Genomic DNA, 44,619 nt, shown 5'->3' on the forward strand with positions numbered 1-44,619 from the left:
GGTGCGCATTCCCAAAAGCCCGTTCAGCCTGAGCGCAGTCGAAGGCCACGCCCACCCCATCCCCTCACAGGACGGCACCGAACCCATGGTCTTGGTGTTGTCGCAACGCCGCTCTATGAAGCAGGCCAGAAAGGGAAACGCATTTGATCCTCTCCATGCTTGCCGCCGCCGGGGGCCATATCCGGTTCGAGGATCTGGGGTTGCACCCGGATGTGTTCTCGATCGGCTTCTTCACGCTGCGCTGGTACAGCCTGGCCTATATCACGGGCATCCTGTTCGGCTGGTGGTATCTGGGCAAGATGCTCGACCGGCCCGGCGCGCCGATGTCGCGGGCGCATGCCGACGATCTGGTCTTCTACGCCACGCTGGGCATCATCCTGGGCGGGCGGATCGGCTATGTGATCTTCTACGCGCCCGAGATGTTCCTGCACCCGCTTCGCATCCTGCGGCTGTGGGACGGCGGCATGAGCTTTCACGGCGGCGCGATCGGCGTCGGCATCGGTGTCATCCTGTTCGCGCGCAAGCACAAGCTCAGCTGGCTGCGGATCCTCGACTATCTGGTCTGCACCGCGCCGGTCGGGCTGTTCCTGGGCCGCCTCGCCAATTTCGTGAACGGCGAGCTGTGGGGCAAGCCGAGCGACGTGCCCTGGGCGATCATCTTCCCGCGCACCGTGCCCTTCGGCCTGCCCGATCCGGCGCGCCATCCCAGCCAGCTTTACGAGGCGGGCCTCGAAGGGCTGGTCCTGTTCGCGGTCATGAGCTTCGCCTTCTGGCGGACCAAGGCGCGTTACGATCCGGGCAAGCTGTCGGGCCTGTTCCTGCTCGGCTATGGCATTGCGCGCTTCATCGTCGAGTTCTTCCGCGAGCCGGACCAGCAACTGCGCGCCTTTGCGGAGATGACCGGGCTGCACATGGGCCAGTGGCTGTGCGTGCCGATGATCCTGGGCGGGCTGTACCTGATGAACTCGGCCAAGACGCGCCGCGTCCGGGTCGAGCCGATCGCAGGCCCCGACAGCATTTCCTGACGGACTTGCAGCGGCGGGGTTGGGGCGGCAGAGCGGGGGCATGACCAACCCGCTGATCCCCCCCGCCGATCACAGGCCCGAACCTGAGGATGCGCTGCCCGAACGGCTCGCCCGCGCCATCGCGCTGGCTGGGCCGATCCCGGTGGCGCAGTTCATGGCCGCCGCCAATGCGCACTATTACGGCACGCGCGATCCGCTGGGCGCGGGCGGCGACTTCACCACCAGCCCCGAGATCAGCCAGATGTTCGGCGAGTTGGTCGGCCTGTGGTGCGCCGACCTGTGGGACCGGGCGGGACGGCCCGAGGTCCACTGGGTGGAGCTGGGGCCGGGGCGCGGGACCTTGGCGGCGGATGCCCGGCGCGCGATGGCCAAGGCGGGCTTCACGCCCAGCATCCATTTCGTCGAGACCAGCGCCACGCTGCGCACCGCACAAGGCCAGCGGGTCGCCGACGCCACCTGGCACGACACGGTCGAGACGCTCCCCACCGACCGCCCGCTGGTCGTCGTCGCCAACGAATTCTTCGACGCCCTTCCTATCCGCCAGCTCGTCCGTCGCGGCGATGGCTGGCACGAGCGGCTGGTCGCGGCGCAGGACCTGCTCTTCCTGCCGATCGCGGGGCCGCCGGTGCCGGGCGAGATCATCCCCGAATCCTTGCGCGACGCCGAAGCCGGGTCGGTGATCGAGGTCTCCCCGGCCAGCGTCGCGGTGATGCGCAGCCTGTCCGCACGGATCGCCGCGCAGGGCGGGGCCGCGCTGATCGTCGATTATGGCTATGAAGGCCCCGCCATCGCCGACACGCTGCAAGCGGTACGCGGCCATGCCTATGCCAATCCGTTCGACCGGCCGGGCGAGCAGGATTTGAGCGCGCATGTCGACTTCACGACGCTGGCCGCCGCCGCGCAAGGCAGCGGCCTCGCCGCCTTTGGTCCGGTGACGCAGCGCGACCTGCTCGGCGCGCTGGGCATCGACCAGCGCACCGCCAGCCTCGCCCGCGCGCATCCCGACCGCGCCGAGGCGCTGCTTGCCGATCGCAACCGGCTGATGCAGGACATGGGCACGCTGTTCCGCGCATTGGCGGTCGCCCGGCCCGACTGGCCGGTCCCTGCGGGCTATGGCGAATGATCGTCTATCGTGACGCCATGCCCGGCGATGGCGAGGCGCTGGCCGCGATGGCGCGCGCCGCCTTCACCGACACGTTCGGCCATCTCTATCCGGCGGCCGACCTGAACGGCTTTCTGGACGAAGCCTTTGGCCCCGAAGGGCTGCCTGCCCAGATCGGCGATCCCGACTTCACCATCCGGCTGGCGGTCGAGGAGGATGCGATCATCGGTTTCGCCAAGATCGGCCCGGTCGGCTTTCCCGGCGAGTGGCCCGAGGATGCGGTCGAGCTTTACCAGCTTTATGTCGCCTCCAGCCATCTGGGCGCGGGCGTCGGCCCCGTCCTGATGGACTGGACGATCGCCACCGCCCGGGCACGGGGCGCGAGCCAGCTGATCCTGTCGGTCTATGTCGACAATCACCGGGCCAAGGCCTTTTACGCGCGCTACGGCTTTGTCGATATCGGCCGCTACGACTTCCCCGTGGGCGAGACGATCGACGAGGACCGGATCATGAGGCTGTCGCTATGACCATCGAAGCACTTCGGACACCCTTGCTGGCGTCCATCGCCCACGGTTTCCTCGGGCGACGCGGCGGGGTGTCGGCGGGCATTCATGGCGGGCTGAATGTCGGACTGGGCTCGCAGGACGACGCCGATTCGGTTGCCGAGAATCGCCGCCGCGCGCGCGACGCGGTGCTGCCCGGTTCGCGCCTCATCACCTGCTACCAGATCCATTCGGCCGAGGCGGTCACGGTGCTGACCCCGCCCGAGGACGATGTCCGCCCGCACGGCGACGCGCTGGTGACGGACCGGCCGGGGCTGCTGCTCGGCATCCTCACCGCCGACTGCGCGCCCGTGCTGTTCGCCGATGCGGAGGCAGGCGTCGTCGGCGCGGCCCATGCCGGGTGGAAGGGCGCGCTGGGCGGAATCACCGATGCGACCCTGCTCGCCATGGAAGCGCTGGGTGCCCGGCGCGAGCGGATCGCCGCCGCCATCGGCCCGTGCATCGCCCGCGCCAGCTATGAGGTCGACGCCGCCTTCTTCCGCCGATTCGCGCAAGCCGCCCCGGAGAATGAACGCTTCTTCGCCGACGGCACCCGCGCCGATCATTACCAGTTCGACCTGGAAGCCTATGTCGCCCATCGCCTGGCCACCGCAGGCGTCGCGCGCGTCGCGGCGCTGGGCGAGGACACCTATGCGCAAGAGGACCGCTTCTTCAGCTTCCGCCGCGCCACCCATCGCGGCGAACCCTCTTATGGTCGCCAGATCTCGTTGATCGGCATCGGCTGAGCCTCGCCAAAGCCATTCGCCGCGTTATCCTGGCGGCATGGCCGCCGACAGGGCGGCACCTGTTCCCGAGGAGACCCACATGCCGACCGAATCCGATCTGACCGGCGTCCCGCCGCAAGACCCGGCCGCAACCGAGCGCAAGAGCGATGTGACCAGCATCGGCGACCGCAAGCTGAAGCCGTCCACGCTGATGATGGGCCACGGCTTCGACCCCGTGCTGTCGGAGGGTTCGCTGAAGCCGCCGATCTTCCTGACCTCGACCTTCGTCTTCCCCAATGCGGCGGCGGGCAAGCGGCATTTCGAGGGGGTGACCGGCAAGCGCCCCGGCGGCGCGGACGGGCTGGTCTATTCACGCTTCAACGGGCCGAACCAGGAAATCCTGGAGGATCGCCTGGCCATCTGGGACGAGGCGGAGGACGCGCTGACCTTCTCCAGCGGCATGGCGGCGATCGCCACGCTGTTCCTGTCGATGGTCCAGCCGGGTGACGTCATCGTCCATTCCGGCCCGCTCTATGCCGCGACCGAGACGCTGATCGGGCGTATCCTGGGCCGGTTCGGCGTGCAGTGGCTCGACTTCCCCGCCGGTGCCACACGTGAGGAGATCGACGCGGTGCTGACCCAGGCGGCGGCCATGGGCCGCGTGCCGCTGATCTATCTGGAAAGCCCCGCCAACCCGACCAATGCGCTGGTCGATATCGAGGCGGTGGCGGCCGCGCGCGATGCGGTCTTTGCCGATCACGCCGAGAAGCCGCCGATCGCGATCGACAACACCTTTCTGGGGCCGCTCTGGCAACGGCCGCTGAAGCATGGCGCCGATCTGGTCGTCTATTCGCTGACCAAATATGCGGGCGGCCATTCGGATCTGGTCGCGGGCGGCGTGCTGGGGTCGAAGGCGCACATCGCGACCATCCGGTCGATGCGCAACACCATCGGCACGATCTGCGACCCCAATACCGCCTGGATGCTGCTCCGCTCGCTGGAGACGCTGGAACTGCGGATGAGCCGCGCCGGCGAAAACGCCGCCAAGGTCTGCGCCTTCCTGCGCGACCACCCGAAGGTCGAGCGGGTCGGGTATCTCGGCTTTCTGGAGGGCACGCTGGGCCTGGAGCGTCAGGCCGACATCTATCGCCGCCACTGCACCGGCGGTGGATCGACTTTCTCGCTTTACCTGAAGGGCGGCGAGGCGGAATCCTTCCGCTTCCTAGACGCCTTGCGCATCGCCAAGCTGGCCGTCAGCCTCGGCGGCACCGAGACGCTGGCCAGCCATCCCGCTGCGATGACGCACCTCTCGGTCCCCGACGAACGCAAGGCGGCCTTGGGCATCACCGACAATCTGGTCCGCATCTCGATCGGCGTCGAGGATGCCGACGACCTGATCGCCGATTGCGAACAGGCGCTGGCGGCGATCTGATCGTTCAGGCGGCGGCGAGCGCGGTGTAGAGCCGCGCCGTCAGCCGCCCCAGCGTCGCGCGAAACAATGAGGGATCGTTCAGGGCGCGGGACAGCACCACCGCGCCCTGGATACCGCTGACCACATCCTGCGCCAGCGTGGCGGCATGATCCTCCGCCACGCCGCCGCGCACCAGCAGCGTCTGGAGCGCGGCGATCCAGCGCCGGAAATAGCCCGCGATCGGCTCCGCAAAGGGGTCGCGCGTCGCGCCCAGCCCCCATGCCCCGATCAGGCAGGCGCGCTGGCCGGAGCGGAAATAGCGATCGACCTCGACCATCATCGCATCGATTCCGGCGCGCGGATCGTCGGCCTGCTCCAGCGGGGTGAAGATCGCCGCGTCGAACCATCCCGCGACATCGGCCAGCACGGCGGCGGCCATCTCCTGTTTTCCGCCCGGAAAGAAGTGATACAGGCTGCCCCGCCCCAGCCCCGTCGCGGTGCCGATCAGCGACAGGCTTGCCCCCGCATAGCCATATTCGCGAAACACCTCGGCCAGCCCCGGCAGCGCGTCGGCGCGCTCGGCGATCATCCGCGCCATGGTCAGAGGCCCAGTTCGCTCAAGCCCGGATGATCCGCCGGACGCACGCCCAGCGGCCAGTGGAACAGCCGGTCGTCTTCGCGGATCGCCAGATCGTTGATCGACGCGATCCGCCGCCGCATCCGGCCATCCTCGGCAAAGTCCCAATTCTCATTGCCATAGGATCGGAACCACCGGCCCTGCGCGTCATGCCACTCATAGGCGAAGCGCACCGCGATCCGGCTGTCCTGATGCGCCCAAAGCTCCTTGATGAGTCGATACTCCAACTCGCGATCCCATTTGCCGCGAAGAAAGGCGACGATCGCAACATGCCCCGTCAGGAACCGGTCCCGATTCCGCCAGGGACAATCGGGCGTATAGGCCAGCGCCACGCGCTCGGGATCGCGGCTGTTCCAGGCATCTTCGGCCGCGCGCACCTTCTGCACGGCGGTTTCGGTGGTGAACGGTGGCAGGGGCGGGCGCATATTCACTTCCCTTTTCGACCAGAAGGACGAGCCTTTACCGATTGGTACAAGCCGAAAACAGCCAAGGCAAGCGGCATAACGCCGGGGGACGCGGACAAATAATGGAACCGGCGGGTGGCGGGGTCCATCGCCCGTCGGCGCTTCATGGCCCTGATATCGCGATGGAAAAGCCGCCAGCACCTGGGTCTCGCACCGTGGCCGTTACACAGGGGCCTTAAGGGTTCGTTTCCACTCCCGCGCATAGCGCGAACCAATGCTCACGGCCCATCAGATCGACCTTGTTCAGCACAGCTTCGCTATGATCCTTCCTCTCACGGACCAGGCCGCCGCCGAATTCTATCGCCGTCTTTTCGCGCTTGCCCCCGACACCCGCCCCCTGTTCGGCAACGATATGGAGGCACAGGGGCGCAAGCTGTTCCTGACATTGGCAACGGTGGTGGATGCGCTGGACCGACTCGACGCGGTCGTTCCGGTGGCGCGCGAACTGGCGATTCGGCATATCGGCTATGGCGCGAAGCCCCATCATTACGAGGCCGTCGGATCGGCGCTGATCGAAACGCTGCGGGGCGGACTGGGCAGCGGTTTCGACCGCGATACCGAAGCCGCCTGGGGCGCGGCCTATGCCATTCTGTCCGGCACCATGCTGGCGGCTGCACGCCAGACATCGCACTAATGGCGCAACAGGCGTCGCCCGTCGCGCCAAGCCTGGATGCGCATCTGGGCAATATCGCGGACCGCCTGATCGACATTGCGGGCTGTGTCGCATCGGAAGCGGAAGCCGCAACCGCCAGCGTCCGGGGCATGAGCGATCAGGCCGAGCGTGTGGCGTCACTGGCGGCAAGCCTGGAGGCAGCAGCAGGCATCATGGCCGGAGCCGTCAGGCAGCAGGCCGAAGCCCTGGCGATGGCCCGCGAATCGCTCACGGCCAACAAGCTGGTCGTGGATACGCTGGACCAGTCTATCGGCCGCGTCGCCTCGATCAGTGCCACGATCGCCACCATCGCGCAGGAAAGCCGGATCCTGAGCCTGAATGCCCGAATCGAAGCCGCGCGTGCGGAATCGGGGGCCAGCGCCTTTGCCGTCGTCGCGACGGAGATGGCGGTGCTTGCTACCCGCACCAAGACGGCAACCGACGATATCGGGGCCAACGCGCTGGCCATCGCGCATGATATCGGCGCGGCCGGAGACATGGTGGCAGCCTATGAGATGCTGGTCAGCGAGCAGGACGAGCTGCTCACCCGTTCGCTCGACCACGCCGCCAGTCAAAGCGATGCCGCACGGGAACTGGCGACGATCACGGCCGAGGCGGTCGGCGCCATCGACCAGGCCGCCTCGGCCATCGGACGGGTCGGTGCCCATGCCGTGGCGGTCAAGGTTCTGGCCCGCCAGCTTTCGCGCTTGAGCCGTCGCGACGATCGCGAAACCGGCGGATAACCCCTCGCCCCCGTGAGCGGCGAGAAGCCGCCACCCATTTCGATGCAGTTCTTCCTTGTGCCCGGACAAACGAAAAGGCCCGGCGTCGCATCGCTGCAACGCCGGGCCTCGACGCCCGAAAAGGGAGGCTTATTCAGCCGAGGAGGATCAGCCCTCGTTCTGCAGGTTGACCGCTGCGTACTTGCCGCGACGATCGACCTCGATCTCGAACTGCAGGCGATCGCCTTCGTTCAGCGAGCCCATGCCGGCGCGCTCGACGGCCGAGATGTGGACGAACGCGTCGGGCTGTCCGTCGTCGCGCTGAATGAAGCCGAAGCCCTTCATCGCATTGAAGAACTTGACCGTGCCGGTCGCCTTCTCGCCGGTCAGCTGACGCTGGGGAGCGCCGCCGAAACCACCGGCCGCACCGCCGCGGGGGCCGCGGTCACGGTCGCCGCCGAAGCCGCCTTCGCGCGGCTCGCGGGGAGGCGCACGATCGGTGACGGGAAGCGGCTCGCCTTCGATCTTCAGCTCGGTGGCCGAGATACGGCCGCCGCGATCGACGAGGGTGAAGCCGAGCGGCTGGCCTTCGGCCAGGCCGGTCAGGCCCGCCTGCTCGACGGCCGAGATGTGAACGAACACGTCTTCGCCGCCGTCATCGCGCACGACGAAGCCGAAGCCCTTCTGCGCGTTGAAGAATTTGACGACGCCCGTGCCTTCGCCAACGACCTGGGGGGGCATGCCGCCGCCGCCACGACCGCCGCCGAAGCCGCCACCGCCGCCGCCACGGAAACCACCGCCGCCGCCGCCGCCGAAGCGATCACCGCCGCCGAAGCCGCCACGATCGCCACCACCGCCGAAGCGGTCGCCGCCACCGAAACCGCCGCCGAAGCCGCCGCCGCCGAAGCGATCACCGCCGCCGAAGCCGCCGCCGAAGCCGCCTTCATCGCCGCCGCCGAAATTTTCCCGCTTGTCGCGGCCACGCGAGCCGCGATTGCCCCGGCTACCTCTATCGAAACTCATAAGCCCTGTTCGTCTTCCCGGTTCGCCCGCAAATCCTGTCCTCAAGAACCGTGCGCCGGACGAAGAGCGCGGATCTTTTGGCGCCAAACCTTTTGCGCCTAGTGGGGATGCATAACGCAGAAGGACAGCCATCGCGAACGAAATCGTGCGAACCCGTCTCGCTTTGGCGCGAACGAGGCAGATTACGTCGGAATTGTGGCCGAAACTCCACAACATCTTTGGCCGAATCGGCGAATCACCCGTCCGCCCCTGCGGGTCGTCAGGCGCGACCGCCTTTTCTCCGTCGCCCCGCCCGATCGCGGTTGAGGCTTGGCCCCGCCCCCGCTAGGGCAGGCAGCATGACCGTTCACCTGCACGAAGAAGACATTCCCGCCGATCTGTTCGCCCCCGGCGCGTCGATCGCCGTCGATACCGAGACGATGGGCCTCATCACCCCGCGCGACCGGCTGTGCGTCGTCCAGCTGTCGGACGGCGGCCCCGACGAGCATCTGGTCCGCTTCGCGCCCGACAGCGACTATGCCGCGCCGAACCTTCGCGCGCTGCTCGCCGATCCGGCCCGGCTGAAGCTCTATCATTTCGGGCGGTTCGATATCGCCGCGATCCGCCATTATCTGGGTGTCGTCGCCGCCCCGGTCTATTGCACCAAGATCGCCTCGCGGCTGATCCGCACCTATACCGACCGCCACGGCCTGAAGGAGCTGGTCCGCGAGCTGCTCGGCGTCGAGCTGTCCAAGGCGCAGCAGTCGTCGGACTGGGGCGCGCCCGAGCTGTCCGATGCGCAGCGCGAATATGCCGCGTCGGACGTGCGCTATCTGCACCGCATGAAGGTCGAACTCGACAAAAGGCTGGAGCGGGAAGGCCGGATGGAACTGGCGCAGGCCTGTTTCGATTTCCTGCCTGCGCGTGCCGAGCTGGATCTGGCGGGCTGGCCCGAGGTCGATATCTTCGCCCACGCCTGAACCATTGACGCCTGATCCGGGCACGATAGGGAGCCATCATGTCCGAGATCGCCGACCGCGTCCGTACCCAGCGCCAGCACTGGGCCGCGCCGGGCAGCCGTCACGACCGTTTCGTGACGCTCGCACGCTGGCTGCTGCCCAGCGCGATCGGCGTGCTGACGGCGTTCCTGGTGATGGCGCCGATCTATTCGTCCAGCGAAGTGTCCTTCGTGCTCGACAAGAAGAAGGTCGAGGTCGCCAGGGAACGGATGAAGATCCAGGCGGCGCAGTATCGCGGCGTCGACGACAAGGGACAGCCCTTCTCGCTGGATGCAGGCTCCGCGATCCAGCGCAGCTCGGCCGAGCCGGTGGTGCAGCTCAACAAGCTGTCCGCCGCCATCCGCCTGTCGGACGGCCCCGCCACGGTCAGCGCCAATTCGGGCCGCTATGACATGAGCACCGAGCAGGTGCAGCTGGACGGGCCGCTCGATTTCCGGTCGGCGGGCGGATACGACTTGCGCACGCATGACGCGACCATCGACCTGCAGCAGCGGACGCTGGTTTCGGGCGGCGCGGTGACCGGCCAGGTGCCGCAGGGCCATTTCAGCGCGAACAAGATGCGGGCGGACCTGGAAAATCGCACCGTCCGGCTGGAAGGCAACGCCCGCTTGCGCATCGTCCCGTAAAGCCCGAAATAGCCGTCCATGCACAAGCTCTTCGCCGCCGCGGCTCCGGCCCTTCTCGTCCTGGCAGTGTCCGCGGCCGCGCAGGTCAAGCACAACAGCCGCGCGCCCGTCGATTTCGGTGCCGACGTCATCGAATTGCAGGACAAGCAGAACCGCGCCGTCCTGTCGGGCAACGTCTCGCTGCGCCAGGCGGAGATGACGCTGACGGCGGCGCGGATGACGGTATTCTATACGGGGCAGGTGCTGGGCGGAAAGCCGCAGGTGTCGCGCTTCGACGCCTCGGGCGGCGTCGTCGTCAAGCGCCCGGACCAGACCGCGCGCAGCAATTATGCGATCTACGACCTCAACCGCCGGGTCATCACCATGCTGGGCAACGTCACGCTGACCCAGGGCGGCAATACGGTGAATGGCGGGCGGCTGACGCTGAACCTCGATACCGGCCGCGCGGTCATCGACGGCTCGTCGGTGGCGGGCGGCGCGTCCTCGGGCACGGGCGGCGCGGTCACGCGTGCGCCGTCGGGCCGGGTCACGGGCACCTTCTCGGTCCCCGATCGCAACTGAGGCGTGACGCGGGGGCGTGCCCCGCGCTAACGTGCCGCCAGCTAAGGAAAGAACGGGCCGATGGACATGGAAACCCCGATTCGCGAGGCAAGTCATCGCAACGCGCCCGTCTCGGAGCCGCCGGTCGCCCATGGCCTTCAGGTCGTGTCGATCGCCAAGAGCTATGACAAGCGCGTCGTCCTGACCGACGTGTCGGTGTCGGTCGGGCGCGGCGAGGTGATCGGGCTGCTCGGCCCCAACGGCGCGGGCAAGACGACCTGCTTCTACTCGGTCATGGGGCTGGTGAAGCCCGATTCGGGCCGGATCATGCTGGACGGCGAGGATATTACCGGCCTGCCCATGTATCGCCGCGCGATCCTGGGCCTGGGCTATCTGCCGCAGGAAACCTCGATCTTTCGCGGGCTGTCGATCGAGAAGAATATCCTGACCGTGCTCGAACTGGCCGAGCCGGACCCGGCCGAGCGCGCACGCAAGCTCGACAAGCTGCTGGAGGAATTCGGCCTGACCCGCCTGCGCGCCGCGCCCGCCATGGCGCTGTCGGGCGGTGAGCGCCGCCGGGCCGAGATCGCCCGCGCGCTGGCCGCCGACCCGTCGATCATGCTGCTCGACGAGCCGTTCGCGGGCATCGACCCGATCTCGATCGCCGATATCCGCGATCTGGTGAAGGACCTGAAGCGGCGCGATATCGGCGTGCTGATCACCGACCATAATGTCCGCGAGACGCTGGACATCGTCGACCGCGCCTACATCATCTATGACGGGCGCGTGCTGTTCAGCGGTTCGCCGGAGGAACTGGTCGCCGACGCCAATGTCCGCCGCCTGTATCTGGGCGAGGGCTTTTCGCTCTGACCGCATGAGGACACCGCGTCGATCCGCTCCTGATGGCATGACCGGCGCGGACAGGGTGCCGTGAGCCTCGCGCCGCGCCTCGACATCCGCCAGTCGCAATCGCTGGTGATGACGCCGCAGCTTCAGCAGGCGATCAAGCTGCTGACGCTGTCGAATCTGGAGGTCGAGGCGTTCATCGCCGAGGAGGTGGAGAAGAACCCCCTGCTCGACGCCAGCGCCGTGCGGGAAGTGGCGACACCCGAACGCCCCGAGCGCGAGGCACCCGCCGGGGCCGACGAACTGGTCGCCGGGACGGCACCCTCAGAGGACCGGGGGCTCGACCTGGATTACGCGACCGAGAGCCATCAGCAGGACAGTGTCGCCGATGGCGGCACGGGGCCGGATGGCGGCCTGTCGCTGAACGGGACGAATGGCAGCGGCGGGCTGGGCGGCGAGGACGGGCCGGACTGGGATTCGCTGGCCAATGACGCGCCCAGCCTGGCCGAGCATCTGGAGGCTCAGGTCGCGCTGATCCTGTCGGGCACCGAGCTGACCATCGCCGCGCATATCATCGACCAGCTGGACGAGGCGGGCTATCTGACCGTGCCGCTGGACGAGATCGCCGGGCGGCTGGGCGTACCCCTCGCCATGGTCGAGGCAGCGCTGAAGGTGGTGCAGGGGCTGGACCCGACAGGCGTCGGCGCGCGCGATCTGGCCGAATGCCTGGCGCTGCAAGCCAAGGAGGTCGACCGCTACGACCCGTGTATGGCCAAGCTGATCGCCCATCTCGACCTGCTGGCGCGCGGGGAACTGGTGCGGTTGAAACGCATCTGCGGCGTCGATGACGAGGACATGGCGGACATGATCCGCGAGCTGCGCGGCTATGATCCCAAGCCCGGCTGCCGTTATGGCGGCGAGCCGTCCCAGGCGGTGGTGCCCGACCTGTTCGTCACCCGGACCAAGGCCGGTTGGGGCATCGAGCTGAACACCGCCACCCTGCCCCGCGTGCTGGTCAATCGCCGCTATTACCAGGAACTGCGCCACAGCCCGCAGGACAAGGGGTCCAAGGCCTGGCTCGCCGACTGCCTCGCCAGCGCCAACTGGCTGATGAAGGCGCTCGACCAGCGACAGCGGACGATCATCCGTGTCGCCACCGAGATCGTGAAGCAGCAGGAGGCATTCTTCCTGCACGGCGTCGCGCATCTAAAGCCGCTGACGCTCGCCCGAGTCGCCGAGGCGATCGGGATGCATGAATCGACCGTCAGCCGCGTGACGAGCAACAAATATCTCAGCTGCGCGCGCGGCCTGTTCGAACTGAAATTCTTCTTCACCAGCGGCATCGCGGCGGCGGACGGTGGCGACGCCGTTTCGGCGGAGGCGGTGAAGAGTGCGATCAAGGCGCTGATCGCGAACGAGGGCGCCAAGATCCTGTCGGACGACACGCTGGTCGAGCTGCTCCAGGCCAAGGGCTTCGACATCGCCCGGCGAACGGTCGCCAAATATCGCGAGTCGCTGGGGATTGGCAGCTCGGTCCAGCGTCGCCGCGCCCGTGCCCTGGCGGGGTGACGTCGCGCATGGCTTGAACGTCCATCGACGTGTATTACATCAAGCATACACAAGATTGCGAGGCCAGGCCGATGGGCAAGAAGAAGCACAAGAAGAAGCAGAAAAAGGCCAGGCTGGACGAGCAGCCCGGCACGTCCTTCGGATCCTCGTCCCTGCACCGGATCGGTCAGGCACTGCTCGACCAGGCACGCAGCCCGGCCGGGCGGCAACTGCTCGCCACGGGGCTGATCGTCGCGGCCTCGGCGCTGGCGCGAGGAACCACGCGGCGGCCCAGCGACGGCGCGGCCCCGTCCCCAGAGCCGGCCAGTCCCGAAACGCCCCCACCGCAACAGCAAGGCGGAACTGCGAAGTCGCAACAGGAAGGCGGAACCACCAAGTCGGGCATATCCGAGGTCGTCACCTTTGCTGGCATGGCGCTATCGGCGCTGGATCAATTCATCCATCGCCCGCCATCCGACAACAAAGGCTGAAACCGCTTTTCGGGGCGGGACGGGTCCGTGGGGCCTCTCCCGTCTTCTCCCTGATACCATGGTCATCGGGTTCAGCCCCTCGCCTTCGACTTCGCCCAGGCGGCACGGAGCGGGCAAGGGGTCTGGATATCCTAACCCGTTTCGCCTGGGCAAAGTCGAAGGCCGCAATATTGCCCATCCCCGGACGATGATCGAAAATGCCGCTCGACATGAGAGGCAAAACGGGGGGAGCGAAGCGATCGCTCAACCCCCGGCACCGACGCGCGATGCCGGTTTTCCCGGCGGCTTCCACTCCTGCTTATAACTATCGTTGAAGCGCGGCGATGGTACAGCCTAGGCCGATGCACGGCGGAAGCAAGACAAAAAAAGGGCCGGTCTTGCGACCAGCCCATGAAAGTTTTTAGGAGAGGATGCCTGAAAGGCCCGCTCTCTATGCCGAGGCCGTACGATTTACACAAATGCAACCTAATTAATTTTGGTTGCATATTTTGCATCTGCCTATCGGTGTGCCTGGCAGCGTGCCTGCCAGGGCGATTTGCGGGTCCCGTTCTGCAATATGGGTGGACCACAATCCGTATGTTCCCCCTGTTTATATTCTGCCGCCCAGGTTTATCCCGTTCGATCTCCGGACGATTTTAGGCCGCTGATCGATGCCGGGCATCAACATCACTTAAATATAAAATCGGTCATAAACCATCTAAATTCGGTCCGATGCTGCACAGAAAGGTTGACCTCCCGTGATTGACGGCTAGGTCACGGGGAAACAACAGGAGCGTATCATGGCCGACGACCCTATCGATGTGAATGCCGTAGAACTGGCAACTGAGCTGACCATTGCGTGGTTGGGCAATCCCAATACCCGCACCTCGTCGGAAGAGGTTCCGGCGTTCCTCCACAAGATGCACGAGACCGTGTCTTCGCTTCTGGGCAGCACGCCACAGGCGAGCGACGTCGAAGCGCCGACCGAATATGTTCCGGCCGTCTCGGTTCGCAAGTCGCTGGCGTCGAAGGATCACATCGTTTCGATGATTGACGGCAAGCCCTACAAGACGCTGCGCCGTCACCTGGCCACCCATGGCCTGACGCCGGAGGAATATCGTGAGCGTTACGGCCTGAAGCCCGACTATCCGATGGTCGCCGAGAGCTATTCGGAAAGCCGCCGTGCGATGGCCAAGAAGATCGGCCTGGGCCGCAAGCCCGGCCCGCGCAACGCCACGGCTACCCCCGCCCCGCGCAAGACGCGCAAGGGCGAGGCCACCGACGGCGAGTAATCGCGTCGCGATCGACCGATCGCAAGACCCGTCCGACGTCCTCGCTCTTCTCCCGGAGCAAGGCCATCGGACGGGTTTTGTTTTGTACGAAGCTAGGGTTTGCGGCCAATCCGTTCGAAGCGGTAAGGAGCTTGGCAAGCGCGGCAAAGCCGGCTCCCAAAAGGCGGATGGCCCCAATGAGGACAACGAGCGATATTTTTCAACGCTGGGTTGAATTTCGCCCCTCATGCGTCTATATCGCTAAGCAACATGGCCGCCCCCTCTGTTGCCTCTGGCATCAAGGGACGGCCTTCTTCATATAAGGGGCTGATGCTTGCCCCCTATACCAAACCTCATCTCAGTTTTGGCGATCAGCTTACGCTTCTCCGCGAGCGAGGTTTGGACGTTACCGATGCCGCCAAGGCCGAGCATCATCTTCAGCGAATAGGCTATGGGCGTCTTGCCCCCTATTGGGAACCGTTCCAGCAGCGCATCCCCAACCCGGCCGACGCTACCAAAACGATACGGCTTGATGCTTTCCAGACTGGTTCCGAGTTTCGCCACGCGGTCGATCTGTACCTATTCGACAAGCGGCTTCGCCTGCTTTTCCTCGACGTCATCGAGCGGATCGAAGTCGCCTTGCGTGTGGACCTTGCCCATGCCCTGGGGCGGCGCGATCCATGGGCGCATCGCTCCCCCGTCCATCTGGACACCCATCGGGCGAACGAGGTCATGCCAACCGGCCAGCCCGGGACGCGTCATCAAAGCTGGTTGACCAAGGTCGATCAGGCCGCCACCCGGTCGCGCGAAGCCTGGGTCGTGGAGTTCCGCGCAACCTATAGTTCGCCGCTACCGATCTGGATGGCGGTCGAAACCTGGGATTTCGGCACCTTGTCCTGGCTTCTCGAAATGGCCCATCCGCAAGATCGCGCCACCATTGCCCGGCGCTACGCATTGCTGCCTAACGTCTTGGTCAGCTGGATCAAGACGTTGGCGCTGATCCGTAATATTTCGGCCCACCACGCCCGGTTATGGAATGCCGGCATCGTCCACCAGCCCAAGGTGCCTCAGGGTCCGGAAACCGCTGCCGTGCACCATATCGGCGGGGATATTGCACGGCGAAACCGGGTCTATGGCGCGACGGTCATAGCCCATTATCTCGCCCGGCGAATCGCGGCCGGGACATCCTGGGGTTCGCGCATGAAGGAGCATTGGCTGGACTTTCCCGTCATGCCTCATGCCAACCCCGCTCAGGCGGGCTTTTTGCCGGGATGGGACCGGGAAGCGATCTGGGACTGAAGAACCCTAGGTCGAAATGCTCGCCCCCTCCATTACTGCCCGAACACACCCTTGCGATAGAGCAGCGTAATCGCCACGCGGCGGTTGCGCGGGTCGGCTGGATTGCCCGCGATCATCGGTTCGCGGTCGGCCACGCCCTCGATCCGCTCGAACCGTGATTCGGGCAGGCCACCGGCGGCCAGGCGACGGCGGGTCGCCTCGGCGCGGCTGGACGACAGCAGCCAGTTGTTCATCGCGCGCGGATCGCCGTAAGGCACGCTGTCGGTGTGGCCGCGGATCATGATCGTGTTGGGCACATCGGCGACCGTCTTGGCGATGGTGCCGATCAGGTCGGACGCCGCCGGGGTCAGGTTCGTGGTGCCGGTCGCGAACATCGAATAATCGGCATTGTCGACCAGGTCGATGCGCAGGCCGTCATCGGTCGGGATGAATCGCACCTGCTGCGCCAGCTTGCGGAGCTGGGGCGTGACCTGCATCTTCTTCAACAGTTCGCGCTTAATCGCGTCGAAGGTCTTCTTGTCCTGCACGACGGCATTGGGATTGCGCAGCGAGCCCTTGTCGCCGGTCCCAGCCTTTTCGCCGCCGCCCTCCATCACCTTGGGAATGATGACCTGAAGGCGGCCGCTGGCGGCCGTCTGCTGCTGGCGGCCTGCGCCGGGTCCACCGTTCAGCACGCCGCCGCCGATGCCCGTCGACTTGGTGTCGATCAGCGTCGGCGCGAAATAGTCGGCGATGCCCTTGCGCTGCTTCTCGGTGGTCGCGCCCAGCAGCCAGAGCAGCAGGAAGAACGCCATCATCGCCGTCACGAAGTCGGCATAGGCCACTTTCCACGCACCGCCATGATGCCCGCCATGGCCATCGGCGATGATCTTCTTGACGATGACGATCTTGGGCGGCTCGTTCTTGCCATGCGGTGCGCGGGCCATGGCTTACTTGCCCCGCAGGCCGTCGAACACCTCGGCGAAGCCGGGCTGGTCCTTGTGCTTGATACCCGAGCGGGCCGCCTCGATGACCAAAGGCTGGGGATGGCCGTGGAGCGAGGCGATGATGATCTGCTTGACCACGTGATAGATGGCGGCGTCGGCATCGATCACCTGCTTCAGGCGCCCCGCGAACGGGTTGACGATGCCATAGGCCAAGAGCACGCCCATGAAGGTGCCGACCAGCGCCGAGCCGATCATGCCGCCCAGCACGCTCGGCGGCTTGTCGATCGAGCCCATGGTCTTCACGATGCCGAGCACGGCCGCGACGATGCCGAGCGCGGGCAGCGAGTCGGCCAGGCTCTGAAGCGTGCCCTGCGGCCCCTCGACCTCGTGGTGATGGGTCTTGATCGCATTGTCCATGACCTCCTCGACCGCATGGACGTCGAGCGTACCCGACGACACGACGACCAAGCGCAACGTGTCGGCGATCAGGTTGACGAGCGTATGGTCGGCGACCAGGCGGGGATATTCGGCGAAGACCGAGGAGGACTTGGGGTCCTCGACATGCGGCTCCAGCGCGATCGGGCCTTCGGTGCGCAGCATCTTCATCAGCTTGGACACGAGGAAGATGACGTCGAGATAGTCCTGCTTCTTGTATTTCGGACCCTTGAAGATCTTGCCCATCGCGCCGCCCAGCGCCTTCAGCTCGGCGCCGCTATTGCCGATGACCAGCGCACCGACGGCCGCGCCGCCGATTATGAGCATTTCGTGGGGGATCGCCTCGAACACGGGGCCGAGCTTGCCGCCGGTGATGGCGAACCCGCCGAACACCATGCCGAGCAGGATGACTAGGCCGATGGCAGGAAACATGGTGAACCGATTCTCCCGAAGACCGGCCGCAGTGCCCGTCAGATCACCGGCCTAGCCTGGTAAGGTCAAAATACAGTTACCGGGCCGATGCCCGGCCGCGATCATTTCAGATAATCGAACAGCGACAGGCTGGTCAGCTTGGTAAAGCTGGCCTGGGTCGCCTGAAGCACGGTCATCGTCTGTTGCAACTGCGTGATGGTCGTGACCGGATCGGCATCCTCGATGCTGGAGCGCAACTGCGCCCGGTCGGTGCTGGCGGCCCGTTGCAGCCCCTGCTGCAACTCGACCCGCGCCTCGCGCGCGCCGACCGAGGCCTGCACGGTCGCGACATTGTCGTTGGCCGCCTTCAGCTTGTCCATCGCGTCCTTGATCGTCGCGCTGGCATCGCCACCCGACTTCAGCGCGGTGACGAGCGTGTTGAGGACGTTCAGCGTGTCGTCGTTCGCGCCCGCCTTGAACACGCGGTCGGCGCCGACCGAGACGTCGACGCTCTGGCCATCGGCGATCGGGATGTCGGACACATTGGCCTGCGAATAGGCGTAGCGGCCATTGACCATCGTCACCGCATCGGTGCCCGCCGCCGCACCGAACAGGGGCAGGCCGCGCGAGTCCTTGGAATTGGCAAGGCCGAGCAGCGCGTCGCGGATCGAGGCGATCTGGTCGCCCACGCTCGACCGATTGGCGGCGTTGAGGGTGCCGTTCGCCGCCTGGGTGGTCAGCTCCAACGCCTTCTGCACCTGGTTGCCGATCTGGCCCAGCGTCGTATCGGCCTGTTGCAGCAACGAGCCCGCCAGCGTCAGATTGGTCTTGTACACCGCATCGTCGGCGTCGCGGCGATCGAACTCGGCAACCTGGGCGGCGGCGGCGGCGTCGTCCGACGGGTTGATCAGCTTCTTGCCGGTCGAGATCTGGACCTGCAACGCATTCGCCTTGCCGGTAAGCTCGGTCATCCGCCGCGAGGCGGTGTCATAGAAGACGCTGGTGGAAATCTGCATGACCGTTACCGCAGCTCGAGAATGGATTGGAAGGTTTCGCGTGCCGCCTGGATCACCCGGCTGGTCGCCGAATAGGCCTGCTGGAAACGCATCAACGTCACCGCTTCCGAATCGAGCGTGACACCCGAGGCCGCCGACAGGGTGGCCTTGGCCCCGTCGCTGATCGCGGACTGCGCATCGGCGACGGTCTGGCGCTGTTTCAGCGTGGTCGCGTTGTCGGTGATGATCTGGGTCAGCTTGCCTTCGAATCCGACCGACCCGCGCGCGGTTTCCAGCGCAGCCAGATTGTCGGCGTTGCGCGAGCCCTGATTGCCCTTCGCCGCCGCGATCTTCGATCCGTCGGTCAGCAACAGGCTCATCTGCGCGGTGCCCGCCGTCAGGCCGAACATCGCCGTGCCGGTCGCGCCGGTCAGGTCCTGGCCGCCGGCCTGGAGGCCGTTCACCGTCTCGACGAAATTCTTGGCCACCTGGTTGAAGGCGCCGCGTGTCGCGTTGATCCGTTCGGCCCCGTCCAGCATCCCCGCCATCGCGCCGCCGCTGGGCACGAAGTCGCTGATCTGCCCCTGCAAGGCGACATGGAAGGACACGCCGCCATCGGCGCCGCGCTGATAGGTGACGGACCCGGTGGAGTCGGTCGCCGCCAGGATCGGACCCGCCCGGTCGCCGAGCCGCACCGTCGCGCGGCCCAGTTCGTCGGTCGTACTGGTGATGTCGGACAGCGCGCTCATCTTGGTCAGGATCTGGTCGCGCTGGTCGGTCAGCTGCGCCGCGGCCGCCGTGCCCGGCTGGGTCCGGCCAAGCCCTTCGTTGACGCGGACCAGCGAGGTGGCCAGCGAGGACAGATCGTGTGCCGCCTGCCGCGCCTGACCGTCGAAATCGGCGTTGATCTGGTCGAAGGCCGAGTCGGTCGCGCTGAACGCCGTCGCGGTCGAACGCGCGGTCTCCAGCATGGTGGCGCGCAGCGCGGTCGAGGTCGGCTCGGCCGACAGGGTGCGCGCGGCGGTGAAAAAGGCGGTGAGGCGCGTCTGGACCTGATCGCCGGTCATCGTGCCTTCGATCCGGTTCAGCCAGGTCACGCCCGTCGTGGTGCGCGACAGGTCGGCGGTGGCCGAGCGAACCGCGGCGCTGGCATAGACGTCGGTGGCGCGCGCAATGCCCAGCACCATGACGCCCGAGCCCGCCGAGACCTTGTTCGCCGCAAGGCCCGCGGCGGGCGAGATCTCCTGCATCGTGACCGACCGGCGCGAATAGCCGTCCGTTCCGACATTGGCGATATTCTCACCAACGGCGGTCAGCGCGGTCTGATATGCGCGGACGCCCGAAGCGCCGATAGAGAGCAGGTCGCTCATGGTTACTGCGGTACGTTATGTCTGGTTAACGACAGGTTGAGATTTCGCGAGGAATGCGGTCACGGCCTTGCCTATGCCCAGCGGGGCCTGGGTGGCCATCGTCTGGGCGATCTGCTGGTCCTGCATGTCCCGGAACGTGTCCAGCGCCTTGGAGTCGAACATGGTTTCGCTCAGCTTGGTCTGGCGCATCGCCTTCAGCATCATGCCGGTGAAGATCGCCTCGAACTGGGTGCCCGCCTTGTCCAGATTGGCGCCGGTCGACAGGCGGCGGGTGTCGGTGGATACCGTGCCCGCGATCGCGGAGGCCGCCGTCGCGGGCGAAGTGGGTGCGATGCTCTGGGTCACAGGACGATCAACTCCGCCTTGAGCGCGCCGGCTTCCTTCAGCGCTTCGAGAATGGCGACCAGGTCGGACGGGGCCGCGCCGATCGCGTTCACCGCCTTCACGATATCGGCCAGCTTGGGACCGGGGGCCAGGACGAACATCGGGCGACGCTCCTCCTCGACCGAGACACCGGACTTCTGCGTCACCGCCGTCTGGCCGCCGCTCAAGGGGCCGGGCTGGCTGACGCGCTGCTGCTCGTCGATCTTCACGGTCAGCTTGCCGTGCGTCACCGCCGCCGGGCCGACCCGGACCGCCGAATTGATGACGACGGTGCCGGTGCGGGCGTTGACGATGACCTTGGCGGGCGGCTCGGCCGAGGTGACGTTCAGATTCTCGATCTCGGACATCAGCGTGGCGCGGACATCGGCCCCCATCGGCGCGCGGACCGCGACCGAGACGGCGTCCATCGCCTGCGCGGTGCCCATGCCCAGGCGCGCATTGATCGCCTGCGCGACATTCTGCGCGGTGGTGAAGTCGGCACGGGCCAGGTTGAAGGTCAGGCCGGGCGCGGTGTCGAAGCCGGTGGCGACCGCGCGCTCGACCGTCGCCCCTTCGGGAATGCGACCGACCGAGGGGATGTTGACCACGATCTTCGATCCGTCCGCACCTTCCGCGCCCAGACCGCCGACCGCCAGATTCCCTTGCGCCATCGCATAGATCTGGCCGTCCGCGCCCTGGAGCGGGGTCATGATCAGGCTGCCGCCGCGAAGCGACTTGGCCTTGCCCATCGAGGCGACGGTGATGTCCAGCTTCTGCCCCGGCTTGGCGAAGGGCGGCAGTTCGGCCGTGACCATCACCACCGCGGCATTCTTCATGCCCGGATTGGCATTGGGCGGCAGTTGCAGCCCGAAGCGCGAGACCACGGCCTTCAGCGACTGGACGGTATATTCCAGATTGTCGTCGCCGGTGCCCGGCAGACCGACGACGACGCCGTATCCGGTGAGCTGGTTGGTGCGGATGCCCTGGAACCCGCCCAGGTCCTTGATCCGGTCGGCCGAGGCCGGCCCTGCGATCGCGAAGGTGGCGAGGAGCGCGAGGAGGAAGCGGAGGATCATGTGCTGGTGCCTCAGAACGGGCTGACGGCCTGGAAGAAGCGGCTCAGCCAGCCCTGGCGGCTGGCGCGGGCGACGTCGCCCTTGCCGGTATAGGCGATCTGCGCATCGGCGACGCGGGTCGACTCGACACGATTGTCGATGCCGACATCGGCCATGCGGACCAGCCCCTTGATCTGGATGAACTCGTCGCCGCGGTTCAGCGTCACGCGCTTCTGCCCCTGGACCAGCATCGTGCCGTTCGGGAACACCTGGGCGACGGTCACGCTGATCTCGCCGGACAGCGAGTTGGACTGGTCGGCCGCCCCCGATCCGTTGAAGTTGCGGCTGCCGCTCATGCCGATATCGGTCGACTTAAGCAGCCGCCCCAGCGGCCCGGTGGTCGGCGGGGCCAGGCCCAGATCGCCCTTCGAGCCGAGCTTGGAATTGGCCGACTTGGACGCCGCCGTCCGCTCGACGAGGATGATGGTCAGCGGATCGCCGACCTTGCGCGCGCGCCACCCTTCGTAGAGCGCGGCATAGCCGTCCGACACCTGGAAGATGCCGCCATTGGGCTGGGCGGGCTGCGCCACCGGCTGCATCGGCATCGGCGCGGGACGCACGGTCGTGAAGTCCTCGACGGGCTTCTTGCGGCCGAACAGGCTGGCATGGGCGGGCGCGGGGATCAGCGCGACGACGACCATGGTGCCCGCCGCCGCCGACAGCGCCAGCTCGGTCCAATAGTCGAAACGCAGGGTGGGAAAGCGGATGGTCATCATCACAGATTCTGGTTCGCGTACTGGAGCATCTCGTCGGTCGACTTGATCATCTTCGAGTTGACCTCATAGGCGCGCTGGGTCTCGATCATGTCGACCAGTTCCTCGACGACGTTGACGTTCGAGCCTTCGAGCATGCCCTGACGGATCTGGCCGCGCCCTTCGAGGCCCGCGACACCCATGTTCGCGACGCCCGAGGCGGCGGTCTCGGTCAGGTAATTGTCGCCCTTGGACTGGAGCCCGGCCGAATTGGGGAAGCTGGCGATCTGGATCTGGCCGATCTGGGCCGGTGCGGTCTGGCCCGGCAGGGTCGCCGAGACGGTGCCGTCGGTGCCGATCGTGATCTGGGTCGTGCCTTCGGGGATCGTGATGCCCGGCATCACCTGATACCCCTCGGCAGTCACCAGCAGCCCTTCGGCCGAGCGCGAGAAATTGCCCGCGCGGGTATAGCCGAGCGTGCCGCCAGGCATCTGCACCTGGAAGAAGCCGTCACCGTCCAGCGCCAGGTCGAGGCTGTTGTTGGTGGTCTGCATCGACCCTTGCGTGTTGATGCGCGCGGTGCCCTGGATGCGCACGCCGGTGCCCAGGTTCAGGCCGGTCGCATATTTGCTCTCGGTCGAGCTGGCGGCGCCGGGCGCGGTGATGGTCTGATAGGCCAGCGTCTCGAACGCGGCGCGATCGCGCTTGAACCCGGTCGTGTTGACGTTGGCCAGGTTGTTCGAGATGACCCGCATGCGCATATCCTGGGCATCGAGCCCGGTGCGTGCGACGTGCAAAGCGGCGGAAGACATGTCTCTTTAATCCTCAGCTCGGCAGACGCATCAGCGATGCGCTGTTCTCATCCAACGACTTGGCCTCTTTCATGAGGTTGGCCTGCACCTCGTAGCTGCGCTGGTTCTCGATCATGTCGACCAGCGTCTGGGTCATGTTGACGTTCGACCCTTCCAGCGCGCCCGACTGGACGGTGGCGTCCATGTCCTGCGGCATCGCCCCGCCGCCCTTGACGCGCAGCAGATTGTCCAGACCCTTCACGGTCTGCGTGCCGCGCGTATCGGCCAGCTTGATGCGGTCGATCACCTGGGGCTGGGTATCCGGCCCGGCACCCAGCGGCACGATCGACAGCGTGCCGTCGGGGGCGACGGTCATCGCATTGTACGGCGGCACCGTGATCGGGCCGTTCTGGCCGATCACCGGATAGCCGTCGCCGGTCTGCAGCACGCCCGAAGCCGTGACCTCCAGGTCGCCGCGACGGGTATAGGCTTCCGAACCGTCGGGGGCCTGCACCGCCAGCCACGCGCTCGACGTCGCGATCGCGATGTCCAGTGCGTTGCCGGTGTGCTGGATCGTGCCCGGCGCGCGGTCAGCGTCGGTCACTTCCTCGGCGGTGGGCATCCGCGCCTCGAACGCCGCGCCGCCGCCCTTCAGGTCGATGCGGTCGAACACGACGCGGTCGGCGCGGAACCCGATCGTCGAGGCATTGGCCATGTTGTTGGCGATCGCGGTCTGCGCCGCCATATGCGCCCGCATGCCCGTCGATGCCGTATAGACCAGCTTGTCCATCGCGGTTCCCCGTTAGCCCCCGGCGTTCGCTTAGCTGCGGATGTTGAAGATGGTCTGCGAGATCTGGCTCGACGTATCGAGCGCCTTCGCATTCGCCTGGAAATTGCGCTGTGCGGCGATCAGCTGGACCAGTTCCTCGGTGATGTCGACGTTCGACCCCTCGATGGTGCTCGACCGGATCGCGCCGAAAGCCCCTTCATTGGCGGTGCCGAACTTGGCCTCGCCCGACTTGCCGGTCGCTTCCCAATAGCTGTTCCCCTCCTGGCGCAGGCCCGGCATGTTGACGAAGGTCGCCACCGCCACCTTGCCCAGATTGGCGGTCTCGCCGTTCGTGAAGGACGCCGTGACCAGACCGTTCTCGCTGACCGACACGCCCGACAACAGGCCGACCGCCTTGCCGTCCTGGGTGCGCGAGGCGACCGAGAAGATCGAACCCGACTGCGACGAACCGGTATAGTCGATCGTCAGCGGCTGTGCGTTGATCGAGGTGCGCGGGGTGTAGTTGTCGAACTTGGTCGGCCCCAGGGGCGACTTCAGGTTGCCGCCCGAGTCGAAGGTCATCTCGACCGGATCGGTCGAGCCACTGCGCGTCATCTGCTGGTCGTTGACATAGCTGTAGACCAGCCACGTGCTGCTGCCGTCGGCGGGCTGGATCGGCTTGTTGTTGGCATCCAGCGGCAACGGCTTGCGGACATAATAGTTGGTCAGCGTCATGGCGTTGCCCGACGTGTCGTAAATCTTGGTCTGGGTCGTGTTGTTGTACGTGCCCATGTTGGTCCGGTCGAACGCCGCCGTCGGCGCGACCGCGGTGCTCGACAGGTTGATGTCCAGCGTGACGTTCTTGGTCGACACCGGCGTGCCGCTGGTCGGCGGCAGCTGCAGGCTGGTCAGGCCGTCATTGCCGAACGAGGTGACGTTGCCGTCCTTGTCGACCGGGAACACCTGCATCCGGTTGCCCTGGGTGTCGGTGACATAGTTGTTGGTGTCGACCTGGAACGAGCCGTTGCGGGTATATTGCAGCGTGCCGGTCGTGCCGCCCGACTGCACCGTGAAGAAGCCGTCGCCCGAGATGGCGAGGTCCAGCGCGTTCGACGTGCTGGTGTAGTTGCCTTCCTTGAACTCCTGCCGGTTGGCCTTGACCACCGTGCCGGAGCCGACCTGCTTGAACGGGTCGGTCGAGAAATTGGCCGCCATCACGTCGGCGAATTCGGCACGGCTCTTCTTGAAGCCGTTGGTGCCGACGTTCGCGAGATTGTGCGAGATGACCGACATGTCGGTCTGCGAAGCCTGAAGGCCGCTGAGCGAGGTGTAGAAGGACATGGGCTATCTTCCTGGTGCGTAAAGGGGGATCAGCCGACCGAGCGGACGGCGGAAAGCTGGACCTGGCCGAGACCGGCGACGGTCAGGACGGGGGCGCCGGTACTGGGCATCGAGACCGACTGGACCGGCGCCCAGACGAGCGAGCGGCTGCCGACGGTGGTGTTGCCGTTCGACGCCGAGACCGAGATGGTGAAGGGACCCGAACCGGCTTCCTTGCCGTCCGGGGTCTTGCCGTCCCAGTCATAGCCGACGGTGCCGCCCTTCTGGGTGCCGAGCGACATCTGCTTGACGACCGCGCCCTGCGCGTCCGAAATCGTGACCGACACGTCCGACGCCGCGCCGTCCAGCTCGACCTGGCCCGCCAGCCCGCCGCTGGCGCGGCCATAGGCGGTGGTGCCCTGGGTCAGCACGGTCTTGCCGACATAGTTCATCGCGTCCGACGGGGTCGTCGCGTTCAGCTTGGTCGCGATCGAGGCCAGGGTGGTGTTCATCTCGGAGATGCCCGCCACGCTGGAGAATTGCGCCATCTGGGCGACCATCTGGGTGTTGTCCATCGGCGCGAACGGGTCCTGGTTCTTCAGCTGCGCGGTCAGCAGCTGCAGGAAATCGCCCTGGCCCAGCGTCGTGGCCGATTTCTTGGCCGGGGTCGTGGTCGTCGTGGTGGTGGTTGCCCCGGCACGCTTGATGCCCAGGCTGTCCAGCGTCGACGTCATCGCGGTGGAGGTCATGATCAGCGGCCCAGCTTGAGGGTGTCGAGGATCAGCGACTTGGCGGTCTGCATCACTTCGACATTGTTCTGATAGGTGCGCGAGGTCTCCATCATGTCGACCAGCTCGCGGGTTTCGTCGACCGCCGCCTCGAAGACGTTGCCGTCCTTGTCGGCCAGCGGGTTGTTGGGATCGTGGCGCTTGGCGGGGTCTTCGCCCGCCTTCACGATCTTTTCGACATCGACGGTGGACAGGCCGGTCGCGGCGTCGAAGCTGGTGCGGAACACCGGCTTCAGCGTCTTGTACGCGGTGTCGGCCGACCCGGCGATACCGCCGGCATTGGCCAGGTTCGACGCGGTGGTGTTCATCCGCACCAGCTGCGCCGACATGGCGCGACCGGCGACCTGGAAGATGGAAAGCGGTCCGTTCGGCATCGCTTATTCGCCCTTCAGCGCACGGGTGATGGTGGAGATGCGACCGTTCAGGAACGACAGCGTCGTCTGATACTGGACGGCGTTCTCGGCGAAGGCGGTCTGTTCCTGGTTGAGTTCGACGGTGTTGCCGTCGAGCGAGGTCTGGATCGGCACGCGGTACTTCATCGCATCCGCGATGCCCCGATCCTGCCCGCCCTCGACCGAGGCGAGCGCCGCCTTGAAATCGATGTCGCGTGCCTTGAAACCCGGGGTCGAGGCGTTGGCGATGTTCGACGCCAGCACACCCATGCGCTGCGCCCGCACTTCCAGTGCGGCACCATGTACTCCGAAAAGCGTTTCTGCGGCCATCGTTCAACCTCCTTTCCCACGCGGGACTTCGCGATGGCCGGACCCTTGCAATGACCGTGCCAAGTGCCTGACCAGAGGGGTATCGGGCGGGGCGGCAGGGCGGCGGCAGGCCCGGACGGCAAGCGGTTGCCGGTTTTTGCCGGTCGGCGGCAACCCGGCGGCAGCGCACCTCGCCCCCGCTTTCCGCCCCCTTGCCTTGGGGGCAGTTGGCCCGGTCTTTGCGTGGGTGCGCGCATGACTGCATTTCCTCCGCTTCATCAGTTCTTCGACGCCGCGGCGCTCGCCATCGTGCTGGGCGGAACGCTGATCGCGACGCTGCTGCGCACGCCCTGGCGCGATGCCGGGCGGGCGATGCGCGCGCTGGCGGTGCTGCCGCGGCGCCCCTTTTCCGCCGATCCGCTGGTCGAGCAGATCGACCACCTGTCGCGCATGGCGAAGCGCCAGGGTGTCCTGGCGCTCGACCGCTCGGTCATCACCGATCCCGACATGGCCGAGGCGGTCGCCGCGATCGTCGATGGCGAAGGGGGCGAAGCCGTGGCCGCCCGCCTGAACCTCGCGCGCGCCGCGCGGGTCGAGCGGCATGTCGCCACCGCCGATGTCTGGACGGGCGCCGCCGAGATCGCGCCCGCCATGGGCATGGTCGGAACGCTGATCGGCCTGGCGGCCATGTTCGCGACGATGAACGATCCGCAGCGTATCGGTGGCGCCATGGCGATCGCCCTGCTCGCCACGCTCTATGGCGCGCTGTTCGCCAATCTGGTCGCGCAGCCGATCGCGACGCGCCTGCGTCGCGCGGCGCGGATCGAGGCGTTCGAGCGGACCCGCATCGTCACGCCGCTGGCCGCCCTGGCCACGCGCGAGGCCCCGCGCCCGTCGCGCGGGTCGACCTCAGCCCCCAAGTCCGGCCCCAATCTGGTCAGCGTCGCATGACCGAGCCCTTTTTTCCCGAGACGCCGCCCGCGCGGCCGATCTGGCTGATCACGCTGGCCGACCTGGCGCTGTTGCTGGTCGGCTTCCTCGTCCTGGTCCAGGCGACCGGGGCGGAGCGCCGCCCCGCCCTGCTCAACGGCCTGCGCGCGCAATTCGGCAGCAGCGACCATGTCGATCAGGCTTTGCGCCTGCCCCCTCCCCCGCCGCCCGCCATGCCGGTGGCGACAGCCGCGCTGAACTTCGCCGCCGGATCGGCCGAGCCGGTCGAGCCCGATGCGCTGTTCGCCCCCTGGGCGCGCGAGGCGCTGGCCGATCCGCGCGTCCGCCTGTCCATCGTCGGTTCGACCGATGGCAGCGCCGCCGATGTCGATCCCGTCACCCATAGTTCGGTCGTGCTGGCCGCCGATCGCGCCCGCACTGCGGCCGCGTTGATCGGTCCGGCCGCCGCCGACCGTCTGATCCTGTCCACCGCCGGAAAGCCAGGCCCACGCGTCGCGTTGGTCACCCTGGTCTTTGCCGGTGAGCCTTCACGGAGACCCTCACGATGATCCTGTCCCTGCTTCTGGCCGGCGCCGCCGGTTTCCAGGATGTCGCCGCGCTCGACGCCGCCGTCACCGCCTTTACCGGCCGTCCGGTCGGGGTGGAGGGTGGCCCCCGTTCACCGATCGACAACCGGCTGAAGCTGGCCCAGTGCCCGACGGTCGCGCTGTCCTGGCGCACGGAGGCGCATGACGCGGTGGTCGTCACCTGCTCCAGCCCGCAATGGCGCATCTTCGTGCCGGTCCTCTCGGCCCCCAAAGCCGCCCCGGAGCCGCGCATGATGGCCGCCGTGGCGGTGAAGGCCGAACCCGTCATCAAGCGCGGCGACCCGGTCGTGATCGAAGCGGGATCGGAGGGCTTTTCCATCACGAGGGAAGGGATCGCCATGGCCGACGCGGCGCCGGGCGGGCATTTCCCGGTGCGTATCGAATCCGCCCGCCAGCCGATCCAGGCCGTGGCGCTGGCCAGCGGTCGCGCCACCCTGCCCGGCTGGTCCGAATGAGGGGCGCGGGCGCGGCGGAAAACGGGGAAAAAGCGTAAATTCGCGCTAAAGAATCTCCGGCCCCGGCCGTTATACCCCATGTCAGCGGAACCAGAGGGTGCGGGCATGGTGGAAGTAACAAGGCTGAGTGCCGGGGAAGCGAGGGTCGGGCGGGTCGCCGCCGTGACGCGTCCCAACGCGCTCGCTGGAGCCGCCAGCCCCGCACAGCCCCCGGTAAAGGCGAACGACATGAGCGGCGTCAGCAACATGGCCCGCACCCTGGCTGCGCAGCCGCCGGTCGACATGGACCGGGTCGCCCAGATCAAGAAGGCCATCGCCAATGGCGATTTTCCGATCCTGCCGGCGACCATCGCCGACCAGATAATCGCGCTGAAGCTGGACTGGAATGGTAAATGACACGCCGTGACGCCCTGATCCGGGTCATCGAGGCCCTCCACCGCGAAATCGCGGCGCTGAAGGTCAACGACGTGGTCGCGCTGGAACGCGCGACGACCGAGAAGCTGGCCGCGATCGAGGAGGTCGCCGCCCTCGGCACCGGTCCCGCAGGCCCCGAACTGCGCGAGCTGGCCGACGAGGCCAACCGACTGAACGAGACCTGCCGCATCTACGTCAACCTGATGGCGGCCAATGTCCGCCGCCGGTTGCAGACGCTGACCGGCGACTCCGGCATGGGCTATCGTCCCGCCATGCGCGCCTATGCCTGATTGCCGCTTGCCGGGCGGCAACGGCTTGCCGCTTTGCCGGACACGCGGCGGCGGCATCGGCGAAGCGAGGGGCATCCCCCGAACCATCGATTAGACAAAGCCCGGTTTTCCGGGCTTTTTTATTGCCCTCCGGTCATTCCTGTCGCCTCCCTGACGGCACCGTCAGGAATTGGCACGCCCCTTGCTGAGTATGGCCCGAACAAGGGCTTTTTACCGCAGCATGACCGTCCAACCCGTCTCCCACGCCAGAATCCAATCGGCCATCGCGCTGGCATCCAGCCGCACGGGCGTCGATTTCGGCTATCTGCTCGGCCAGGCGAAGCTGGAGTCCGGCCTGAACGCCAATGCCCGCGCGGGCACCTCCTCCGCCTCGGGACTCTATCAGTTCGTCGAGCAGAGCTGGCTGGCGGTCGTGAAGAAGCATGGCGCGGAGCACGGCCTGGGCTGGGCCGCCGATGCGATCGGCCAGTCGGGCGGACGCTATTATGTCTCGGGCGGCGCGCGCTCGGCGGTGATGGGCCTGCGCAACGATCCGACCGCCGCCTCGCTGATGGCCGCCGAACACGCTTCGGACAACAAGTCCGCGCTGGAATCGACGCTGGGCCGCGAGGCGGGCGGCACCGACCTGTACATGGCCCATTTCCTGGGGCTGGGCGGCGCGACCAAGTTCCTGAGCACGATGGCCAGCAACCCGCAGGCCAGCGGCGCCGCACTGTTCCCCGCCGCCGCCCGCGCCAACCGTTCGGTCTTCTACGCCTCGAACGGCCAGCCGCGCTCGCTTGCGGACATTTACGACCGTTTCTCGGCCAAGCTGGCCGGCACCAAGGCCGACAGCGACGAGACGCGCGCCGCCAACCTGCAATTCGCGGCCCAGGCGCTCGCGCTCCAGGGCATGAACGGCGACGCGACCGTCGTCACCGGCAACAACGAAAGCGCCGCCGATGCGATCGCCTGGGCCAACAGCACCATGAACCAGCTGGGGATGCGCGGCGCCACCGCGACTGGCGACAGCGTGCTGCGGCCCAAGCCCGATCATGCGCGGCTGGCTTACATGATGCTCGCACGGATGGGTGGCTAAGCGATGGGCAAGCTCTTCTCCAGCGGCCGTACCATGGCCCTGCCCGCCGCGATCCTGCTGCTGGTGCTGGTCATGGTCGTGCCGATCCCGCCCGCGCTGCTCGACATCTTCTTCGTCGCCAATATCGCGATCAGCCTGGCCGTCCTGATGGTCGCGCTGAACGCCGAGAAGCCGCTCGACTTCTCGGCCTTCCCGACCGTCCTGCTGTTCGCGACCCTGTTCCGCCTGGGCCTCAACGTCGCCTCGACCCGCATCGTGCTGGTCCACGGCCATGAGGGCGAGAGCGCGGCGGGTCATGTCATCGAGGCGTTCGGCACCTTCCTGATCGGCGGCGACTATGTCGTGGGTCTCTTCGTCTTCGCGATCCTGATGATCATCAACCTGATCGTCGTGACCAAGGGCGCGGGCCGCGTGTCGGAAGTGTCCGCGCGCTTTACCCTGGACGCGTTGCCCGGCAAGCAGATGGCGATCGACGCCGACCTGAACGCCGGGCTCATCACGCCGGACCAGGCCAAGGCGCGCCGCGTCGAGGTGTCGACCGAGGCCGATTTCTACGGCTCGATGGACGGTTCGTCCAAGTTCGTGAAGGGCGACGCGGTCGCCGCCATGCTGATCCTGGCGGCCAATGTCATCGGCGGCCTGATCCTGGGTCCGGTCAGCCATGGCATGGGGATCGCCGACGCGGCCAAGACCTATATCCTGCTCGCCATCGGCGACGCGCTGGTCGCGCAGCTCCCCTCGCTGATGCTGTCGATCGCCGCCGCCGCCATCGTGACGCGCGTGTCGTCGGACAAGGATCTGGCGGGCCAGATCGGGTCGCAGTTCGGCGCGTCCAAGACCTGGATCCCGGTCGCCGCGATCCTGGGCCTGCTGGGCGTGCTGCCCGGCATGCCGCATCTGGTGCTGCTGCCCGCCGCCGCGATCGCCGGTTTCACCGCCTGGAAGCTGCGCCAGATCGAGAAGCGTCCGGTCATCGCCCCCGCTGCCCCCGCGCCCGAGCCGGTCGACCCCTCGCGTATCGGCTGGGACGAGGTCATCGACGGGATGCAGGTGCATATCGACATCGGCTACGGCCTGGTGCCGCTGGTCGACGAGCGTCGCGGTGCGCCGCTGATGGCCCGCATCACCGGCGTCCGCCGCCAGCTGTCCAAGGATCTGGGCTTCGTCGTGCCGCAGGCCCGCGTCCGCGACGACATCAACCTGGCCCCCTATAGCTATCGCATCATCATCAACGGCGTCGTCGCCGCCGAGGATCAGGTCTCGCCCGACGAGATGCTGGCGCTCGACACCGGCCAGGCGTTCGGCGCGCTGAACGGCAAGCCGGTCAAGGACCCGACCTTCGGCCTGCCCGCGACCTGGATCCTGAAGGGCGACGCCGATGCCGCCACCGGCATGGGCTACCTCGTGGTCGATCCGGGCACCGTCATGGCGACGCACCTGAACCACATCCTGTCCTCGAACGCCGCCGAGCTGCTCGGCCCCGACGAGGTCCAGTCGCTGCTCGACGGGCTGAAGGAGCGCGCCGCGCAACTCGCCGCCTCGCTCAGCCCGAACCCGCTGCCGCTCACCACCCTGACCCAGGTTCTCAAGGGCCTTCTTTCGGAGAACATCACCTTGAAGGAGTTCCGCCGCATCGCCAGCGCGATCGCCGTGGCGGCCCAGAAGACGCTCGACGCCGAAGACATTGTCGAGCTGATCCGGCCGCAGCTGGGCGCGCTGATCATCCAGAAGCTGTGCGGGATGCGCGAACCGCTGCGCGTCATGACGCTGGACGGCCAGCTCGAAGGGCTGCTGGGCCAGGCCATGCGCGCCGACACCGCGCGCCGCCATGTGATCGAACCCGATCTGGGCCGCCGCATCACCGAGGCGCTGACCCAGGCCGCCCAGCCGCTGATCGCCGAGGCCAAGCCCTTCGCGCTGGTCGTGCAGCCGGGCGTACGCATCGCGATGCGCAAGCTGGTCCGCACCTGCCTGCCCGACACGCCCGTCCTCTCCTTCTTCGAAGTGCCCGAGGACAAGGCGGTCGAAGTCGTCGCCGTCATCGGCTCTCCCCATCATCCCCAGCAACAGGCGTTGGCCGCATGAGCGCACATCCCCTGAGCGGCGCGTTCATGGACGCGCAGACCTTCAACCCGGCGAATTTCGATCCCGCGCTGGCCAATCCCACGGTCACCGACCAGCCGCTGACCTATCGCCCCGCGCCGCGGCGCGCCGGAATGCCGGGCGGCGATGCGAATACGGTGATCCGCCAGCACCTGCCGCTGGTCCGGCGCATCGCGTGGCATGTGCACGGGTCCATGTCGAGCATGATCGAGGTCGAGGATCTGGTGCAGGTCGGCCTGGTCGCGCTGGTCGAGGCCGCCGCCTCGTTCGAGGAACGCGGCGTCGAGTTCGGCCATTATCTGAAGTCGCGACTGCGCGGCGCGATGATCGACGAGCTTCGCCGTCAGGCGACGACGACGCGCGGCGCGATGCGTCGCCGCCGCCAGTATCACGAGGCGGTCAACACCCTGTCGCAGACCGAGGGCCAGGCCCCGGCCGACGAGGCGGTCGCCGAAAAGCTGGGCATCACGGTCGAGCGGCTGCGCGCCGACTACAAGACCGCCGAGGCCGTGCGCATGGAGGCGATCGACGATGTCTATGCCGACGACCTGCCCTGGTTCGCCGACGACACGCCCGACGCCTTCGAGCAGCTGGCCGAAAGCGACCTGCGCGACGCGCTGATCGCCGCCATCTCCGCGCTCCCCGAGCGCGAGGCGATGGTGATCCAGCTTTATTATGTCGAGGAACTCAACCTGGAGGAAATCGGCCAGGTGCTCGGCGTCGGCGCGGCGCGCGTCTGCCAGATCAAGAGCGCCGCCCATGCCCGCCTGAAAAAGGCCCTCGCCAGCCAGCGTTGATATCATCCTCCCCGGCACGGGGAGGTGGCAGGGCGCAAGCCCTGACGGAGGGGGATTTCCTCATAGGACGTCCCCAGCGGCACGCCCCCCTCCACCAGCTTCGCTGGTCCCCCTCCCCGTGCCGGGGAGGATTGCAATGTCGATTCCCGATCGCCCCAACTTGCTTTAAGCGCATCCCCGATGACCGGGGACGCCGATGCTCGCACGCCATGAACGCCATCTGATCGGCCGCTATCTGTGGCCGGGTGCGGGTGGGCGGCTGGTCCTGCTGGTCGCGGGCATCGGCTGCACCGGCGTCATGATCGGTGTCGCGGCGCTGGTGCTGGTCATCGCGGTGATGAACGGCGCGCAGACCAAATTGGCCGAGAGCGTCGCGCCGGTCAACGGACATCTCAGCGTTACCGTGCCTGCCGGTGCGGCACTGACCGAGGCGCAGGTCGCCGCCACCATCGCCCGCATCCCCGGCGTCGTCCGCACCGAGCCGATCCGCGAGATCACCGCCGGTCTGTCGATCGACGGCCGGATTACCCCTATCAAGCTCCAGGGCCGCGATCCCCGCACACTCTATAGACTGGTGCCGACGATGCGCGCGGCGCTGGCGCACGGTATCGATCCCGCGAGTGCGGTGGCGATCGGCCAGACCGCCGCGCTGCAATTGGGCCTGTTCCCCGGCGACCGGATCGCGATCGGCCGGGTCGTCCTCGGCCCCGACCGCACCCTGTCGCTCGACCTGACCCCGGCGCGGGTCGCGGCCTTCTATCCCGATGACGACAAGGGCAGCGACCAGGTGACGCTATATGCCCCGCTCGATTCGCTGCCCATCCTGCAGGACGACTCGGTCGTCACCCGCCGCGTTGCGGTGGTGCTGACCGACGTCACGCAGGAAGCGGCCGTGACGGCGGCGATCCGGCGGCGGCTGGGTCCGGGCTATCCGATCACCAGCTGGCAACAGGCGAATCGCGCGCTGCTCGCCGCGCTCGTCACCGAGAAGATCGGCATGACGATCGCGGTCGGGCTGGTCACGCTGGTAGCGCTGTTCAATATCCTGTCGTCGATGACCCTGCTCGCACGGGCCAAGCGGCGCGAGATCGCGATCCTGCGCACCATGGGCGTGACGGCGCGCAGCATCATGCGGATCTTCGCCACCGTGGGCAGCATCATCGCGCTGATCGGGGCGGGCATCGGCCTGTCGCTGGCCGCCGCACTTCTGACCCAGCGCGGTGCGATCGTCGCGGCCGTACGCCACCTGTCACCCGCGCGGCAGGCCGAATGGGACGTGTTCCTGTCGCTGCCGATCGGGATTTCGGTGCGCGAGCTGGCGGTGATCGCCCTGAGCGTGATCGCGGGCGCGGTGCTGGCCAGCCTGTATCCGGCCTGGCGCGCGGGGCGGACCTCGCCCGCTTTGGTGCTGCGCGCCGATTGAGCCGATACGAGTAAACCCCGGCGGCATCGCTGCCGCCGGGGTTTGTCCTGCAAACCGGTCCGTGAGGATCTCTCGGCCGGTCGGCCCCGCCACCCGAGTGGGGGCGCGGTGCCGGGGCGCTCAGGATCCGGGAATTACTGTCCGAGCAGCTTGAGCACGCCCTGCTGCGACTGGTTGGCCTGGCTCAACATCGCGGTCGAAGCCTGGCTCAGGATCTGGGCCTTGGCGAGCGCGGTGGTTTCGGCCGAGAAATCGGTGTCCTCGATGCGGCTGCGCGCGTCCGTCAGGTTGGTGACGTTCGAGGTCAGGTTGTTGACCGCCGACTGGAGCCGGTTCTGCGTGGCGCCCAGGCCTGCGCGGATATTGGCGACCCGGCCGATGGCGGCGTCGAACTTTTCCAGCGTCGCGCCCGTCGCGATGGTGCTGGGGCCGGTCGCGGGATCGACCACGGCGATCGCGCCGTTGATCCCTGCATCCGTCGTCAGGTTGCTGAAGGTCATGGTAATGGCGTCGCTGGTGTTCGCGCCGGCCTGAATGGCGACCACGCCGGCAGCACCCGCCGAACCATCGAGCAGCTTCTGACCGTTGAACTGGGTGTTGAACAGGATGTTCGACACCTGCGAGGCCAGCGCGTTCTGCTCGGCGGTGATGTTCGCCTTGTCGTTGGTCGAATAGATGCCGTTGGCCTTCTGCACCGCCAGTTCGCGCATCCGCTGGAGCATGTTGCTCACCTCGTCCAGCGCGCCTTCGGCGGTCTGCGCCATCGAGATGCCGTCGTTCGAGTTGCGGATCGCCTGGTTCATGCCGCGCACCTGCGAGGTCATCGAGGCGGCGATGGCGAGGCCGGCGGCGTCGTCCTTCGCGGAATTGATTCGCTTGCCGGTGGACAGGCGCTGCATCGACACGTTCAGCGCTTCCGTCGCGGCGCCGTTGGCGCTCGAGGCGCGTAACGCCGAAATATTACTGGCGATAACCGTCATGGTCGTTCTCCAAAGCCGGAGCTCTCCGCCGCCCCCAAGGCGAAGGTCGAGCTGCCAAGACGGGTAACGACCGCTTGAGGCAGGGCTTTAGAGAAAAGAGTCAAATGGGCGCATTTTTTCGGGCGGAGCCCCCCGACACCTTATTATAAGGCATCGGGGGGTCCACCTTCCGCGACCGAGGGGATAACCGCGGTCGGCATTCGCCCAGGGCGATTAGCCGAGGAGCTTCAGCACGCCCTGCTGCGACTGGTTGGCCTGGCTCAGCATCGCGGTCGACGCCTGGCTCAGGATCTGCGCCTTGGCGAGCGCGGTGGTTTCTTCCGAGAAGTCGGTGTCCGAGATGCGGCTCTTCGCTTCGGCGAGGTTCGTCATGTTCGACGTCGCGCTGTTGACGGCCGACTGGAGGCGGTTCTGGGTCGCACCCAGGCCAGCCCGGATCGACGACACGTCGGCGATCGCGGCGTCGTAGTTGGCCAGCGTATCACCGCCCGTCTTCAGGGCAGCGCTATCCGAAGTGGCCGCGAAGTCGACGATCGCGCCGAGCTGCGATCCGGTTGCAGGCGCCGGAGTCGCGCCGGTGGTGGCAGCGACATAGGTTGCCGTCAGATCGCGCAAACCGATGCTGACGGTGTCGTTGGTCGTCGCACCCGTCTGGATCGATACGGTCGAGGCGGCACTGAACAGCGCCTTGTTGTTGAACTGGGTGTTCTTCACGACGGCGCTGATCTGCGCGGCCAGCGTGGTCTGCTCGTTGGTGATGTTCGCCTTGTCGGCGGTCGAATAGGTGCCGTTCGACGACTGGACCTTCAGCTCGCGCATACGCTGGAGCATGTTGCCGACTTCGTTCAGCGCGCCTTCCGCCGTCTGCGCCAGCGAGATGCCGTCATTCGCGTTGCGGATGCCCTGCGCCATGCCCTTGATCTGCGAGGTCATCGAGTCGCTGATCGCCAGACCGGCGGCGTCGTCCTTTGCCGAGTTGATGCGGTTGCCGGTCGACAGGCGCTGCATCGAGGTGCTCAGGGCCAGCGAGGCCGAGGTCGACGCGGCGGTTGCACGCATAGCACTGATATTGCTGGCAATAACGGTCATTTGATGTCTCCAAATCTGCTCGGCGATCCGTCTGTGTCCCCTCTGGACCACCGTGCCGCCGAGTGGAGTAACGGCCGCTTTCCGGCAGGCTTTAGCCGGTTCCATGCAAAATTTTGCCGGGGCGCTTGCCGGAATTGCCGGAACGGTCGCGCGCGCGGCCGGGCGTCGCCCGCACATGTGTGGGCACGCATCGCGCCCGGAAAAAACTTGCCGTTCGCGTTGCCGCATTAACCACGGTTTTACCAAACAGGGGCCATTGCGGAGTCACGAAAGGACTCCACGCCAGATGTCGTCGATTCACCCCTCCGCTGCGCTCGTTAAGCAGAAATATGCGCTGATCTCCGGGCTGCGCGCCCAGGGCATGGCCATTGCCGAGCAGGGCGCGGCCGCCCAGGCCGGGGACCTGTTCCTCGTCACCGACGGCGACGTGGTCGAGCATCCGGCACGCACCGTCGTCGTGTCCGACGGTCCGGTCCCCGCCATCACCCCGGCGATCGGCGGCCACCCGGCCCGCGTGACCTATTCCGCCGCCGAAGCAGGCGTCGGCAACAGCTTCGTCCGCGCCCTGCTGGCGGGCTCGGCCATGCCGACCGCCGCCGACCCGGAAAGCCTGGCGCTCTTCACCCTGGCCGAGCGCGTGGCCCAGGCGGACATCACCGTCCTGATCAACGGCCCGACCGGCACCGGCAAGGAAGTCGTGGCCCGCGCCATCCATGCGCAGTCGACCCGCGCCAACAAGCCCTTCGTCGCGATCAACTGCGCCGCGCTCCCGGAGTCGATGCTGGAGGCGCTGCTCTTCGGCCACCAGAAGGGTGCGTTCACCGGCGCGGCACAGGCGGGCGAAGGCTTTTTCCGCGCGGCGGACGGCGGCACGCTGCTGCTCGACGAGATTGCCGAGATGCCGCTCCAGCTCCAGGCCAAGCTGCTCCGCGTGCTGCAGGAGCGCGAGGTGATCCCGCTCGGCGCGTCGATGCCGCAGTCGGTCGACGTCCGCGTCATCGCCTGCGCCAACCGCGACCTCCAGGCCGAAGTGGCAGCGGGCCGGTTCCGCGCCGACTTGTACTATCGCCTGTCGGTCTTCCCGCTGACCACCAAGCCGCTGTGCGAGCGTCGCATGGACATCCCCGCGCTCGCCGCGACGATGATCCTGCGCCACGCCGCCGGTCGCACCGCCATTCCGTGGCCCAGCGCGGCGGCGATCGACAAGCTGGCCATGCACAATTGGCCTGGCAATGTCCGCGAGCTGGAAAACGTCATCCAGCGCGCGCTGCTGTTCGCCGGTGGCGCGACGATCGAGCCCGAGCATATCGTGTTCGACCGTCCGATGGTCGCCAACGACCTGGACGACGAGCCGCTGACCGTGACGACCGCGGAAGCGACGCTCGGCAAGGTCGTGCAGATGAGCGAGTTCGCCGCGATCCGCGAGATGCTGGCCGCATGCGGCGGCAATCGGGTCGAGACTGCCAAGCGCCTGGGGATTTCGGAGCGCACGCTGCGCTACCGCCTCGCCAAGGCGCGCGAACAGGGCGAGGAGATCATCCGACCCTCTAGCCGGGCCGTGATGGCATGAGCGTCGGTGGTGTCGGCGGTGCGATGAGCGTCGACCGGGTGATGGCGCTTCGTGCCCAGATCCTGGAACGCAATCAGGCACTCAAGGCGGCAAGCCAGGCCGGTGCCAACCAGGCGGCACAGGCCGCCCAGACTCAGCCGGTGGCTCCGCCGACCAGCTTTGCCGATACGCTCGAGTCCGCGCTGAAGGGCGTGAACGAAGGCCAGCAACAGGCCGCCCGCCTGTCCGAATCCTACGAACGCGGCGAAACGGTCGACATCGCCAAGGTGATGATGGCCCGCCAACAGGCATCGGTCGGGTTCGAGGCGACCCTGCAGGTCCGTAACAAACTCCTGTCCGCCTATAAGGACATCATGAGCATGCCGGTGTAAGATGAGCACTGCCCTCACCCCCGCATCGACCAATCCCGCACCGGCCCTGCCGCCGCTGCCGGAAAAGTTCGCCAACCCGCTTCGCCAGATCAAGTCGGTGATGGCGCAGCCCGCCGTCCGCCGTTCCGCGCCGATGGCGATGCTGATCGGACTGATCGCCGCCGCCGCGCTTGCCTGGATGGCGCTGTCCAGCGCGCCGCAGAAGACGCTGTTCGACAATCTGTCGGACGCGGACAAGCAGGCGGTGACGACCGCGCTGTCCGCCGCGAACATCAAGAGCAAGATCAACGACGGCACCGGCGCGCTGACCGTGAACGAGGAGGATTATTCCCGGGCACGGATGCTGCTGGCGGGCCAGGGCCTGCCCAAGCAGGCACCCGGCGGCTATGCGATCCTCGACCAGTTGCCGATGGGCGTCAGCCGCGCGGTCGAGGGCGAACGCCTTCGCCAGGCGCGCGAGAGCGAACTGGCGCGCTCGATCGAGGAGATCGACGCGGTGGCCGAGGCGCGCGTCCACCTCGCCACGCCTGACGCCTCGCCCTTCATCCGCGACAAGTCCTCGCCCTCCGCTTCGGTGGTGCTGAAGCTGAACGCCGGGCGCTCGCTGTCGGAATCGCAGGTCCAGTCGATCGTCAACCTCGTCGCTTCGTCGGTGCCGGGCATGAAGCCCGAGGACGTGACCGTGGTCGACCAGATGGGTGGCCTGCTGTCCAAGAAGGGCGCGGACGGCGCGACCGGCGATGATCGCCGCATCGATTTCCAGCGCCGCCTGGAGGAGAAGTACCGCACCCAGCTGATCCAGCTGCTGACCCCGCTGGTGGGTGCTGGCAACTTCACCGCCGAGGTGCAGGCCGACGTCAACCTCGACGAGACCAGCGCGACCAGCGAGCGCTATGACAAGGACGGCGCGCTGCGCGCCGAAACCGGCAACTGGACCGGCAACCAGAAGGATCCGACCACGCCGGGCGGCATTCCGGGTGCGCTGTCCAACACGCCGCCGCCCGCCAGCACGCTGCAACAGCCGCAGCCCGCGAACGGCGCGAACGGTGCGCCGCCCGCCGATGGCAAGCCGGTAGCCGGTGGCCCGGGCCTGAACCCCGAGAAGCAGTCCGACGCCTTCCAGCGCGCCTATGACCTGAACAAGGAAGTGTCGGTGACGCGCGCCACGCCGGGTTCGATCAAGCGGCTGACCGTGGCCGTCCTGCTGCGCGACCCCGCCACCGGCAAGCGCAGCCAGATGGAGATCACCCAGATTTCCGACCTGGTGAAGTCGGCGGTCGGCTTCGACCAGCAGCGCAACGACAATGTCACCGTCATCAGCCGCAAGTTCGCCGACCCAGGCCTCGACGACAAGCGCGCCTGGTACGACAATAGCTGGCTGCCCATCGTGGCGCGCAATGCGACCGCGCTCTTGATCGCGCTGCTGGTCCTGCTGCTCGGCGTGCGTCCGCTGGTGAAGGCCATGTCGAAGAAGAAGGACGATGCCCAGGGCAAGGCCCTGCCGATGGGGGCCGCCGACGGCGCGACCGAAGGGGCCGGCAACGTCCTGCTCGGCGCCGATGGTCAGCCGGTGATCGGCCCCGACGGCCAGCCCGTGCGCATCGGCCCCGATGGCCAGCCCATGTGGGTCGGCGCGGACGGCCAGCCCATGGCCGGCATGATCGGCCAGCAGCCGCCCGCCGTGACGCTGGACGAGATCGAAGAGACCAACAATTTCGACGAGCGGATCACCAAGGTACGTGGCTTCACTCGCGACAACCCGGCGCGCGCCGCGCTCGCCGTGCGTGACATGATCCGTTCGGAGGCGCAGCAATAATGGCCTCCGCCGAAGAAGGGCGCGTCTATTCGGGGGTCGAACGCGCTGCGGTCCTGATGATGCTGGTCGGCGAGGAAGAAGCCGCTGCCATCCTCCAGAAGCTGGAACCCGATGAAGTGCGCGAGTTGGGCAAGGCGATGTATTCGATCGCCGATGTCAGCGAGCAGGATGTCGGCTTCGTGCTCGACGATTTCGTCGGCTGTGCCCGCGCCCGCGCCTCGATCGCGTTCCAGCCCAAGCCGATCGTCGAGAATGTCATGAACCGTGCGCTCGGCCCCGAGCGCGCCAGCAGCGTCCTGTCGCGCATCGTGCCCGCCGAGGCGCAGTGCGAGATCGAGATGCTCGGCTGGCTGGATCCGATCGACATCGCCAAGATCGTCGAGAAGGAACATCCGCAGATCGGCGCGGTCCTGATCGCCAATTGCGATCCGGCCGTTGCGGGCAAGGTGCTGGAACTGCTGCCCGATGCGATGCAGCCCGACATCCTGCACCGTGTCGCCCGGCTGGGTCCGGTGACGCCGCAGGCGATCGAGACGCTGAACAGCGTGCTCAAGCGCTGGAGCGAAGGCGGCAGCGGCGGCCAGGGCCTGGCCATGGGCGGTTCGCGCGAGGCGGCCAAGATCCTGTCGAGCGCGCGCAAGGCGACCGAGCAGCGGGTCATGCCCAAGCTGTTCAAGATCGACCGCGACGTCGCCAAGCAGATCGAGGAGGCGCTGTTCATCTTCGACAACCTGCTCGACATGGACGACAAGAATCTCGGCACGCTCATCCGCAATGTCGATGGCGAAGTCCTCACCCGCGCGCTCAAGGGCGCGGACGAGGCGGCGCGCGAACGGTTCCTGGGCTGCATGTCGGCGCGTGCGGCGGCGGGTATCCGCGACGAGATCGAATCGCGCGGTCCGATGAAGCTGTCCGAAGTGCTCGAAGCGCAGAAGTCGATGATCACCACCGCCCGCAACCTGGCCAAGGAAGGCACGATCATGATGGGCGGAGGCGAGGACGATTATGTCTGATTTCGTCGCTGGTTTCTCCGCGCGCCAGAATGCGGCGGCCGCCGCGCTGCAACAGGCGTTCGCGCCCCCCGGCGGCTTTGCGCCATCGGGCATGCCGGGCCTGAACATCGACCTGGGTTCCGGGCCGATCTCGTTCCGCCCGCAGGCCCCGACCGGCGGGCTGGGCGCGACGGCGGCCGACAATGCCGCCCCCGGCCAGCCGCGCCATTTCCATCCCGCCAGCCGCGATCACGATCCGACCGAAGGCTGGGATCCCTTTGCCGCGTGCGAGGATCCCGTCGAACCGGCGGTCGATCCGCTCGCCGCCGCCCATGCCTCGGGTCATGCCGAGGGCTATGCCGAAGGGCTGGCCGCCGCCCAGCGTCAGTTCCAGGCGCAGGCCGAGGCCGAGGCGCGCGACGGCCGGATGGTCGATTCCATCGCCGAGGCGCTGTCGGCCCGCGTCGATCGCCAGGCATTGGCCGAACAGCTGCGCCAGACCGTGCTGATGCTGGTCGGCAAGCTGGTCGGAGAGATCGGCGTCGATGCCGACCGGCTGACCGGCCGGATCGAGGCGGCGATGGACCTGCTGTCCGATGCCAAGGAAGCCGCGATGCTGCGCGTCCATCCCGATGACGTGGCGCTGCTGGCCGAGCGCCTGCCGCAGACCGTGTTCCCCGTCGGCGATCCGAATGTGGAGCGCGGCGGCTTCGTCCTCGAAAGCGCCTCGACCATCGTCGAGGACGGCCCCTCGCTATGGCTCGACCAACTCGCCGCCGCGATCGACAAGGTTCCCGTTCCCCAATGCTGAACCGTTTCACGACCGATTATCTGGAAACGCTGTCCCAGGCGGATTTCGCGCCGCGCCCGGTCGTGGCGGGTCGGCTGGCCTCCTATGACGGGCTGCTGATGGAAGCGGTCGGACTGTCGCTGCCGGTCGGCACCGTCTGCACGATTGGAGAGAGGGGCGGCGAGAAGGACGGGCACTGCGTCGAGGCCGAGGTGATCGGTTTCCGCAACGGCCGCACGCTGATGATGAATCTGGGGGGCCCCGCCCCCCTGCTCCCGCGCGCCCCGGTGCGCCCGCTCGGCCCTCCGGGCGAGGCGGAGGTGGGCGCGGCGATGCTGGGCCGCGTGGTCGACGGGTCGGGCAAGCCGATCGATGGCCTGGGTCCCATTCGCGGCGCCAGCCACTGGCCGCTGGCGGGCAAGATGCAGTCGCCGCTCGACCGGGGCCGCGTGCTGGAGCCGATGGACGTCGGCGTGCGCGCGATCAACGGGCTGCTGACCATCGGTCAGGGTCAGCGCGTCGGCATCATGGCGGGGTCGGGCGTCGGCAAGTCGGTGCTGCTGGGCATGATGGTCCGCGCGGCCCGCGCCGACGTCATCGTCATCGGCCTGATCGGCGAGCGTAGCCGCGAAGTCGCCGACTTCCTCGAGACCAAGGTCGCGGGCGCGGCCCGCGCACGCTCGGTCGTGGTCGCGGTGCCCGCCAACCATTCGCCGGTGCTGCGTATCCGGGGTGCCTTGCGCGCCACCGCCATTGCCGAGGCGTTCCGCGCCGAGGGCAAGAAGGTGCTGCTCATCATGGATTCGCTGACCCGCGTCGCCCATGCCGGGCGCGAGATCGGGCTGGCGCTGGGCGAACCCGCCTCGGCGCGCGGCTATCCGCCTTCGGCCATCGCGATGCTGCCCAACCTCATCGAGCGGGCGGGGGCGGATGCGCACGGGACCGGATCGATCACCGCCATCTATACCGTGCTGGCGGACGGCGACGACGGCAACGACCCGGTCGTCGACTCGGCGCGGTCGATCCTCGACGGGCATATCGTGCTCAACCGCCATCTGGCCGAGCGCGGCGTCTATCCCGCCATCGATATCGGTCCCTCGGTCAGCCGCGTGATGACCGATATCGTCGGCCGCCCGCATGCCCAGGCCGCGCGGACGCTGCGCCGTCATCTGGCGACCTATGAGGAGAATCGCGATCTCGTCCTGATGGGCGCGTATCGCGCGGGCGCGGACCCGGCGATCGACGCCGCCATCGCCTGCCACCCGGCGGTGATGGAATATATCCGGCAGGACGCCGACGAGGTCGTGCCGCTCGACCATGCGGTCGAGGAGCTGGTGGGGATTTTCGGCCAGCCGATCGGCTGATCCGTTTTCAAGGGGGGACATGAATGGCATCGCGGCAACAGACGATGCTGACCCGGCTTCACCGGGTCCGCACGCTGCAACTCAACCTGACCATGGCCGACGAGGCGCGCGCGCAGGAGCGGGTCGCCTCCGAACACCAGCTGTCGCAGCGTATCGGCCAGCTGATCGAGGCGGTGACGCCTGCCCCGGCCGTCACCGCGTCCGCCGCGTCGCTGATGGCGAAGGCGCATTTCCGCCACCGCCTGCTCGAATCGGCCGATGCCGCGACCGCGCGCATCCAGGTGGCCGAGCATCGCGCCGCCCAGGCGGGCGAACAGACCAGGGCGGCCAAGCGCGACCAGACCGCCGTCGAGAAGCTGATGGATCGCGCACGCCTGGCCGCGATCCGCGCAGAGATGCGCGCGCTGGAGGACATGCCCGCCAGCGGCGGTGCGCGTCGCAACCGGCACGATCCTTGCTGACAGACCTGTCATGATGTCCTCCATCTCCTCGCTGACGCCCTCCGGCACCGCTTCCGCCCGCTTGGGCGCCGGGGCTGGCGCGGGCGATCCGATGGCCTCCGCCTTCGCGATGCTCTTCGCGCTGATGCCCGGCATGGGCGATACGTCGGGTTCGGACAGCGCCGAAGGCGCGCCCCGGTCGGACGGCGACACGACCAAGGACGGCAGCCCAACCGAAAAGGACGGCAAGGACGTGCCGAGCGACGCCGCCGCCTTGCCGGTGATGCCGTTCGCGATCCCGACCCTCTCGCTCACGCCCCTCGAACCCGTCGCGTCGCCGGTTGTCGCGTCCGGCCGCTCGCCCGCGCCGATCACCACGCTTCTGGCGGCCATGCCGACCCTGCCGGACGCCGGGTCCACGCCAACGACCGCGCCGCTCGCCAGCGCCGCCGCGCCCGATCCGAGCAGGATGCCGGTCGCAACAGGCCAGCCGATCACCTTCGATCCTCTCAAGGGAACGATGCCGGTCCCC

Annotated in this window: 50 protein-coding genes; 32 read left to right on the forward strand and 18 right to left on the reverse strand. The window is 67.3% G+C overall.

Features of this window, described 5'->3' with window-relative positions; all coding sequences use genetic code 11:
• Positions 1-143: 143 nt before the first annotated feature.
• The 5 genes from lgt to SP5_RS08990 all read left to right on the forward strand — a co-directional run bounded on the left by lgt (position 144) and on the right by SP5_RS08990 (position 4,826).
• Entirely contained in the window at positions 144-1,025 is an 882-nt protein-coding gene (gene lgt / locus SP5_RS08970; protein ID WP_052811475.1) for a prolipoprotein diacylglyceryl transferase, read from the forward strand.
• 40 nt (positions 1,026-1,065) lie between these two features.
• Positions 1,066-2,148 carry a class I SAM-dependent methyltransferase gene (locus SP5_RS08975; protein ID WP_042487253.1) on the forward strand — a complete coding sequence of 361 codons (1,083 nt, stop codon included), beginning with the start codon at positions 1,066-1,068 and terminating at the stop codon, positions 2,146-2,148.
• On the forward strand, positions 2,145-2,654 hold the full coding sequence (locus tag SP5_RS08980) for a GNAT family N-acetyltransferase (protein WP_042487258.1): 510 nt from the start codon (positions 2,145-2,147) through the stop codon (positions 2,652-2,654). Before SP5_RS08975 ends, SP5_RS08980 begins: the two co-directional genes overlap by 4 nt.
• Positions 2,651-3,415 (forward strand): peptidoglycan editing factor PgeF, encoded by a 765-nt coding sequence (gene pgeF / locus SP5_RS08985; protein ID WP_042487260.1) that lies wholly within the window; start codon positions 2,651-2,653, stop codon positions 3,413-3,415. Before SP5_RS08980 ends, pgeF begins: the two co-directional genes overlap by 4 nt.
• Positions 3,416-3,494: 79 nt before the next feature.
• Positions 3,495-4,826: a cystathionine gamma-synthase family protein gene (locus SP5_RS08990; RefSeq protein ID WP_042487369.1), complete on the forward strand. Its 1,332-nt coding sequence runs from the start codon at positions 3,495-3,497 to the stop codon at positions 4,824-4,826.
• 4 nt (positions 4,827-4,830) lie between these two features.
• On the opposite strand, the gene SP5_RS08995 is transcribed toward SP5_RS08990, so the two are convergent.
• Together SP5_RS08995 and SP5_RS09000 are read right to left on the reverse strand one after the other, a co-directional pair.
• Entirely contained in the window at positions 4,831-5,403 is a 573-nt protein-coding gene (locus SP5_RS08995; protein ID WP_042487263.1) for a TetR/AcrR family transcriptional regulator, read from the reverse strand.
• Positions 5,404-5,405: 2 nt separating this feature from the next.
• Positions 5,406-5,867, reverse strand: coding sequence for a nuclear transport factor 2 family protein (locus tag SP5_RS09000; RefSeq protein WP_042487264.1), 462 nt, complete (start codon positions 5,865-5,867; stop codon positions 5,406-5,408).
• A 298-nt stretch (positions 5,868-6,165) separates the two neighbouring features.
• Here SP5_RS09000 and SP5_RS09005 point away from each other — a divergent pair, with 298 nt between their 5' ends.
• Positions 6,166-6,540, forward strand: a complete 375-nt coding sequence (locus SP5_RS09005) for a globin domain-containing protein (RefSeq protein ID WP_217995690.1) — start codon at positions 6,166-6,168, stop codon at positions 6,538-6,540.
• Positions 6,540-7,301 (forward strand): methyl-accepting chemotaxis protein, encoded by a 762-nt coding sequence (locus SP5_RS09010; protein WP_042487272.1) that lies wholly within the window; start codon positions 6,540-6,542, stop codon positions 7,299-7,301. Before SP5_RS09005 ends, SP5_RS09010 begins: the two co-directional genes overlap by 1 nt.
• A 147-nt stretch (positions 7,302-7,448) precedes the next feature.
• Here the strand turns inward: SP5_RS09010 and SP5_RS19885 are convergent, their stop codons facing one another.
• Complete coding sequence (locus tag SP5_RS19885; protein ID WP_042487276.1) at positions 7,449-8,303, reverse strand: cold-shock protein; 855 nt, start codon at positions 8,301-8,303, stop codon at positions 7,449-7,451.
• A gap of 338 nt (positions 8,304-8,641) precedes the next feature.
• Between SP5_RS19885 and SP5_RS09020 the strand changes: the two genes are divergently transcribed.
• The 8 genes from SP5_RS09020 to SP5_RS09055 all read left to right on the forward strand — a co-directional run bounded on the left by SP5_RS09020 (position 8,642) and on the right by SP5_RS09055 (position 15,901).
• Positions 8,642-9,262 (forward strand): ribonuclease D, encoded by a 621-nt coding sequence (locus SP5_RS09020; protein ID WP_042487278.1) that lies wholly within the window; start codon positions 8,642-8,644, stop codon positions 9,260-9,262.
• A 38-nt stretch (positions 9,263-9,300) separates the two neighbouring features.
• The gene (gene lptC, locus SP5_RS09025; RefSeq protein ID WP_042487280.1) at positions 9,301-9,927 is read left to right on the forward strand and encodes an LPS export ABC transporter periplasmic protein LptC; all 627 of its coding nucleotides are present in this window, start codon (positions 9,301-9,303) and stop codon (positions 9,925-9,927) included.
• 18 nt (positions 9,928-9,945) lie between these two features.
• On the forward strand, positions 9,946-10,488 hold the full coding sequence (locus tag SP5_RS09030; protein ID WP_042487283.1) for an LptA/OstA family protein: 543 nt from the start codon (positions 9,946-9,948) through the stop codon (positions 10,486-10,488).
• 66 nt (positions 10,489-10,554) lie between these two features.
• The gene (gene lptB, locus SP5_RS09035) at positions 10,555-11,337 is read left to right on the forward strand and encodes an LPS export ABC transporter ATP-binding protein (RefSeq protein ID WP_375244356.1); all 783 of its coding nucleotides are present in this window, start codon (positions 10,555-10,557) and stop codon (positions 11,335-11,337) included.
• 60 nt (positions 11,338-11,397) lie between these two features.
• Positions 11,398-12,882: an RNA polymerase factor sigma-54 gene (gene rpoN / locus SP5_RS09040; RefSeq protein ID WP_042487286.1), complete on the forward strand. Its 1,485-nt coding sequence runs from the start codon at positions 11,398-11,400 to the stop codon at positions 12,880-12,882.
• A 71-nt stretch (positions 12,883-12,953) separates the two neighbouring features.
• A complete protein-coding gene (locus tag SP5_RS18510) occupies positions 12,954-13,352 on the forward strand; it encodes a hypothetical protein (protein ID WP_052811476.1) in 399 nt (132 codons plus the stop codon).
• Positions 13,353-14,131: 779 nt separating this feature from the next.
• Positions 14,132-14,623, forward strand: a complete 492-nt coding sequence (locus tag SP5_RS09050) for a Ros/MucR family transcriptional regulator (protein ID WP_042487289.1) — start codon at positions 14,132-14,134, stop codon at positions 14,621-14,623.
• A 249-nt stretch (positions 14,624-14,872) separates the two neighbouring features.
• Positions 14,873-15,901, forward strand: coding sequence for an Abi family protein (locus SP5_RS09055; RefSeq protein ID WP_245613444.1), 1,029 nt, complete (start codon positions 14,873-14,875; stop codon positions 15,899-15,901).
• 32 nt (positions 15,902-15,933) lie between these two features.
• Here SP5_RS09055 and SP5_RS09060 read toward each other — a convergent pair whose 3' ends face one another.
• From SP5_RS09060 to SP5_RS09120, 13 genes are all read right to left on the reverse strand, one after another.
• On the reverse strand, positions 15,934-16,827 hold the full coding sequence (locus SP5_RS09060; RefSeq protein WP_042487294.1) for a flagellar motor protein MotB: 894 nt from the start codon (positions 16,825-16,827) through the stop codon (positions 15,934-15,936).
• A 3-nt stretch (positions 16,828-16,830) separates the two neighbouring features.
• On the reverse strand, positions 16,831-17,694 hold the full coding sequence (motA, locus tag SP5_RS09065; protein ID WP_042487297.1) for a flagellar motor stator protein MotA: 864 nt from the start codon (positions 17,692-17,694) through the stop codon (positions 16,831-16,833).
• A 101-nt stretch (positions 17,695-17,795) separates the two neighbouring features.
• Positions 17,796-18,689 carry a flagellin N-terminal helical domain-containing protein gene (locus SP5_RS09070; protein WP_042487300.1) on the reverse strand — a complete coding sequence of 298 codons (894 nt, stop codon included), beginning with the start codon at positions 18,687-18,689 and terminating at the stop codon, positions 17,796-17,798.
• Between the two features lie 5 nt (positions 18,690-18,694).
• Entirely contained in the window at positions 18,695-20,038 is a 1,344-nt protein-coding gene (flgK, locus tag SP5_RS09075; protein ID WP_042487303.1) for a flagellar hook-associated protein FlgK, read from the reverse strand.
• A 15-nt stretch (positions 20,039-20,053) separates the two neighbouring features.
• Positions 20,054-20,383, reverse strand: a complete 330-nt coding sequence (locus tag SP5_RS09080) for a rod-binding protein (RefSeq protein WP_083748219.1) — start codon at positions 20,381-20,383, stop codon at positions 20,054-20,056.
• A complete protein-coding gene (locus tag SP5_RS09085) occupies positions 20,380-21,477 on the reverse strand; it encodes a flagellar basal body P-ring protein FlgI (protein WP_042487306.1) in 1,098 nt (365 codons plus the stop codon). The genes SP5_RS09080 and SP5_RS09085 overlap by 4 nt, the downstream gene beginning before the upstream one ends.
• Before the next feature lie 11 nt (positions 21,478-21,488).
• Positions 21,489-22,157, reverse strand: coding sequence for a flagellar basal body L-ring protein FlgH (locus SP5_RS09090; RefSeq protein ID WP_042487378.1), 669 nt, complete (start codon positions 22,155-22,157; stop codon positions 21,489-21,491).
• 74 nt (positions 22,158-22,231) lie between these two features.
• Positions 22,232-23,020 (reverse strand): flagellar basal-body rod protein FlgG, encoded by a 789-nt coding sequence (gene flgG, locus SP5_RS09095; protein WP_042487309.1) that lies wholly within the window; start codon positions 23,018-23,020, stop codon positions 22,232-22,234.
• A gap of 13 nt (positions 23,021-23,033) precedes the next feature.
• Positions 23,034-23,789: a flagellar basal body rod protein FlgF gene (locus tag SP5_RS09100; RefSeq protein ID WP_042487312.1), complete on the reverse strand. Its 756-nt coding sequence runs from the start codon at positions 23,787-23,789 to the stop codon at positions 23,034-23,036.
• A gap of 30 nt (positions 23,790-23,819) precedes the next feature.
• The gene (locus tag SP5_RS09105) at positions 23,820-25,109 is read right to left on the reverse strand and encodes a flagellar hook protein FlgE (RefSeq protein ID WP_042487315.1); all 1,290 of its coding nucleotides are present in this window, start codon (positions 25,107-25,109) and stop codon (positions 23,820-23,822) included.
• 29 nt (positions 25,110-25,138) lie between these two features.
• Positions 25,139-25,837: a flagellar hook assembly protein FlgD gene (locus tag SP5_RS09110; RefSeq protein WP_042487318.1), complete on the reverse strand. Its 699-nt coding sequence runs from the start codon at positions 25,835-25,837 to the stop codon at positions 25,139-25,141.
• A 2-nt stretch (positions 25,838-25,839) separates the two neighbouring features.
• Positions 25,840-26,250, reverse strand: a complete 411-nt coding sequence (flgC, locus tag SP5_RS09115) for a flagellar basal body rod protein FlgC (RefSeq protein ID WP_042487320.1) — start codon at positions 26,248-26,250, stop codon at positions 25,840-25,842.
• Positions 26,251-26,253: 3 nt separating this feature from the next.
• A complete protein-coding gene (locus SP5_RS09120; RefSeq protein ID WP_042487323.1) occupies positions 26,254-26,598 on the reverse strand; it encodes a flagellar basal body rod protein FlgB in 345 nt (114 codons plus the stop codon).
• Positions 26,599-26,832: 234 nt separating this feature from the next.
• On the opposite strand from SP5_RS09120, the gene SP5_RS09125 reads away from it, so the two are divergent.
• The 9 genes from SP5_RS09125 (at position 26,833) to SP5_RS09160 (ending at position 34,675) form a co-directional block, all read left to right on the forward strand.
• On the forward strand, positions 26,833-27,528 hold the full coding sequence (locus tag SP5_RS09125) for a motility protein A (RefSeq protein WP_042487326.1): 696 nt from the start codon (positions 26,833-26,835) through the stop codon (positions 27,526-27,528).
• Positions 27,525-28,076, forward strand: coding sequence for a hypothetical protein (locus SP5_RS09130; protein ID WP_245613445.1), 552 nt, complete (start codon positions 27,525-27,527; stop codon positions 28,074-28,076). The genes SP5_RS09125 and SP5_RS09130 overlap by 4 nt, the downstream gene beginning before the upstream one ends.
• Positions 28,073-28,570 carry a flagella basal body P-ring formation protein FlgA gene (locus SP5_RS09135; RefSeq protein ID WP_042487329.1) on the forward strand — a complete coding sequence of 166 codons (498 nt, stop codon included), beginning with the start codon at positions 28,073-28,075 and terminating at the stop codon, positions 28,568-28,570. Before SP5_RS09130 ends, SP5_RS09135 begins: the two co-directional genes overlap by 4 nt.
• A gap of 162 nt (positions 28,571-28,732) precedes the next feature.
• The gene (gene flgM / locus SP5_RS19105; protein WP_245613446.1) at positions 28,733-28,966 is read left to right on the forward strand and encodes a flagellar biosynthesis anti-sigma factor FlgM; all 234 of its coding nucleotides are present in this window, start codon (positions 28,733-28,735) and stop codon (positions 28,964-28,966) included.
• Positions 28,963-29,274: a flagellar protein FlgN gene (locus tag SP5_RS09140; protein ID WP_042487332.1), complete on the forward strand. Its 312-nt coding sequence runs from the start codon at positions 28,963-28,965 to the stop codon at positions 29,272-29,274. The genes flgM and SP5_RS09140 overlap by 4 nt, the downstream gene beginning before the upstream one ends.
• A gap of 220 nt (positions 29,275-29,494) precedes the next feature.
• Complete coding sequence (locus SP5_RS09145; protein WP_042487334.1) at positions 29,495-30,352, forward strand: flagellar protein FlgJ; 858 nt, start codon at positions 29,495-29,497, stop codon at positions 30,350-30,352.
• A 3-nt stretch (positions 30,353-30,355) separates the two neighbouring features.
• Positions 30,356-32,437 carry a flagellar biosynthesis protein FlhA gene (gene flhA, locus SP5_RS09150; protein ID WP_042487337.1) on the forward strand — a complete coding sequence of 694 codons (2,082 nt, stop codon included), beginning with the start codon at positions 30,356-30,358 and terminating at the stop codon, positions 32,435-32,437.
• The gene (locus SP5_RS09155; RefSeq protein WP_042487340.1) at positions 32,434-33,252 is read left to right on the forward strand and encodes a sigma-70 family RNA polymerase sigma factor; all 819 of its coding nucleotides are present in this window, start codon (positions 32,434-32,436) and stop codon (positions 33,250-33,252) included. Before flhA ends, SP5_RS09155 begins: the two co-directional genes overlap by 4 nt.
• Positions 33,253-33,448: 196 nt before the next feature.
• Entirely contained in the window at positions 33,449-34,675 is a 1,227-nt protein-coding gene (locus SP5_RS09160) for an ABC transporter permease (protein WP_042487343.1), read from the forward strand.
• A 134-nt stretch (positions 34,676-34,809) separates the two neighbouring features.
• Here SP5_RS09160 and SP5_RS09165 read toward each other — a convergent pair whose 3' ends face one another.
• Both SP5_RS09165 and SP5_RS09170 read right to left on the reverse strand, forming a co-directional pair.
• Positions 34,810-35,655, reverse strand: coding sequence for a flagellin N-terminal helical domain-containing protein (locus tag SP5_RS09165; protein WP_042487344.1), 846 nt, complete (start codon positions 35,653-35,655; stop codon positions 34,810-34,812).
• 213 nt (positions 35,656-35,868) lie between these two features.
• On the reverse strand, positions 35,869-36,744 hold the full coding sequence (locus tag SP5_RS09170; RefSeq protein WP_042487346.1) for a flagellin N-terminal helical domain-containing protein: 876 nt from the start codon (positions 36,742-36,744) through the stop codon (positions 35,869-35,871).
• A gap of 286 nt (positions 36,745-37,030) precedes the next feature.
• Here SP5_RS09170 and SP5_RS09175 point away from each other — a divergent pair, with 286 nt between their 5' ends.
• From SP5_RS09175 to SP5_RS09210, 8 genes are all read left to right on the forward strand, one after another.
• Positions 37,031-38,314, forward strand: a complete 1,284-nt coding sequence (locus tag SP5_RS09175; protein WP_042487348.1) for a sigma-54 interaction domain-containing protein — start codon at positions 37,031-37,033, stop codon at positions 38,312-38,314.
• Positions 38,311-38,685 (forward strand): flagellar hook-basal body complex protein FliE, encoded by a 375-nt coding sequence (gene fliE, locus SP5_RS09180; protein WP_007406156.1) that lies wholly within the window; start codon positions 38,311-38,313, stop codon positions 38,683-38,685. Before SP5_RS09175 ends, fliE begins: the two co-directional genes overlap by 4 nt.
• 1 nt (position 38,686) lies before the next feature.
• Positions 38,687-40,501, forward strand: coding sequence for a flagellar basal-body MS-ring/collar protein FliF (gene fliF / locus SP5_RS09185; RefSeq protein WP_042487351.1), 1,815 nt, complete (start codon positions 38,687-38,689; stop codon positions 40,499-40,501).
• Positions 40,501-41,514, forward strand: a complete 1,014-nt coding sequence (gene fliG, locus SP5_RS09190; protein WP_042487354.1) for a flagellar motor switch protein FliG — start codon at positions 40,501-40,503, stop codon at positions 41,512-41,514. Before fliF ends, fliG begins: the two co-directional genes overlap by 1 nt.
• Positions 41,507-42,304, forward strand: a complete 798-nt coding sequence (locus SP5_RS09195) for a FliH/SctL family protein (RefSeq protein ID WP_042487358.1) — start codon at positions 41,507-41,509, stop codon at positions 42,302-42,304. Before fliG ends, SP5_RS09195 begins: the two co-directional genes overlap by 8 nt.
• Positions 42,298-43,647 (forward strand): FliI/YscN family ATPase, encoded by a 1,350-nt coding sequence (locus SP5_RS09200; RefSeq protein WP_042487361.1) that lies wholly within the window; start codon positions 42,298-42,300, stop codon positions 43,645-43,647. Before SP5_RS09195 ends, SP5_RS09200 begins: the two co-directional genes overlap by 7 nt.
• A 23-nt stretch (positions 43,648-43,670) precedes the next feature.
• Positions 43,671-44,108: a hypothetical protein gene (locus SP5_RS09205; RefSeq protein WP_042487364.1), complete on the forward strand. Its 438-nt coding sequence runs from the start codon at positions 43,671-43,673 to the stop codon at positions 44,106-44,108.
• A 10-nt stretch (positions 44,109-44,118) separates the two neighbouring features.
• On the forward strand, positions 44,119-44,619 hold a 501-nt coding region (locus SP5_RS09210; protein ID WP_042487367.1), incomplete at its 3' end, for a hypothetical protein.

The sequence above is a fragment of the Sphingomonas parapaucimobilis NBRC 15100 genome (assembly GCF_000787715.1).
GTDB lineage: Bacteria > Pseudomonadota > Alphaproteobacteria > Sphingomonadales > Sphingomonadaceae > Sphingomonas > Sphingomonas parapaucimobilis.

What these genes read in the sequence shown, in the direction of transcription:
- SP5_RS09135 (WP_042487329.1), top strand. Translation starts at nt 28,073, where the DNA reads ATGATCCTGTCCCTGCTTCTGGCCGGCGCCGCCGGTTTCCAGGATGTC.
- SP5_RS09085 (WP_042487306.1), bottom strand. Translation starts at nt 21,477, where the DNA reads ATGATCCTCCGCTTCCTCCTCGCGCTCCTCGCCACCTTCGCGATCGCA.
- SP5_RS09110 (WP_042487318.1), bottom strand. Translation starts at nt 25,837, where the DNA reads ATGACCTCCACCGCGATGACGTCGACGCTGGACAGCCTGGGCATCAAG.
- SP5_RS09070 (WP_042487300.1), bottom strand. Translation starts at nt 18,689, where the DNA reads ATGCAGATTTCCACCAGCGTCTTCTATGACACCGCCTCGCGGCGGATG.
- SP5_RS08975 (WP_042487253.1), top strand. Translation starts at nt 1,066, where the DNA reads ATGACCAACCCGCTGATCCCCCCCGCCGATCACAGGCCCGAACCTGAG.
- SP5_RS09060 (WP_042487294.1), bottom strand. Translation starts at nt 16,827, where the DNA reads ATGGCCCGCGCACCGCATGGCAAGAACGAGCCGCCCAAGATCGTCATC.
- SP5_RS09145 (WP_042487334.1), top strand. Translation starts at nt 29,495, where the DNA reads ATGACCGTCCAACCCGTCTCCCACGCCAGAATCCAATCGGCCATCGCG.
- SP5_RS09140 (WP_042487332.1), top strand. Translation starts at nt 28,963, where the DNA reads ATGACACGCCGTGACGCCCTGATCCGGGTCATCGAGGCCCTCCACCGC.
- SP5_RS09005 (WP_217995690.1), top strand. Translation starts at nt 6,166, where the DNA reads ATGATCCTTCCTCTCACGGACCAGGCCGCCGCCGAATTCTATCGCCGT.
- pgeF (WP_042487260.1), top strand. Translation starts at nt 2,651, where the DNA reads ATGACCATCGAAGCACTTCGGACACCCTTGCTGGCGTCCATCGCCCAC.
- flgC (WP_042487320.1), bottom strand. Translation starts at nt 26,250, where the DNA reads ATGCCGAACGGACCGCTTTCCATCTTCCAGGTCGCCGGTCGCGCCATG.
- SP5_RS09055 (WP_245613444.1), top strand. Translation starts at nt 14,873, where the DNA reads ATGGCCGCCCCCTCTGTTGCCTCTGGCATCAAGGGACGGCCTTCTTCA.
- SP5_RS09020 (WP_042487278.1), top strand. Translation starts at nt 8,642, where the DNA reads ATGACCGTTCACCTGCACGAAGAAGACATTCCCGCCGATCTGTTCGCC.
- SP5_RS09000 (WP_042487264.1), bottom strand. Translation starts at nt 5,867, where the DNA reads ATGCGCCCGCCCCTGCCACCGTTCACCACCGAAACCGCCGTGCAGAAG.
- SP5_RS09170 (WP_042487346.1), bottom strand. Translation starts at nt 36,744, where the DNA reads ATGACCGTTATTGCCAGCAATATCAGTGCTATGCGTGCAACCGCCGCG.
- flhA (WP_042487337.1), top strand. Translation starts at nt 30,356, where the DNA reads ATGGGCAAGCTCTTCTCCAGCGGCCGTACCATGGCCCTGCCCGCCGCG.
- SP5_RS09090 (WP_042487378.1), bottom strand. Translation starts at nt 22,157, where the DNA reads ATGGTCGTCGTCGCGCTGATCCCCGCGCCCGCCCATGCCAGCCTGTTC.
- fliE (WP_007406156.1), top strand. Translation starts at nt 38,311, where the DNA reads ATGAGCGTCGGTGGTGTCGGCGGTGCGATGAGCGTCGACCGGGTGATG.
- SP5_RS09175 (WP_042487348.1), top strand. Translation starts at nt 37,031, where the DNA reads ATGTCGTCGATTCACCCCTCCGCTGCGCTCGTTAAGCAGAAATATGCG.
- SP5_RS09010 (WP_042487272.1), top strand. Translation starts at nt 6,540, where the DNA reads ATGGCGCAACAGGCGTCGCCCGTCGCGCCAAGCCTGGATGCGCATCTG.
- SP5_RS09100 (WP_042487312.1), bottom strand. Translation starts at nt 23,789, where the DNA reads ATGGACAAGCTGGTCTATACGGCATCGACGGGCATGCGGGCGCATATG.
- lptC (WP_042487280.1), top strand. Translation starts at nt 9,301, where the DNA reads ATGTCCGAGATCGCCGACCGCGTCCGTACCCAGCGCCAGCACTGGGCC.
- SP5_RS09155 (WP_042487340.1), top strand. Translation starts at nt 32,434, where the DNA reads ATGAGCGCACATCCCCTGAGCGGCGCGTTCATGGACGCGCAGACCTTC.
- SP5_RS09165 (WP_042487344.1), bottom strand. Translation starts at nt 35,655, where the DNA reads ATGACGGTTATCGCCAGTAATATTTCGGCGTTACGCGCCTCGAGCGCC.
- SP5_RS09105 (WP_042487315.1), bottom strand. Translation starts at nt 25,109, where the DNA reads ATGTCCTTCTACACCTCGCTCAGCGGCCTTCAGGCTTCGCAGACCGAC.
- lptB (WP_375244356.1), top strand. Translation starts at nt 10,555, where the DNA reads ATGGAAACCCCGATTCGCGAGGCAAGTCATCGCAACGCGCCCGTCTCG.
- SP5_RS09195 (WP_042487358.1), top strand. Translation starts at nt 41,507, where the DNA reads ATGTCTGATTTCGTCGCTGGTTTCTCCGCGCGCCAGAATGCGGCGGCC.
- SP5_RS08990 (WP_042487369.1), top strand. Translation starts at nt 3,495, where the DNA reads ATGCCGACCGAATCCGATCTGACCGGCGTCCCGCCGCAAGACCCGGCC.
- SP5_RS09120 (WP_042487323.1), bottom strand. Translation starts at nt 26,598, where the DNA reads ATGGCCGCAGAAACGCTTTTCGGAGTACATGGTGCCGCACTGGAAGTG.
- SP5_RS08995 (WP_042487263.1), bottom strand. Translation starts at nt 5,403, where the DNA reads ATGGCGCGGATGATCGCCGAGCGCGCCGACGCGCTGCCGGGGCTGGCC.
- fliG (WP_042487354.1), top strand. Translation starts at nt 40,501, where the DNA reads ATGGCCTCCGCCGAAGAAGGGCGCGTCTATTCGGGGGTCGAACGCGCT.
- SP5_RS19885 (WP_042487276.1), bottom strand. Translation starts at nt 8,303, where the DNA reads ATGAGTTTCGATAGAGGTAGCCGGGGCAATCGCGGCTCGCGTGGCCGC.
- fliF (WP_042487351.1), top strand. Translation starts at nt 38,687, where the DNA reads ATGAGCACTGCCCTCACCCCCGCATCGACCAATCCCGCACCGGCCCTG.
- SP5_RS09200 (WP_042487361.1), top strand. Translation starts at nt 42,298, where the DNA reads ATGCTGAACCGTTTCACGACCGATTATCTGGAAACGCTGTCCCAGGCG.
- motA (WP_042487297.1), bottom strand. Translation starts at nt 17,694, where the DNA reads ATGTTTCCTGCCATCGGCCTAGTCATCCTGCTCGGCATGGTGTTCGGC.
- SP5_RS09205 (WP_042487364.1), top strand. Translation starts at nt 43,671, where the DNA reads ATGGCATCGCGGCAACAGACGATGCTGACCCGGCTTCACCGGGTCCGC.
- flgG (WP_042487309.1), bottom strand. Translation starts at nt 23,020, where the DNA reads ATGTCTTCCGCCGCTTTGCACGTCGCACGCACCGGGCTCGATGCCCAG.
- SP5_RS09050 (WP_042487289.1), top strand. Translation starts at nt 14,132, where the DNA reads ATGGCCGACGACCCTATCGATGTGAATGCCGTAGAACTGGCAACTGAG.
- SP5_RS09125 (WP_042487326.1), top strand. Translation starts at nt 26,833, where the DNA reads ATGACTGCATTTCCTCCGCTTCATCAGTTCTTCGACGCCGCGGCGCTC.
- SP5_RS18510 (WP_052811476.1), top strand. Translation starts at nt 12,954, where the DNA reads ATGGGCAAGAAGAAGCACAAGAAGAAGCAGAAAAAGGCCAGGCTGGAC.
- SP5_RS09030 (WP_042487283.1), top strand. Translation starts at nt 9,946, where the DNA reads ATGCACAAGCTCTTCGCCGCCGCGGCTCCGGCCCTTCTCGTCCTGGCA.
- SP5_RS08980 (WP_042487258.1), top strand. Translation starts at nt 2,145, where the DNA reads ATGATCGTCTATCGTGACGCCATGCCCGGCGATGGCGAGGCGCTGGCC.
- SP5_RS09130 (WP_245613445.1), top strand. Translation starts at nt 27,525, where the DNA reads ATGACCGAGCCCTTTTTTCCCGAGACGCCGCCCGCGCGGCCGATCTGG.
- SP5_RS09160 (WP_042487343.1), top strand. Translation starts at nt 33,449, where the DNA reads ATGCTCGCACGCCATGAACGCCATCTGATCGGCCGCTATCTGTGGCCG.
- flgK (WP_042487303.1), bottom strand. Translation starts at nt 20,038, where the DNA reads ATGAGCGACCTGCTCTCTATCGGCGCTTCGGGCGTCCGCGCATATCAG.